This window comes from Comamonas humi (assembly GCF_054782535.1).
Window position 1 is genome coordinate 57,184 of record NZ_BAAGSH010000012.1, and the last position, 55,819, is coordinate 113,002.

General features: G+C 68.6%; 48 protein-coding genes, 1 other RNA gene and 1 pseudogene (2 of these 50 running past the window's edge). 22 read left to right on the forward strand and 28 right to left on the reverse strand.

Features of this window, described 5'->3' with window-relative positions:
* Together trhO and ACYVKR_RS13755 are read right to left on the reverse strand one after the other, a co-directional pair.
* Positions 1-371, reverse strand: a pseudogene (gene trhO / locus ACYVKR_RS13750) (oxygen-dependent tRNA uridine(34) hydroxylase TrhO) (its annotated part extends 337 nt beyond the left edge of the window); the annotation flags it as partial.
* Positions 372-428: 57 nt separating this feature from the next.
* Positions 429-1,310 carry a LysR family transcriptional regulator gene (locus ACYVKR_RS13755; RefSeq protein ID WP_460481482.1) on the reverse strand — a complete coding sequence of 294 codons (882 nt, stop codon included), beginning with the start codon at positions 1,308-1,310 and terminating at the stop codon, positions 429-431.
* A 101-nt stretch (positions 1,311-1,411) separates the two neighbouring features.
* Here ACYVKR_RS13755 and bla point away from each other — a divergent pair, with 101 nt between their 5' ends.
* On the forward strand, positions 1,412-2,305 hold the full coding sequence (gene bla / locus ACYVKR_RS13760) for a class A beta-lactamase (RefSeq protein WP_460481550.1): 894 nt from the start codon (positions 1,412-1,414) through the stop codon (positions 2,303-2,305).
* Here the strand turns inward: bla and argA are convergent.
* Positions 2,292-3,638, reverse strand: coding sequence for an N-acetylglutamate synthase (gene argA / locus ACYVKR_RS13765; RefSeq protein ID WP_460481483.1), 1,347 nt, complete (start codon positions 3,636-3,638; stop codon positions 2,292-2,294). The genes bla and argA overlap by 14 nt on opposite strands.
* A 214-nt stretch (positions 3,639-3,852) precedes the next feature.
* Between argA and ACYVKR_RS13770 the strand changes: the two genes are divergently transcribed.
* Positions 3,853-4,839: a Bug family tripartite tricarboxylate transporter substrate binding protein gene (locus tag ACYVKR_RS13770; protein ID WP_460481484.1), complete on the forward strand. Its 987-nt coding sequence runs from the start codon at positions 3,853-3,855 to the stop codon at positions 4,837-4,839.
* Positions 4,840-4,938: 99 nt separating this feature from the next.
* Here ACYVKR_RS13770 and ACYVKR_RS13775 read toward each other — a convergent pair whose 3' ends face one another.
* Positions 4,939-7,119 carry an AsmA family protein gene (locus ACYVKR_RS13775; RefSeq protein ID WP_460481485.1) on the reverse strand — a complete coding sequence of 727 codons (2,181 nt, stop codon included), beginning with the start codon at positions 7,117-7,119 and terminating at the stop codon, positions 4,939-4,941.
* Between the two features lie 136 nt (positions 7,120-7,255).
* On the opposite strand from ACYVKR_RS13775, the gene ACYVKR_RS13780 reads away from it, so the two are divergent.
* The gene (locus ACYVKR_RS13780; RefSeq protein WP_460481486.1) at positions 7,256-8,188 is read left to right on the forward strand and encodes a pseudouridine synthase; all 933 of its coding nucleotides are present in this window, start codon (positions 7,256-7,258) and stop codon (positions 8,186-8,188) included.
* 36 nt (positions 8,189-8,224) lie between these two features.
* Here ACYVKR_RS13780 and ACYVKR_RS13785 read toward each other — a convergent pair whose 3' ends face one another.
* Together ACYVKR_RS13785 and asd are read right to left on the reverse strand one after the other, a co-directional pair.
* The gene (locus ACYVKR_RS13785; RefSeq protein WP_460481487.1) at positions 8,225-8,608 is read right to left on the reverse strand and encodes a hypothetical protein; all 384 of its coding nucleotides are present in this window, start codon (positions 8,606-8,608) and stop codon (positions 8,225-8,227) included.
* A gap of 105 nt (positions 8,609-8,713) precedes the next feature.
* Positions 8,714-9,568, reverse strand: coding sequence for a phosphatidylserine decarboxylase (gene asd / locus ACYVKR_RS13790; protein ID WP_460481488.1), 855 nt, complete (start codon positions 9,566-9,568; stop codon positions 8,714-8,716).
* 222 nt (positions 9,569-9,790) lie between these two features.
* On the opposite strand from asd, the gene ACYVKR_RS13795 reads away from it, so the two are divergent.
* Together ACYVKR_RS13795 and alaS are read left to right on the forward strand one after the other, a co-directional pair.
* Entirely contained in the window at positions 9,791-10,963 is a 1,173-nt protein-coding gene (locus tag ACYVKR_RS13795; RefSeq protein WP_460481489.1) for an HPP family protein, read from the forward strand.
* A gap of 350 nt (positions 10,964-11,313) precedes the next feature.
* Complete coding sequence (gene alaS, locus ACYVKR_RS13800) at positions 11,314-13,947, forward strand: alanine--tRNA ligase (RefSeq protein ID WP_460481490.1); 2,634 nt, start codon at positions 11,314-11,316, stop codon at positions 13,945-13,947.
* A 68-nt stretch (positions 13,948-14,015) separates the two neighbouring features.
* Here alaS and ACYVKR_RS13805 read toward each other — a convergent pair whose 3' ends face one another.
* The 6 genes from ACYVKR_RS13805 to ACYVKR_RS13830 form a co-directional block, all read right to left on the reverse strand.
* Positions 14,016-14,684, reverse strand: a complete 669-nt coding sequence (locus tag ACYVKR_RS13805; RefSeq protein WP_460481491.1) for a GntR family transcriptional regulator — start codon at positions 14,682-14,684, stop codon at positions 14,016-14,018.
* Between the two features lie 70 nt (positions 14,685-14,754).
* Positions 14,755-15,741 carry a TRAP transporter substrate-binding protein gene (locus ACYVKR_RS13810; RefSeq protein WP_460481492.1) on the reverse strand — a complete coding sequence of 329 codons (987 nt, stop codon included), beginning with the start codon at positions 15,739-15,741 and terminating at the stop codon, positions 14,755-14,757.
* 15 nt (positions 15,742-15,756) lie between these two features.
* Positions 15,757-17,022 (reverse strand): TRAP transporter large permease, encoded by a 1,266-nt coding sequence (locus ACYVKR_RS13815; RefSeq protein WP_460481493.1) that lies wholly within the window; start codon positions 17,020-17,022, stop codon positions 15,757-15,759.
* An 8-nt stretch (positions 17,023-17,030) separates the two neighbouring features.
* Entirely contained in the window at positions 17,031-17,660 is a 630-nt protein-coding gene (locus tag ACYVKR_RS13820) for a TRAP transporter small permease (protein ID WP_460481494.1), read from the reverse strand.
* 23 nt (positions 17,661-17,683) lie between these two features.
* Positions 17,684-18,601, reverse strand: a complete 918-nt coding sequence (locus ACYVKR_RS13825; RefSeq protein ID WP_460481495.1) for a dihydrodipicolinate synthase family protein — start codon at positions 18,599-18,601, stop codon at positions 17,684-17,686.
* A 242-nt stretch (positions 18,602-18,843) separates the two neighbouring features.
* Entirely contained in the window at positions 18,844-20,841 is a 1,998-nt protein-coding gene (locus tag ACYVKR_RS13830) for an ABC-F family ATP-binding cassette domain-containing protein (RefSeq protein ID WP_460481496.1), read from the reverse strand.
* A 197-nt stretch (positions 20,842-21,038) separates the two neighbouring features.
* Between ACYVKR_RS13830 and ACYVKR_RS13835 the strand changes: the two genes are divergently transcribed.
* The 9 genes from ACYVKR_RS13835 to ACYVKR_RS13875 all read left to right on the forward strand — a co-directional run bounded on the left by ACYVKR_RS13835 (position 21,039) and on the right by ACYVKR_RS13875 (position 32,654).
* Entirely contained in the window at positions 21,039-21,890 is an 852-nt protein-coding gene (locus ACYVKR_RS13835) for a ferritin-like domain-containing protein (RefSeq protein WP_460481497.1), read from the forward strand.
* A 194-nt stretch (positions 21,891-22,084) separates the two neighbouring features.
* The gene (locus ACYVKR_RS13840) at positions 22,085-22,519 is read left to right on the forward strand and encodes a PaaI family thioesterase (RefSeq protein WP_460481498.1); all 435 of its coding nucleotides are present in this window, start codon (positions 22,085-22,087) and stop codon (positions 22,517-22,519) included.
* An 11-nt stretch (positions 22,520-22,530) separates the two neighbouring features.
* Positions 22,531-23,031: a GNAT family N-acetyltransferase gene (locus ACYVKR_RS13845; protein ID WP_460481499.1), complete on the forward strand. Its 501-nt coding sequence runs from the start codon at positions 22,531-22,533 to the stop codon at positions 23,029-23,031.
* Positions 23,028-24,464, forward strand: a complete 1,437-nt coding sequence (locus tag ACYVKR_RS13850) for an MFS transporter (protein ID WP_460481500.1) — start codon at positions 23,028-23,030, stop codon at positions 24,462-24,464. The genes ACYVKR_RS13845 and ACYVKR_RS13850 overlap by 4 nt, the downstream gene beginning before the upstream one ends.
* 130 nt (positions 24,465-24,594) lie before the next feature.
* A complete protein-coding gene (locus ACYVKR_RS13855; protein WP_460481501.1) occupies positions 24,595-25,875 on the forward strand; it encodes an efflux RND transporter periplasmic adaptor subunit in 1,281 nt (426 codons plus the stop codon).
* Between the two features lie 12 nt (positions 25,876-25,887).
* Entirely contained in the window at positions 25,888-29,067 is a 3,180-nt protein-coding gene (locus ACYVKR_RS13860) for an efflux RND transporter permease subunit (RefSeq protein WP_460481502.1), read from the forward strand.
* Entirely contained in the window at positions 29,067-30,575 is a 1,509-nt protein-coding gene (locus ACYVKR_RS13865) for an efflux transporter outer membrane subunit (RefSeq protein ID WP_460481551.1), read from the forward strand. Before ACYVKR_RS13860 ends, ACYVKR_RS13865 begins: the two co-directional genes overlap by 1 nt.
* A 201-nt stretch (positions 30,576-30,776) precedes the next feature.
* Positions 30,777-31,481, forward strand: a complete 705-nt coding sequence (locus ACYVKR_RS13870; protein ID WP_460481503.1) for a YebC/PmpR family DNA-binding transcriptional regulator — start codon at positions 30,777-30,779, stop codon at positions 31,479-31,481.
* 72 nt (positions 31,482-31,553) lie between these two features.
* Positions 31,554-32,654, forward strand: coding sequence for an NAD(P)/FAD-dependent oxidoreductase (locus ACYVKR_RS13875; RefSeq protein ID WP_460481504.1), 1,101 nt, complete (start codon positions 31,554-31,556; stop codon positions 32,652-32,654).
* Between the two features lie 21 nt (positions 32,655-32,675).
* On the opposite strand, the gene ACYVKR_RS13880 is transcribed toward ACYVKR_RS13875, so the two are convergent.
* Both ACYVKR_RS13880 and ACYVKR_RS13885 read right to left on the reverse strand, forming a co-directional pair.
* Positions 32,676-32,993, reverse strand: coding sequence for a hypothetical protein (locus ACYVKR_RS13880; RefSeq protein ID WP_460481505.1), 318 nt, complete (start codon positions 32,991-32,993; stop codon positions 32,676-32,678).
* A gap of 145 nt (positions 32,994-33,138) precedes the next feature.
* Positions 33,139-33,951 carry a nickel/cobalt efflux protein RcnA gene (locus ACYVKR_RS13885; RefSeq protein WP_460481506.1) on the reverse strand — a complete coding sequence of 271 codons (813 nt, stop codon included), beginning with the start codon at positions 33,949-33,951 and terminating at the stop codon, positions 33,139-33,141.
* Positions 33,952-34,046: 95 nt separating this feature from the next.
* Here ACYVKR_RS13885 and ACYVKR_RS13890 point away from each other — a divergent pair, with 95 nt between their 5' ends.
* From ACYVKR_RS13890 to ACYVKR_RS13905, 4 genes are all read left to right on the forward strand, one after another.
* Positions 34,047-34,316, forward strand: coding sequence for a metal/formaldehyde-sensitive transcriptional repressor (locus tag ACYVKR_RS13890; RefSeq protein ID WP_460481507.1), 270 nt, complete (start codon positions 34,047-34,049; stop codon positions 34,314-34,316).
* A 93-nt stretch (positions 34,317-34,409) separates the two neighbouring features.
* On the forward strand, positions 34,410-34,799 hold the full coding sequence (locus tag ACYVKR_RS13895; RefSeq protein WP_460481508.1) for a COG4315 family predicted lipoprotein: 390 nt from the start codon (positions 34,410-34,412) through the stop codon (positions 34,797-34,799).
* A 16-nt stretch (positions 34,800-34,815) separates the two neighbouring features.
* Complete coding sequence (locus ACYVKR_RS13900) at positions 34,816-35,343, forward strand: RNA polymerase sigma factor (RefSeq protein WP_460481509.1); 528 nt, start codon at positions 34,816-34,818, stop codon at positions 35,341-35,343.
* A 13-nt stretch (positions 35,344-35,356) separates the two neighbouring features.
* Positions 35,357-36,166: an anti-sigma factor family protein gene (locus tag ACYVKR_RS13905; protein WP_460481510.1), complete on the forward strand. Its 810-nt coding sequence runs from the start codon at positions 35,357-35,359 to the stop codon at positions 36,164-36,166.
* Positions 36,167-36,228: 62 nt separating this feature from the next.
* On the opposite strand, the gene fdxA is transcribed toward ACYVKR_RS13905, so the two are convergent.
* The 12 genes from fdxA to trxA all read right to left on the reverse strand — a co-directional run bounded on the left by fdxA (position 36,229) and on the right by trxA (position 49,374).
* Positions 36,229-36,558 (reverse strand): ferredoxin family protein, encoded by a 330-nt coding sequence (gene fdxA, locus ACYVKR_RS13910; protein WP_460481511.1) that lies wholly within the window; start codon positions 36,556-36,558, stop codon positions 36,229-36,231.
* Between the two features lie 76 nt (positions 36,559-36,634).
* Positions 36,635-37,996: a sulfate adenylyltransferase subunit 1 gene (locus ACYVKR_RS13915; protein WP_460481512.1), complete on the reverse strand. Its 1,362-nt coding sequence runs from the start codon at positions 37,994-37,996 to the stop codon at positions 36,635-36,637.
* Positions 37,996-38,928, reverse strand: coding sequence for a sulfate adenylyltransferase subunit CysD (cysD, locus tag ACYVKR_RS13920; protein ID WP_460481513.1), 933 nt, complete (start codon positions 38,926-38,928; stop codon positions 37,996-37,998). The genes ACYVKR_RS13915 and cysD overlap by 1 nt, the downstream gene beginning before the upstream one ends.
* Positions 38,929-39,002: 74 nt before the next feature.
* On the reverse strand, positions 39,003-39,626 hold the full coding sequence (locus ACYVKR_RS13925) for an adenine nucleotide alpha hydrolase family protein (protein ID WP_460481514.1): 624 nt from the start codon (positions 39,624-39,626) through the stop codon (positions 39,003-39,005).
* Positions 39,623-40,042, reverse strand: coding sequence for a DUF934 domain-containing protein (locus ACYVKR_RS13930; RefSeq protein WP_460481515.1), 420 nt, complete (start codon positions 40,040-40,042; stop codon positions 39,623-39,625). The genes ACYVKR_RS13925 and ACYVKR_RS13930 overlap by 4 nt, the downstream gene beginning before the upstream one ends.
* Before the next feature lie 27 nt (positions 40,043-40,069).
* Positions 40,070-41,860: a nitrite/sulfite reductase gene (locus tag ACYVKR_RS13935; RefSeq protein WP_460481516.1), complete on the reverse strand. Its 1,791-nt coding sequence runs from the start codon at positions 41,858-41,860 to the stop codon at positions 40,070-40,072.
* Between the two features lie 161 nt (positions 41,861-42,021).
* Positions 42,022-43,905, reverse strand: coding sequence for an MnmC family protein (mnmC, locus tag ACYVKR_RS13940; protein WP_460481517.1), 1,884 nt, complete (start codon positions 43,903-43,905; stop codon positions 42,022-42,024).
* A complete protein-coding gene (locus ACYVKR_RS13945) occupies positions 43,898-45,283 on the reverse strand; it encodes an MATE family efflux transporter (RefSeq protein ID WP_460481518.1) in 1,386 nt (461 codons plus the stop codon). The genes mnmC and ACYVKR_RS13945 overlap by 8 nt, the downstream gene beginning before the upstream one ends.
* Complete coding sequence (locus tag ACYVKR_RS13950; protein WP_460481519.1) at positions 45,284-46,990, reverse strand: hypothetical protein; 1,707 nt, start codon at positions 46,988-46,990, stop codon at positions 45,284-45,286.
* 138 nt (positions 46,991-47,128) lie between these two features.
* A complete protein-coding gene (locus ACYVKR_RS13955; RefSeq protein ID WP_460481520.1) occupies positions 47,129-47,374 on the reverse strand; it encodes a 50S ribosomal protein L31 in 246 nt (81 codons plus the stop codon).
* Between the two features lie 106 nt (positions 47,375-47,480).
* On the reverse strand, positions 47,481-48,746 hold the full coding sequence (gene rho, locus ACYVKR_RS13960; RefSeq protein ID WP_460481521.1) for a transcription termination factor Rho: 1,266 nt from the start codon (positions 48,744-48,746) through the stop codon (positions 47,481-47,483).
* Between the two features lie 295 nt (positions 48,747-49,041).
* A complete protein-coding gene (trxA, locus tag ACYVKR_RS13965) occupies positions 49,042-49,374 on the reverse strand; it encodes a thioredoxin family protein (protein WP_460481522.1) in 333 nt (110 codons plus the stop codon).
* Positions 49,375-49,529: 155 nt separating this feature from the next.
* On the opposite strand from trxA, the gene ACYVKR_RS13970 reads away from it, so the two are divergent.
* Positions 49,530-50,786, forward strand: a complete 1,257-nt coding sequence (locus ACYVKR_RS13970) for a Rossmann-fold NAD(P)-binding domain-containing protein (protein WP_460481523.1) — start codon at positions 49,530-49,532, stop codon at positions 50,784-50,786.
* A 28-nt stretch (positions 50,787-50,814) separates the two neighbouring features.
* Here the strand turns inward: ACYVKR_RS13970 and ffs are convergent.
* An RNA gene (gene ffs, locus ACYVKR_RS13975) (signal recognition particle sRNA small type) lies at positions 50,815-50,911 on the reverse strand.
* 88 nt (positions 50,912-50,999) lie between these two features.
* Between ffs and dnaX the strand changes: the two genes are divergently transcribed.
* From dnaX to recR, 3 genes are read left to right on the forward strand one after another with little or no spacing between them, the layout of a single operon-like run.
* Positions 51,000-53,078, forward strand: coding sequence for a DNA polymerase III subunit gamma/tau (dnaX, locus tag ACYVKR_RS13980; protein WP_460481524.1), 2,079 nt, complete (start codon positions 51,000-51,002; stop codon positions 53,076-53,078).
* A 42-nt stretch (positions 53,079-53,120) separates the two neighbouring features.
* Positions 53,121-53,453: a YbaB/EbfC family nucleoid-associated protein gene (locus ACYVKR_RS13985; RefSeq protein WP_460481525.1), complete on the forward strand. Its 333-nt coding sequence runs from the start codon at positions 53,121-53,123 to the stop codon at positions 53,451-53,453.
* A 21-nt stretch (positions 53,454-53,474) separates the two neighbouring features.
* Positions 53,475-54,065 carry a recombination mediator RecR gene (gene recR, locus ACYVKR_RS13990; protein ID WP_460481526.1) on the forward strand — a complete coding sequence of 197 codons (591 nt, stop codon included), beginning with the start codon at positions 53,475-53,477 and terminating at the stop codon, positions 54,063-54,065.
* A gap of 118 nt (positions 54,066-54,183) precedes the next feature.
* On the opposite strand, the gene ACYVKR_RS13995 is transcribed toward recR, so the two are convergent.
* Positions 54,184-55,819: the 3' portion of a lytic transglycosylase domain-containing protein gene (locus tag ACYVKR_RS13995; protein WP_460481527.1), read on the reverse strand. It continues 8 nt past the right edge of the window; the window shows 1,636 of its 1,644 coding nt (coding positions 9-1,644); the start codon falls outside the window, past its right edge; the stop codon is at positions 54,184-54,186.

Sequence of the window (55,819 nt, forward strand, 5' to 3'; positions counted from 1 at the left end):
ATGAGGGCGTTCCAGTCCTCGGGCTTGACGTATTCGCCGGCGTTGCGCGCCGGGTTCAGCGCGGGCACGCCCAGCGTGACGATCTCGCGCTTGAGGCGCACGCGCATGCGGTAGAAGGGGTTGCGCGCGGCGCGCGCTTCCTTGTGCTCCAGCGTGGCCAGCCGCGGGTCGCGTTTCAGCCAGTCCAGCACTGCCTGCACGTCCTCGGGCAGGCCGGCGATGGTGCCGTTCACGCCCTCGGGGGCCAGCAGCAGCAGGCCCTTGACGCTGCGCTCGTCGCACAGCGTTTGCAGCGGTTCGCGCCAGTCGGCGAATTCCGGCAGGTCGATGAACTGGTAGAGCGCGGCGGTGAGGTACGGTTGTTCAGGCATGGGGCGAGGATGATAGCGCCGCGGCGGTAGCTGTGTGGATTGGCTGGTTGATCCAGGTCAGATCGGCTGGTCGCGCTCGCAGGCCTCGCGTATCCAGCCGCCGAAGGCCTGCAGCGCCGGCGTGACTGGGCGCGAGCGCAGCCGCGTGAACCAGTAGGCGCCGCGCTGCAGCTCCTGCGCGAAGGGGCGCTGCAGCCGGCCGCTCAGGATCTCGCGGGCGAACAGCCGCGCCGGCAGCAGCGCCACGCCGGCGCCCTGGGCCGCCGCCTCGGCCATGGTGACGGACGAGTCGAACATGGCGCCGCGCTGCTGCGGGCCTGGCAGGCCGGCCAGCCCGGCGGCGGTGAACCAGTCGCTCCATTCGTCGGAGCGGTATGAGCGCAGCAGCACCTCGCGGGCCAGGTCGGCGCCCTGGTGCAGCCGCGCCGCGATGGCCGGCGCGCACATGGGCGTGAGCGGCGCCTGCAGCAACAGGTGTGCCTCGGTGCCGTGCCAGGCGCCGTCGCCGAAGCGGATCGCGCAGTCCAGCCCCTCGCCGGCCATGTCCACGCGGTTGTTGTTGGTGAACAGGCGCAGGTCGACGAAGGGATGCGCCTCCTGGAAGGCGCGCAGCCGCGGCAGCAGCCAGCCCACGGCGAAGGTGCCGACCACGCCCACGTTGAGCACCTCGCGCGGCCGCGCGTCGTGGAACTGCTCCAGCGCCCGGGCGATGCGCTCGAACGATTCGCTCAGCACCGGCAGCAGCGACTGGCCCTCGTCCGTCAGCGCCAGCCCGCGCGGCAGGCGGCGGAACAGCGGCTTGCCCAGCAGCGCCTCGAGGTTGCGGATGTGCTGGCTCACGGCGGTCTGCGTCACGTGCAGCTCCTGGGCGGCACGGGTCAGGTTCAGGTGGCGGGCGGCGGCGTCGAAGGCGCGCAAGGCGTTGAGCGGCAGATGCATGAAGTTTTTCTTATGGCTTTTCTGGATTATCTTCGATAGTCAAACCATGTGTGACGCTTTAAATTAGAGTGGTAGCAACTACTTTATTGATAGCAATCATGCTGAAAAGACGAGAGTTTTTCTTGACTGCCGCGGCCATGGGCGCTGCGCCGCTGTGGGCGCAGCCGGGCTCCGGTCAGGCCCAGGCGCAGGCCGCCTTTGCCCAGGCCATGCAGGCCATCGAGCGCCAGGCGGGCGGGCGGCTGGGCGTGGCGGTGCTGGACACGGCCAGCGGCGCGGCCTGGCAGTGGCGCGGCGACGAGCGCTTTCCCATGTGCAGCACCTTCAAGGCGCTGCTGGCGGCGCAGGCGCTGCACGCGGCGGAGCAGGGCCAGGGCAGCATGGACAAGCGGCTGCGCTACCCGCGCTCGGCGCTGGTGGCGCATTCACCGGCCACCGAGCCGCATGCGGGCAAGGACGGCATGACGGTGCGCGCGCTGTGCGAGGCCACGGTCACGCTCAGCGACAACACCGCCGCCAACCTGCTGCTGGCCGAATATGGCGGGCCCGCGGGCTTCACGCGCTTTCTGCGCGGCCTGGGCGACCGGCAGACGCGGCTGGACCGCATCGAGCCGGACATGAGCGAATCGAAACCCGGCGACGTGCGCGACACCACCACGCCCCAGGCCATGCTCGCCAGCCTGCGCGCGGTGACGCTGGGCGATGCGCTGTCGCCGGCCTCGCGCCGGCAGGTGGTGGACTGGCTGCTGGCCTGCAAGACCGGCGACAACACCCTGCGCGCCGGTGCGCCGGGCTGGACGGTGGGCGACAAGACCGGTTCCGGCCCGGGCACGCGCAACGACGTGGGCCTGCTGTGGCGGCCGGGCAGCGGCACGGCTTCCGCGCCGGTGCTGGTCACCAGCTACCTGACCGAAACCAAGGCGCAGCCCGAGGCGCGCGACGCGGCGCTGGCCAGCGTGGCGCGCGAGGTGGTGAAGCTCGTTACAGGTACTTGACCAGCACCTGGCTCTTGCGGTTCCAGTTGTACTTGGCCTTGCGCTGCTCGGGCAGCCACTCGGGGTCGACCGGCTGGAAGCCGCGCTTGAGGAACCAGTGCATGGTGCGGGTGGTGAGCACGAAGATGCTCTTGAGGCCGATGGCGCGGGCGCGCTGCTCGATGCGCTTGAGCAGCTTCTCGCCGTCGCCCGTGCCCTGGCTCTGCGGCGACACGGTGACAGCCGCCATCTCGCCGGTCGCGGCCTCGGGGTAGGGGTAGAGCGCGGCGCAGCCGAAGATCACGCCGTCGTGCTCGATGATGGTGTAGGCGGCGATGTCGCGCTCGATCTCGGTGCGGCTGCGCTTGACCAAGGTGCCGTCCTTCTCGAAGGGTTCGATCAGCTGCAGGATGCCGCCCACGTCGTCGGCGTTGGCTTCGCGCAGCTCTTCCAGGCGCTCGTCGATCACCATGGTGCCGATGCCATCGTGCACGTAGACCTCGAGCAGCAGCGCACCGTCGGTGGCGAACGGCAGGATGTGCGAGCGCTCCACGCCTTCCTTGCAGGCCTTGACACAGTGCTGCAGGTAGAAGCCCACGTCGGTGGGCAGGGTGGCGGGCTCCAGATTGGCCAGGAGCTTTTGCGCGGCGTCGAGCGGCAGCTCGGTGTCGATGGGGTTGTCCTCGCCCTCGGGGGCCAAGGGTTGCATGCGGATGCCGGGCACCTCGGTCAGGAACAGCAGCTTGTCGGCCTTGAGCTCGATGGCGATGCGCGTGGCGACTTCCTCCATCGACAGGTTGAAGGCCTCGCCAGTAGGCGAGAAGCCGAACGGCGACACCAGCACCATCGCGCCCATGTCCATCGTGCGCTGGATGCCGCCCACGTCCACCTTGCGCACCAGGCCCGAATGCATGAAGTCCACGCCATCGACGATGCCCACGGGCCGCGCGGTGACGAAATTGCCTGAAATCACCCGCACCGTGGCGCCGGCCATCGGCGTGTTGGGCAGGCCCTGGCTGAAGGCGGCCTCGATCTCGAAGCGCAGCTGGCCGGCGGCCTCCTGCGCGCAGTCAAGCGCCACCGAATCGGTGATGCGGATGCCGTGCGAATAGCGCGCCGCATGGCCCTTGGCCTGCAGCTGCTCGTTGACCTGCGGGCGAAAGCCGTGCACCAGCACGATCTTCACGCCCAGCGCCTGGATCAGCGCCAGATCCTGCGCGATGGAGTGCAGCTTGCCCGCGGCGATCGCCTCGCCCGTGAGCCCGACCACGAAGGTCTGGTTGCGGAATTTGTGGATGTACGGCGCAACCGACCGGAACCACGGCACGAAGGTGAAATTGAAGACAGCGGACATGGGCGGCAACAGGTGCAGGAAGTGGGGGGGAGATTCGCCTCGGGTAAACCCTGGAGCGCTATTGTCATACAAGCAGCGGCCTGGGCGGAAGAAATCAGCATTTGCGCAACAGTCGTGGATTCAGGGGTGGCAAATGGCGGGTTCGGCAATGGCGAACCCGCGGCCCGGCCAAATCGGCATGATGGCGGCTCTTTTCGAGACTCTGGAGACACCCATGCGCCACCCCGACCGCTGCCTGAACCGCCGACATCTGCTGGCCGCATCGCTGATCGCCAGCCTCGGCCTGCCGGCCCGGGCGGCCACCGACTATCCGAACAAGCAGGTCAAGTTCATCGTGCCGTTCCCGCCGGGCGGGCCGGTGGACACGACGGCGCGCGCCTTCACGCAGAAGCTGGCCCAGCTCTGGCCCAAGGGCACCTACATCGACAACCGCGCGGGTGGCGGCGGCATCGTCGGCGCCGAGAACGCAGCCAAGCAGGCGCCGGACGGCTACGGCCTGTTCGTCGGCGCGATCCACCATTCGGTCAATCCCTCGCTGCACCCCAAGCTGAACTACGACATCCAGAAGGACTTCGTGCCGATCAGCTTCGCGGCGCAGTTCCCGGTGTTCCTGGTCGTGCACCCCAGCGTGCCGGCCAAGAACGTGCAGGAGCTGGTGGCGCTGGCGAAGAAGCCCGACAGCCGGCTGAGCTTCGCCTCGTCGGGCAACGGCGGCGGCACCCACCTGGCGGGCGAGCTGTTCAACATGCATGCCGGCACGAAGCTGCTGCACATCCCCTACAAGGGCAGCGCGCCGGCGATGAACGACGTGCTGGGCGGCCAGGTGCCGATGATGTTTGCCGATGCGCCCTCGTGCCTGCAGCACATCAAGACCGGCCGCCTGCGCGTGCTGGGCGTGGCCAGCCCCAAGCGCTCGGGCCTGCTGCCCGAGGTGCCGACCATCGCCGAGCAAGGCCTGCCCGGCTACGCGGCCTATTCGTGGGCCGCGCTGTTCGCGCCCGCGGGCACGCCCAAGGAGGTGGTGCAGAAGATCAACGCCGACTTCAACACCGCCATGCGCGACCCCGAGGTCAAGCAGCGCCTGTACGTGGCCGGCGCCGAGGCGCAGCCGGGCACGCCCGAGCAGATGGCGGCCTTCCTGCAGGAGGAACTGACCAAGTGGGCCAAGGTGGTGAAGGAAGCCCACATCACGATCGACTGAGGCGGGCCGGGCAGCTGCGCCCGGTTTATAGCCAAATTGGCCTCCAGCGCTCATGCAGAAAGCGCTGGTAGCTATTATTTTTGATGAATCGCCCGGGCTTTACTGCTGCACGGCCGCCAGCAGTTGCGCGCAATGGGTGGGGTCGTCGGCCGGCGGTGCGGTCAGCGGCAGCACCGCCAGTGCCGCGGGCGCGGCCACCACGGCGGCCAGGGCCGCGCCGGCACGGGCCAGCACGCCGGCGGACTGCACCTGGACCTGCGGGTGGCCCAGCGGCCCGCTTACCTGCAGCGGCGAGCGCAGCGTGAAGAGCTTCCAGCTGGTGGACATGGGCTTGAGCTGCAGGTTCACCAGCTCACGGCGCAGGTCGATGTCGCCGCTGCCGTCGATGTAGGCGTCGGCGGCGCTCAGGCGCATCAGCGTGGAATGGGCCACGCCGCCCTTGACCTGGAAGTCGGCCGCCATGCAGCGGATGGGCACCTCCTTGTCGGCGCCGAAGAAGCGCGAGATCACCACGCTGCCCAGGTTCAGCGCCGCCATGTCGAGCAGCTGCTTGCTCACCGTGCCCGACGAGACGTAGAGCTTGACCGAGCCGTTGGCGCTGCCCAGCATGGCCGCCACCGAGTCGCCGCTGCCCGCGAGCTGGATGCTGCCGTCGAGCTCGCCCAGGCTCTTGCGGGTGCGCTCCACGGTCGGAAACAGCGCCGCCAGCTTCAGGCCCCGCACCTTGGCGTGCACCTCGGTGCGCACCGGCTTGCGCTGTCCGTCCACCACCACGGGCATGGCCAGCGTGCCCTCGGCCAGGCCAAAGTTCAGCGGGTCGATGCGCATCACGCCGTTGTCGAGCTTCACGGTCATGTCGAGCTTTTCCAGCGGCAGGGCCTCGGGCCGGATGATCTTGTCGGCGGCCAGGCTGACCTGCGCGTCCATGTGCTTCCAGCGCTCCACGGCCAGCTCCATGCGCGGCAGCACCGAATCGGGCTTGCCGCCCTTGCCGGCTGCCTTGCCGTCGTCCGCGCGCGGGCCGGCGCCGATCAGGGCGCCCAGGTCGGCCAGGTGCAATTGCTTGGAGCGCAGCTTGCTTTCGAGCAGCGGGCGCTCGGTGCCCGAGGTGTAGCGCAGGTCGCCCTGCAGGTCGCTGCTGCCCACCTGGCCGCTGAAGGACTGCAGCGCCCATTGCGCCTGGTGCGGCGTGAAGCGGCCCTGCAGCCGGCCCTTGACCTCGAAGGCCGGCGTGTTGGGCAGCACCAGCCCGGTCAGCGCGTACAGGTCCTGCATGTTGCCGCCGGAGAGCTGGAGCTGGAAATCCACGCCGTCGAGGTGCTGCGGATGGCGCAGCGTGCCCTCGAGCGACAGCTTGGTGCGGCCGGAGGTGGCGTGCAGTTGCAGGGGCAGCGACTGCCCGTTGCCCTGCAGGTGCAGCACGTCGCCCACCATGCCCTCGCCCTGCAGCTGCGCCTGGCCCTTGTGCCCGACCAGCGCGAAGGCCAGGCGGTACGGCGCCTGCTCGGCTGGGCTGAAGCGGGCGCGCAGGAATAGCTGGGTGGGCAGGTTCTCGTAGCTGATGGTGCTGTCGTCGAGCTGCAGCTCGCGCACCTGCATGCGCCAGGGGCGGTCGGCCGGGGCCGGCCCGCGGGTGCGCAGGTGCCAGTTGTCGGGGGGCAGCGGCTCGGTCACCGCGGCCATGCCGGAGTCTGCGACCTGGGCCCGGGCCGCGGCGACCAGGGCCGGGGCCTGGAGCGCTGCATCGGGATCGGAGCCCGGGGAAGCTGCCGGGGCAGGGAGGGGCTGCGCGCCATCCGCCGCATCACCCCACTGCTGGAGCCGCCCATAGGCGCCCGCGAGCTGTAGCAGGTCGACCTGCAACGTGCGCGACAGCAGCGGCAGCAACTGCACATGGGCCTGCACCCGTTGCGCCTCGAGGAAGTCGCCGGGGTCGCTGAAGGCATCCACCGGCCACTGGGCCGGGTTGCCGACCACCACGTCCAGCGCGGTGACGGTGACCGACGGCACCCACGAGCGCCAGCCCGCCACGCTGGTATTGGGCCAGTGCCAGTCCGCGGTCAGGTTGCCGGCAATGCGCAGGGGCCGGCCGGTCAGCTGCATCACCTGGTCGCTGATATCGGCCTTGTAGGCATTCCAGTCCATGTGCTTGATGTACCAGAGCGACCCGAGCAGCAGCACTGCCAGGGCCACGAGCAGTGCGGCCAGCGCCAGCAGCGCGGTGCGCAGCCGGCGGGCCAGGGTGCCCGGTCTGGCAGGGAGGGGAAGCGGATGGGACATACGGAAAAAACTATACAAACTTTGGAACCGATTTTCACGCAAAGACATATTTTGCAATGCCAAACGTGTCCTGGTGTGTCGGACAGCAGGGCAATCTCGGCTTTTTTGGTGCGCGGGGCTTTCTACAATCGCGCCCATGCCTTCCTATTTGCCAGTTGCGGCGCCGGCGCCGGCCAGTCCTTTGCCCATGCGTGACGGGGTCAGCCCCAGCTGCGTGGTGCTGCCCTCGCGCGGCGACGGCGGCCTGCTGGACTACCTCGCCGAGCGCCTGCCGCTGGTCAGCCACGACGATTGGCGCCTGCGCATGGCCCAGGGGCTGGTGGTGGATGGCCAGGGCCAGGCCCTGCCGCCGCACCAGCGCTTCGTGCCCGGCATGCGGGTGTACTACTGGCGCGCGGTCGACGACGAGGGCCATATCCCCTTCGACGCGCAGGTGCTGTGGGAGGACGAACACCTGCTGGTGGCCGACAAGCCCCACTTTCTGCCCGTGGTGCCCACCGGCCGCTACGTGCAGAGCAGCCTGCTGGTGCGGCTGAAAAAGCTCACCGGCAATGCGCAGCTGTCGCCGCTGCACCGCATCGACCGCGACACCGCCGGGCTGGTGCTGCTGTCCAAGCAGCCCGCGACGCGAGGGGCCTACCAGGCGCTGTTCCGCGACCGCGCCATGCACAAGGTCTACGAGGCGGTGGCGCCTTTCCGGGCCGATGTCGCCTTTCCGCGCGAGCACCGCAGCCGCATGGAGGAGAGCCAGCGCTTCTTCCTGATGCACGAGGTGGCGGGCGAGCCCAACAGCCATACGCACATGGCGCTGCTGGAGCACAACGCCCACTGGGCGCGCTATGCGCTGGAGCCCGTGAGCGGCAAGCGCCACCAGCTGCGGGTGCACATGGCGGCGCTGGGCCTGCCGCTGCGCAACGATGCTTTCTACCCCGAGGTCAACGATCCGCCCGAGGGCGATTTTTCGCGGCCGCTGCAGCTGCTGGCGCGGCAGCTGCGCTTCACCGACCCGCTGACGGGCGAGGCGCGCTGTTTCGACAGCGCCCGCATGCTGGAACCGCTGCCGGATTGATGGCCGGGATCGATGGCCTGTGCGGACGGCTGAATGTCAGGCCGCCGCCATGGGGGTGTGCCGCCAGACGATGACCACGAAGCACAGGATGCCCACGCCGACCAGCATCGAGGCCACGCCCAGCGCCGGCTCCAGCTCCGGGTGGTTCCTGAAGAGGGCGAACAGCAGCACCATCTGCACGAAATGCGCCGGCACGTAGATCCAGAAGTGCAGCCTGGCCAGCCGGGTGCCGGCGGCTGCCGGGATGGCGCGGTAGTACAGGCCAAAGAGGCTGAGCGTGACCCAGCCGAGCAGGTTGAGGTGGGCGTGGACCGGGAACATGCTGTGGTCGCCGCTCATTCCCATGAACAGGCCCAGCGTCACGCCGAGGACGAGGTACAGGACAGCCAGGCGAAAGAACCAGTTGCTCAGGTTGTTCATGGCAGTCTCCCGCAGTGTTGCATCGCAAGACGTAACATGCGCCTGCGCCGCACCACCGTCAATAGCACATTCGGCCCCCTGTGGCCGACGGTTGCCTGGGTCGGTTCAGGCGGCGGGGTGCAACTGCCCCATGGCCTCGCCCAGGCGCACCGGCCGGGCGGCAGACCAGTCGGGCTGGAAGGCCATGCGGTCCTGGGGGAACAGCAGCACCACGGTGGAGCCGAGCAGGAAGCGGCCCATCTCGTCGCCTTGCTCCAGCACGATGGGCTGGGTCTGGTAGTCCCAGCTGCGCACCTTGCGAGAGCGCGGCGGGTTGATCTGGCCGTGCCACACCGTGGCCATGCTGCCGACGATGGTGGCGCCCACCAGCACCATGGCGAACGGGCCCAGGCGCGTCTCGAACAGGCAGATCACCCGCTCGTTGCGCGCGAACAGGCCCGGCACGCCGCGGGCGGTGAGTGGGTTGACCGAGAACAGGTCGCCCGGCACGTAGACCATCTTCTGCAGCTTGCCGCGCAGCGGCATGTGGATGCGGTGGTAGTCGCGCGGACTGAGGTAGATGGTGGCGAACTGCCCGTTGGCGAACTGCGCCGCCATCGCGGCATCGCCGCCGAGCAGCGCCGTGGTGCTGTAGTGGTGGCCCTTGGCCTGGAAGATCTGGTCCTGCTCGATGGCTCCGAGCTGGCTGATGGCGCCGTCGACCGGGCAGACCAGCGGCGCATCGGCGCGAGGCCGCGCGCCGGCCTTCAGCTCGCGGGTGAAGAAGTCGTTGAAGCTGGCGTAGTGCGCGATGTCCGGGTAGCGGGCCTCGTCCATGTTCACCTGGTACCGCTGCACGAACCAGCGTATGAACGAGGTCGTGGCCGAGCCCAGCCGTGCCGATGCCAGGTGGCCCGCGCCAGCGGTCAGCCACTTCTTGGGCAGCAGGTATTGGGGGAGAACGGCGAGGCGGTCGGACATGGATTGCGGTGGGGTCAGGCCAAAGGGCGCATTCTATAGAGGCAGCCCCAAAAAAGCGTGGAAATCACGCGCCAACGGTGAAATCTTCTGGCGCGGCAGCTCCAAAAACAGTAGTAACCCTGAGCAGCATGCAATGCAGCGCGGCAGTAAACTGCAACGCTTTTTTCATTTTTCTGCTCTGTATGGGGCCGGGCCGGCCGGCGTGGCATGCAGCACACCTCCATGCGATTGACTCCTCCCTCCTTTCCCTCCGGCGCCGATGTCAGCGGGCACACCGAACGCATGCGCCTGTGGCTGCGCAACTTCCTGCCCACGCCCACGCGCGTGCATGGCCGCGAACTGCTGCGCATGGTGGTGGGGGTGGCGCTGGGGGTGGGTATCAGCGCCTTCCTGAGCCATTGGTGGAGTGGCGGCGTCGAGGCGCCGTGGATGTTCGCCGCGCTGGGCGCCAGTGCGCTGCTGCTGTTCTGCGTGCCGTCCAGCCCCATGGCCCAGCCTTGGCCGGTGGTGGCTGGCGGCACGGTGTCGGCCCTGGTGGGCTGGGCCTGCGTGCTGGTGTTCCGCGATCCTATCCTGTCGCCGGCCATGGCCGTGGCGCTGTCGGTGCTGGCCATGGTGCTGCTGCGCTGCCTGCACCCGCCGGGCGCGGCGCTGGCGATGTGGATGTCGCTGAACCACCTGCACGACCTGCACCTGCTGCTGTTCCCGGTGCTGTTCAACCTGGTGGTGCTGGTGCTGCTGGCGGTGGTCTACAACACGCTCACCGGCAAGCGCTACCCGGCGCCGCAGCACAGCCAGCCGGGCGCGGTGCACGAGCCGGGCAGCGCCGAGATCGTGGGCGCAGACCTGGACGAGGCACTGGCCCAGTTCGACGGCGTGCTTGACGTGAGCCGCGCCGATCTGGAGGCCCTGCTGCACGTTGCCAGCCATGCCGCCTTCAAGCGCACGCTGGGCGAACTGCGCGGCGCCGACATCATGAGCCAGCCCGTGCATGCCGTGGAGCCCGGCGTGCTGCCCAAGGATGCCTGGGCGCTGATGCAGAAGGCGCACGTGAAGGCGCTGCCGGTGGTGGACGCCGGCATGCGCGTGGTCGGCATCGTCACCGCCACCGATTTCCTGAACCACGAGCTGAACGAAGCCCCCGCGCCGGGCATTGCCCAGCGGCTCAAGTCGCTGGTGCGGCGTGAGGCGGTGGCGGCCAAGACGGTGGCCGACCTGATGTCGCACGAGGTGACCACCGCGCAGCAGGACACGCGGGCCGTGGAACTGATCGCCGTGTTCTCGACCGGCAGCCACCACCACCTGCCGGTGATCGACGCCGAGCACCGCCTGGTGGGCATGATCACGCAGAGCGACCTCGTCAAGGTGCTGGCCAAGGCGGTTTCTCCGGGTTAGGGCATGTCATTCCCTCCATTCCCCCACGCGCTGGCCCCGACATGCGGATGGATGCGCGAAGCGCGGCGCAGCCAATAGCCGGGCTATTGGCAAGCCGTGCGACAAAGCAGACGCCGCATGTCGGGGCCAGCCCGCAGGGAAAGCCATGCGGGCGGCCCATTGCGGCGTTGCCCCTCGCTGATGTAGCGGTGCTACACGACGCTCGGGGCGCCTTGCACTGCACCGCCCGCATGACTTTCGCGTGGGGGAATGGAGGGATGACATGCCCTTGGCCCGCCCGACACCTTCTTATAATTGCCGATTCCGCCCAGGACGGGTCCGTCCGGCCTGGGCCGCCATCCATCGATACTATGACCACACCCACTTTCTCCGTTGCCGACATCCGCAAGACGTTCCTGGAGTTCTATACCTCCAAGGGCCACACCGTGGTGCCTTCCAGCTCGCTGGTGCCGGGCAACGACCCGACGCTGATGTTCACCAACTCGGGCATGGTGCAGTTCAAGGACGTGTTCCTGGGCACGGACAAGCGCCCCTACGTGCGCGCGGCCTCGGTGCAGGCCTGCCTGCGCGCCGGCGGCAAGCACAACGATCTGGAAAACGTGGGCTACACCGCCCGCCACCACACTTTCTTCGAGATGCTGGGCAACTGGTCGTTCGGCGACTACTTCAAGAAGGAATCCATCGAGTGGGGCTGGGAGCTGCTCACGCAGGTCTTCAAGCTGCCGGCCGAAAAGCTGCTGGCCACGGTCTACCACGAGGATGATGAGGCCTATGCCATCTGGAAGGACGTGATCGGCCTGCCGCCCGAGCGCATCATCCGCATCGGCGACAACAAGGGCGGCAAGTACAAGAGCGACAACTTCTGGATGATGGCCGACACCGGCCCCTGCGGCCCGTGCTCCGAGATCTTCTACGACCACGGCGCGCACATCGCCGGCGGCCCCCCGGGCAGCCCGGACGAGGACGGCGACCGCTTCATCGAGATCTGGAACCACGTGTTCATGCAGTTCGACATGAAGGAAGACGGCTCCGTCGTCAAGCTGCCCGCACCCTGTGTGGACACCGGCATGGGCCTGGAGCGCCTGGCCGCCATCCTGCAGCACGTGCACAGCAACTACGAGATCGACGTGTTCCAGGCATTGATCAAGGCCGCCGCGCGCGAGACGCACATCGACGACCTGGCCAATCCCTCGCTGAAGGTGATCGCCGACCACATCCGCGCCACCTCGTTCCTGGTGGCCGACGGCGTGATCCCCAGCAACGAGGGCCGCGGCTACGTGCAGCGCCGCATCATCCGCCGCGCCATCCGCCACGGCTACAAGCTGGGCCAGAAGACCCCGTTCTTCCACAAGCTGGTGCACGAGCTGGTGGTGCAGATGGGCGACGCCTATCCCAAGCTCAAGGAGCAGGAAGCCCACATCACCAGCGTGCTCAAGGCCGAGGAAGAGCGCTTCTTCGAGACCCTGGCCAACGGCATGGAGATCCTGGACGCGGCCCTGGCCGGCGGCACCCAGGTGCTGCCCGGCGACGTGGCCTTCAAGCTGCACGACACCTACGGCTTCCCGCTGGACCTGTCCAACGACGTGGCGCGCGAGCGCGGCGTGACGGTGGACGAGGCCGGCTTCCAGACCGCGATGGAACACCAGAAGAACACCGCCCGCGCGGCCGGCAAGTTCAAGATGGACCGCGCGCTGGAGTACAGCGGCGCGGCCAACACCTTCACCGGCTACGAGCACCTGGCAGAGTCTGCAAAAATCGTAGCGCTCTACGCTGATGGCGAGAGCGTTTCCGAGCTCAATGGCGGCCAAAGTGGCGTGGTGGTTCTGGATACCACTCCTTTTTATGCAGAATCCGGCGGCCAGGTGGGCGACCAGGGCGCCATCACCGCGGGCGGTGCGCATTCCGCAAGGTTTGCGGTGCAGGATACGCTCAAGATCAAGGCTGATGTCTACGGCCACCACGGCGTGCTCGAATCCGGCAGCCTGAAGGTCGGCGACGCGGTGCAGGCCGAGGTGGACACGCAGCTGCGCGCCGCCACCATGCGCAACCACTCGGTCACGCACATCATGCACAAGGCGCTGCGCGAAGTGCTGGGCGGCCACGTGCAGCAGAAGGGTTCGCTGGTCAACGCCGAGCGCACGCGCTTCGACTTTGCCCACAACGCACCGGTAACCGACGCCGAGGTCCGCGAGATTGAGCGCCGCGTGAATGCCGAGATCCTGGCCAACACCGCGACCGATGCCCGCGTGATGGACATCGAGAGCGCCCAGAAGACCGGCGCGATGATGCTGTTTGGCGAGAAGTACGGCGAGAGCGTGCGCGTGCTCGACATCGGCAGCAGCCGCGAACTGTGCGGCGGCACCCACGTGCACCGCACCGGCGACATCGGCTTGTTCAAGGTGGTGGGCGAATCCGGCGTGGCCGCCGGCGTGCGCCGTATCGAGGCGGTGACCGGCGAGAACGCGCTGGCCTACCTGCAGTCGCTGGAATCCACCGTGCAGGACGCCGCCGGCGCCCTCAAGGCCCCGGCCGCCGAGCTGACGCAGCGCATCGGCGGTGCGCTGGAGCAGATCAAGGCGCTGGAGAAGGAAGTCGCCGCGCTCAAGGGCAAGCTGGCTTCGAGCCAGGGCGACGAACTGCTGGGCCAGGCCATCGATGTCAAGGGCATCAAGGTGCTGGCCGCGCAGCTTGAAGGCGCCGATGCCAAGACCCTGCGCGACACCATGGACAAGCTCAAGGACAAGCTGGGCGCGGCCGCCATCGTGTTGGCCGCCGTCGACGGCGACAAGGTGCAGCTGGCCGCGGGCGTGACCAAGGCCGAGACCGCGAAGATCAAGGCCGGCGAGCTGGTGAACTTCGTCGCCCAGCAGGTGGGCGGCAAGGGCGGCGGCAAGCCCGACATGGCCATGGCCGGCGGCACCAACCCGGCGGGCCTGGCGGCCGCGCTGGCTGGCGTGCAGGCCTGGGTGGCCGAGCGCGCCTGAGCCGCGCCGTAGCTGGCAAAAAGCCTCCAGGCATGCCTGGAGGCTTTTTTCATGGCGGCGCTTGTTTTTTACTGGTCGATGATCTTGCGCGCGAACTGCTCCAGGTAGTCCATGAGCTGGGCCGCGCCGCTGGCCGCGGCCTGCTCGTCGCCGGTCGCAATGGCCTGGGCCAGCGCCATGTGGGCGCGGGCCCCCTCGGCGATGTCGCCCTCGTGCTGGTAGGCGTACCAGAAGCGGCGGCACTTCACGATCAGCGGCGTGACGGCCGTCACGGCCGAGGCGTTCTGGCAGGCGGCGTGGTTGACGAGATCGAGCTCGTGGTCCGCCGCCATGTAGGCGTCGAGCTGGCCGCGCTCGGCGGCCACGATCATCTTCTCGGCGCGCAGCACAATGTCCCGGCGCTGCGCCGCCGTCGCCCGCCGTGCCGAGCACTGGGCGATCAGCTGCTCCAGCACGCGCCGCGTCTGGATCACGTCCAGGTGATCCGCCAGGTCGATGTTGGACACCAGCAGCCCGCGCCGGGGCTGCTGCTCGATCAGCCCGATGGAGACCATGCGCAGCAGCGCCTCCCGCACGGGGGTGCGTCCCAGTTCGATCTTCTCGGCCAGCTCGGCCTCGACCACCGGGCTGCCCGGTTCGAGCTGCAGGGTCGAGATCATGGATTCGATGGCGTTGTAGGCGAGATCGGCGGCGCGCATCTTGCCTGCGCGCTGGGGGAGGGTGTGGGGCTGGGTCATGGGTTAGTGCTCTGCTGCGGTGCGCCGGGCGCCTGCTGGCTCGATCATCCGTGCCGCGGGCGCACCGCAGTCACCATGATGCCCCAACCTTGCGCAACTCGGCTATCTGCGGTGCCTTGGACAGCCAGACCTTGTCGAATTCGCGCGCGAAGGCGGCCACGTCGAGCTGGGGCTCGGTGCGGATGGGGAAGGTCGATGCCTTGAACTTGTCGATCAGCCCGAGCTCGGTGGTGACGATGTCCTGGATCTGCGCGTCGAGCGACTGCCGCACCAGGCCGCGGACCAGGTCCTTGTCCTTGGCGTCGAGCTTCTGCCAGACCCGGCCCGACACCAGTGGCGCGAACGGCATGAAAAGCGCGTTCATCTGCAGCATGGCCTTGGCCACCTTGTCGTAGCGCTGGTTCCACGATAGCTCGATGTCGGCTTCCAGCCCGTCCACCTGGCCGTTGGCCATGGCGTCGAACACCTGGGGCGTGGGAATCGGCGTGGGCGCGGCGCCGAGCTGCTGGTAGAAGTCGCGGTAGGCCGGCGTGGGGTTGATGCGCAGCTTCATGCCCTTGATGTCCTTCACGCCGCCGATGTCCCGGGTCGAGAACACCACGCGCATGCCGGTGATGCCCCAGCCCAGGCCGATGGTGCCGGTCTCCTTGGGCAGCACCTCCAGCAGCTTCAGCGCCGCGTCGTGGCGCACCAGGCGGGCCACGTCGGTGGTCGAGCGCACCAGGTAGGGCGCGTTGATGGCGGCGATGCTGGAGACGCGCGAGCCCAGCTCGGCCGCCTGGATCCAGCCCATGTCCAGGGCACCGGTCTGCATCTGCTGCATCATCGCGGCCTCGTTGCCGAGCTGGCCCGAGTGGAACACCGTGGCCGACAGCCGGCCGCCGGTCTCCTTCTTGAGCGATTCGCCGAAGGCCAGCGCGGCGCGGTTCCACGAATGGCCGCCGGGGGTGATCAGCCCCAGGCGGAACTCCCGGACCTGGGCGCGGGCCTGGCCGATGAAGGCGGGAGCGGCGAGCGCGGCGCTGGCCTGGACGAAGTGGCGGCGGGTCAGGTTCATGGTGGTTGCCTTGGGTTAGTTGAGGAGGGCCAGGGAAAGGCTGGGGAACAGCGACAGCAGCACGAGCGCCACGCAGCAGATCAGGAAGAAGGGCAGGGTGACCATGAACATCTTTCCCGGCTTGGCGCCGGTGACGGCGGCGGCGACGAAGAAGGACAGGCCCACGGGCGGCGACATCAGCCCCAGCACCAGGTTCACCACCACCACCACGCCGAAGTGGCGCGGATCGATGTGGTAGACCTCGGTGGCGATGGGCAGCAGGATGGGCACCGTCATGATCAGGCCGGGAATGCCGTCGATCACGGTGCCGATCACCAGCAGGATCACGTTGGTGATGAGCAGGAAGCTCACCGGGTCCTTGGCCACGGTCTGTATCCAGTCAGCGGCGGCCTGCGGCACCTTGCCGTAGATCAGCAGCCACGAGAACACCGCGGCCGCCGCCACCAGGAACAGCACGATGGCCGAGTAGATGGCCGAGCGCAGCAGGATCGCCGGGACCATGCCGTAGCGGAATTCGCGCGTGATGTAGCGGCCCACCAGGGCCGCGGCCACGGCGCCCACGGCGGCGGCCTCGGTGGCATTGGCGAAGCCGCCGAGGATGGAGCCCACGATCACGATGGGAATGAGCAGCGTGGGCGACGCGCTGATGGCGGTGCGGGCCCGTTCGCGCAGGCTGCGCCTTTCGCTGCGCGGGTAGTTGTAGACCATGCCCATCGCGGCGATCACCGCGAAGAACAGCAGCGTGAGCACGATGCCGGGCAGGATGCCCGCGGTGAGCATGTCGCCCACGGCCACCTGGGCCAGCACGGCATAGACCACGAACATGACCGACGGCGGGATGATGGGCCCCAGCATGCCGCCATAGACGGTGACGCCGGCGGCGAAGGTCTTGTCGTAGCCCTGCTTCTCCATCTCGGGCACCATGATCTTGCTCATGATGGCGACCTGGGCCGTGGCCGAGCCGATGATGGACGACACCATCATATTGGCCAGGATGTTGACGTAGGCCAGGCCGCCGCGCACCGAGCCGACGAAGGCCATGGCCATCTCGACCAGGCGGCGGGTGATGCCGCCGCTGCCCATGATCTCGCCGATCAGGATGAACAGCGGGATGGCGATGAGGCCGTAGCTGTCCACGCCGCCGAACATCTGCGTGGCGAACGACTCGTACAGCACCGGGGCATTGGTGTCGAGGATGTAGACCATGCCGGCCAGGCACAGGCACACGCCGATGGGCACGCCGAGGAACATCACGGCGAGGAAGAACAGGCTGGTGATCATGGTGCGGCTCAGTTGACGGTTTCCTCGGCGTTGCCGAGGTCGAAGCCTGCGATGGCGGCGCGCGGGACCAGCCCCAGGTCCTCGACCAGGTTGGCCAGCGCGTGGACCGTGAAGCTCAGGCTGAACAGCGGGATGACGAGCTGCACCGCCCAGATCGGCCAGTTCAGCGTCTGCGTGCGCTCGGTGTAGAGGAAGTTGAAACTTTCCTCCGCATAGGCCTTGGCGTCGAAGCCGTGGCTGGCGATGCCCAGCGGGTCGAGCCAGATCCAGCACAGGACGATCATCGCCAGGCCGAAGAACAGCACGCCGGCCGTGGCCACGGCCTTCATGTGCTTCGCGGTGCGCGGGCCCAGCATGTCGGTGAGCAGCGTGACGGCGAAGTCCAGGCGCAGCCGCGTCATGGCGGAGGCGCCCACGAAGCTCAGCCATACCACCAGGTACACGGCCGCCTCGTCCACCCAGTAGATGGGCATGCCGGTGTAGCGTGTGACCACGTTCAGCAGGATCAGCAGGGTCACGCTCCCCATCAGCAGCATCAGCGCCCGGCGCTCCAGGCCCAGGATGGCGGATGAGGTGCGCTGCAGCCCGCGGGCCCAGCCATGGCGGCTTGTCTCTTGGTTATCGGTGGTAGTAGGCATGGCCGGATTCCGCGGTGAGGGGGTCAGGCGACCGAGCGGTACTGCGCGGGGCGGGTGGCGAGGGCCTGCTGGACCACGCCGGTGATGAACTCGCGCTCCGCGCCGATCACCGGCATGCGCGGCAGGCGCATGTGCTCGGTGCCCACGCCCACCAGCGCGTCGATCAGCTTGAGGTTCTGCACCAGCTTGTTCGACACATCGAGGTGCAGCATCGGCGTCATCCACTGGTAGAGCTTGAGCGCCTCGTCGAACTGCTTGGCCTTCATCAGCTCATACAGCGCCACGGTCTCGCGCGGGAAGGCGCAGCCCACGCCGGCCAGCAGGCCGTCGGCGCCCAGGGCCAGGGCCTCGTAGGCCAGGTCGTCCACGCCGCAGAAGAGCTGGTAGCGGTCGCCCACGGTGTTGCGCAGGTCGGTGATGCGGCGGATGTCGCCGCAGCTTTCCTTGATGGCGGTGATCCATTCGCAGTCGGCCAGCTCCTGCATGTGCTCGGGCTTGAGGTCCACGCGGTAGGCGACCGGGTTGTTGTAGACCATCACCGGCTTGCGCGCCGCGTTGGCCATGGCGCGCACATTGGCCATGGCCTCGCGCGCATCGGCCACGTAGATCACCGAGGGCATGACCATGAAGCCGGCCACGCCCAGCTTGTTGGCCCCGTCGATGTAGCGCAGCGCCTCGCGGGTGCTGGTTTCGGACACGTTGGCCAGCACCGGGATGCGGCCGCCGGCGGCGTCGAGCGCGATGCGGGCGACCTCCAGCTTCTCTTCCAGCGTCAGCGTGCTGGCCTCGCCCAGCGAACCGCAGGTGACCAGGCCGTGGATGCCGTTGCGGATCTGGAAGTCGATGTGGCGGGCCGTGCCTTCGGCGTCGATGCGCTCGTCGGGGTGGAACTTGGTGGTGACGGCCGGGAAGATGCCTTGCCAGCGGGGCAGTTGACTCATGGGGATGGTTCCTTGGGTGAGGTGGGTGACGGGCCGAGGGCAGGTACGTCCGTTCGCTCGGCTTGTTAAATATATTAAGAAAATATCTGTGGTGTATTTATAGTGTTTCCACGGGTTGGCGCCGGCCTGTTTTTCGTACTGGCCGGGTGGCGCCGCGAAGGTGCAGATACGCGAAGGGGGCGATGACGCCCCCTTCGTTGTTGGATGGTGCCGCGCGCCGGTGCGACGCGGGCCGGTCGGTGCTAGGCCGCCTGCTGCAGTGCCTCGATCTGCTCCGACAGCTCCAGCCAGCGCTCTTCCAGCTGGTCGATCTCGTCGTTCACCAGCTTGAGCTGCTTGCCGGCCTCGGCGATCTCGCTGCCGGCGAGGCCGGGGCTGGCGAGCTTGTCCTCGAGCGCGCTGCGCTCGCCATTGAGCTGCGGCAGGCGCTGGTCGATGCGGTCCAGCTCCTTCTTGAAGGGCTTGGTCTTCTCGGCCAGCTGCTGGCGCGCCAGGGCGGCGAGGCGGCGCTGTTCGCGTGGGTCGACGGTTGCTTCTGTTTTGATAGCTTCTGGCGCTTGTGCATCGGGCGCTGGAGCCAAATTCTTATCGGAATCGAGCTTGGCCTGCTCGCGCAGGCGCTTGGCTTCGTCGAGCAGGTAACGCTGGTAGTCGTCGAGGTCGCCGTCGAAGGGCTCGACCTTGCCGCGGCCCACCAGCCAGAAGTCGTCGCAGACCGAGCGCAGCAGCGCGCGGTCGTGGCTGACCAGCATGACCGTGCCTTCGAAGCTGTTCAGCGCCATGGCCAGCGCCTCGCGCGTGGCGAGGTCGAGGTGGTTGGTCGGCTCGTCGAGCAGCAGCAGGTTGGGGCGCTGCCAGACGATCATGGCCAGCACCAGGCGGGCCTTCTCGCCGCCGCTCATGGTGCCCACCGATTGGCCCACCATGTCGCCGCTGAAGTTGAAGCTGCCCAGGTAGTTGCGCAGGTCCTGCTCGCGGCTGGGCTCTTTGGACTCGGCGCCCAGCTCCTTGGCCAGGCGGATCATGTGGGCCAGCGGCGAATCATCGGGCCGCAGCACGTCCAGCTCCTGCTGGGCGAAGTAGCCGATGTTCAGGCCCTTGCCCTCGGTCACCTTGCCGGCGAGCTGCGACATCTGCCGCGCGATGGTCTTGACCAGCGTGGACTTGCCCTGGCCGTTGGCGCCCAGGATGCCGATGCGCTGGCCCGCCAGCACCGAGCGGTTGACGTGGCGCAGGATGGTGGTCTCGCCGCCGCCATCCTCGGGCGCGGCGCGGTAGCCGAAGCTGGCGTCGGTGATGGCCAGCATGGGGTTGGGCAGGTTGGCCGGCTCCTTGAACTCGAACGTGAAGTCGGCGCTGGCGAGCACCGGCGCGATCTTCTCCATGCGCTCCAGCGCCTTCACGCGGCTTTGCGCCTGCTTGGCCTTGGTGGCCTTGGCCTTGAAGCGGTCGATGAACTTCTGCAGGTGGGCGATCTTGTCCTGCTGGCGCTCGTAGGCCGATTGCTGCAGCACCAGCTGCTGGGCGCGCAGCTCCTCGAACTTGCTGTAGTTGCCGCCGTAGCGGGTGAGGCGCGCATGCTCGATGTGCAGCGTGACGCTGGTCACCGCGTCGAGGAATTCGCGGTCGTGGCTGATGACCAGCAGCGTGCCGGCATAGCGCTTGAGCCAGGATTCCAGCCAGACCAGGGCGTCCAGGTCCAGGTGGTTGGTGGGTTCGTCGAGCAGCAGCAGGTCGCTGGGGCACATCAGCGCGCGCGCCAGCTGCAGGCGCATGCGCCAGCCGCCCGAGAAGCTGTTGACCGGCTGCTCCAATTGGTGCACCTGGAAGCCCAGGCCCAGGATCAGCGCCTGCGCGCGGGCCGTGGCGTCGTGCGCGCCGGCATCGGCCAGGTCGGCATGCAGGTGGGCGATGGCCATGCCGTCGCCAGCGTGCTCGGCGGCCGCCAGCTGCGCCTGCAGCTCGGCCAGGCGCGTGTCGCCCTCCAGCACGAAGCGGGTGGCGGACTCGTCGGTCTCCGGCATGTTCTGGGCCACCTGGGCCAGGCGCCACTGCGCGGGCATGAAGAAGTCGCCGCTGTCCTCGTGCAGCGTGCCGTTCAGCAGCGCGAACAGCGTGGACTTGCCCGCGCCGTTGCGACCGACCAGGGCTGCCTTTTCTCCGGGGTTGATGGTGATGCTGGTCTGCTCCAGCAGGACTTTGCTGCTGCGGCGCAGCGTGATGTTCTTGAGCGTAATCATGACTGGGGTGGATTATCGCCGCTGGCCCATGCCCGCACGGGCTGGGCAGGCGCTTGCAAATCGATACCGGCCGCGCGGCGACTATCGGAATAGGCTTACAAGGCACTTTTGCTGCAGCGCGCAATATCGGCACGGTGTTCATGACAGTTGGGTGACGGCGCTGCCGAACCCGCCCCCTTGGAAAGATGCCCAGCCAGATGTCCAGCCACTTGCACGTACCGACCGGCGACGGGCGGCCGCCGCACGCGCACTGGCGCGTGGCCGACCTGGACTGGGACGGCATCGACCGCGCGGCCATCGAGCACGACGAGGATCTGTTCTACCTGCTGATGAGTGCCTCGTTCGTCGAGACCGGCTCGGATACCTATGCCGCCAACCTGGCCGAGCACTATGCCGGCCACCCTGAGATCCGCGCCTGGCTGCAGGAGCGCTGGGAGGCCGAGGAGCTGCAGCACGGCACAGCGCTGCGCCGCTATGTCGAGACCGTGTGGCCCGCCTTTCCGTGGCAGGCGGCCTACGACAGCTTCTTCGCCGAGTACGCCAGGCTGTGCACCGTGGAGGAGCTGTACGCCGACTGCCGCCTCGAGATGGTGGCCCGCTGCGTGGTCGAGACCGGCACCACGGCCTACTACCAGACCCTGCTCGGGCTGAGCCGCGAGCCGGTGCTGAGCGAGCTGCTGGGCCATATCCGCAACGACGAGGTGGGGCACTACAAGCACTTCCTCGGCTACTTCCGGCAGCTGCAGGCGCAGGCGCCCGTGGGCCGCGTGCAGGTGGCGGGCGCGCTGTACAGCCGGCTCAAGGAGCTGCGCGAGAGCGATTCCGACGTGGCGCTGCGCCATGTCTGGGCGCACCGGGGCGGCCTGTTCGCCGAGGGCGCGGCCAGCTTCGCCGAGGTGGCGCAGCGCGCCTACCAGCTCGTCAGCACCCGGCTGCCGGCGGACCAGTCGATCCGCATGCTGCTCAAGCCGCTGCAGTTGCCGCCGCGCATGGAGCGCCTGGTGCAGGCGCCGCTGGCGCGCCTGGCCTGCCGCGTGCTGGCGCCCTGAGTGAGGTAAAAAATAATAGCTGCTGGCGCTTGTCATTCCTTGGATTCAAGGATTTTTATATTCAAAATCAAGCAGTAGCAAGCGCAAGCAGCTATTGTTTTTGACATCCGCCGCGCAGGGCGGGCAACCATCGAGACAGCAGGCGGGATGCATTCGCCTTATGCTCCGGGCTTTGGTCCGTTCCCGCTGGAGAGATGTCCGTGCTGCCCCTCGAAGTAGAAATCCCCTTTGTCTCGCACCTGGGCTTCACCCTGCACCGCTGGGAAAACGGCGAGGCCGAAATGCGCTTCACGGCCCGGCCCGAGCACCTGAACTCCTTCGACGTGACGCACGGCGGCGCCTCGATGACGCTGCTGGACGTGACCATGGCGCATGCCGCGCGCAGCGCCATCGCCGGCAGCGGCGCGGTCACCATCGAGATGAAGACCAGCTTCATGGCCGCCGCCAAGGGGCCGCTGGTGGCCAAGGGCCGGCTGCTGCACCGCACCAAGAGCATGGCCTTCACCGAAGGCCATCTCTACGACGGCGACGGCAAGCTGTGCTGCCACGCCACCGGCACCTTCAAGTACGTGCTGCCCGAGGCCGTGCAGGCGCTGCAGGCCGCCAAGCGCACGATCAAGACCGACTGACGAAATTCCCCATGCGCCCCATGCCCGATGCTCCCGACCGGCTGGACTGGTCCTTCCGGTATTTCGACGAACTGTCGCTGCGCGACCTGTACGACGCGCTGGCCCTGCGCTGCGAGGTTTTCATCGTCGAGCAGGTCGCCTTCCAGGACCCCGACGGCGAAGACCAGACCGCCTGGCACCTGCTGGGCCGCGACGCCGCCGGCAAGCTGCAGGCCTACTGCCGCGTGCTGCCGCCGGGCCAGCACTACGACGAGCCCTCGATAGGCCGCGTGGTGGTCGCGCCCACGGCGCGCGGCACCGGCGCCGGCTGGGAGCTGATGCGCCACGGCATTGATGAGCTGCAGCGCCTGTGGCCCGGCGCGGCGATCCGCATAGGCGCGCAGGCCCACCTGCAGCGCTTCTACGAAGGCTGCGGCTTTGCCGTGGCGTCCGAACCCTACCTCGAAGACGGCATCCCGCACCTGAAGATGCTGCGCCCCGAGCCGGTGGCCGCGGCGGAAGGCCGCGCATGAGCGCGCAGGCCGCGGCAGCCCTGCCAGGCGCGGCCACGGCTGCGCCGGCCCACGACGGCCTGCCGCAGCCGGCGCGCACCTACGCGATGCTGGTCATTCTGCTCGGGCTGGCGGTGGCCGTGCTCGACGGCAGCATCGTCAACCTGGCGCTGCCCAGCATCGCCAAGGAGCTGCAGGTGCAGCCGTCCGAATCGATCTGGGTGGTCAACGCCTACCAGCTCGGCACGCTGGGGCTGCTGCTGCCGCTGGCGGCGCTGGGCGAGCGCATCGGCTACCGGCGCGTCTACCTGCTCGGGCTGGTGTGCTTCACGCTGGCGTCGGCGCTCGCCATGGTCGCGCAGTCGCTGTGGCTGCTGGTGGCGGCGCGCGGCCTGCAGGGCATGGGCTCGGCCGGCGTGATGGCGGTGAACGCGGCCCTGGTGCGCCTGATCTACCCGCGCGCCCACCTGGGCAAGGGCATGGCGCTCAACTCGATGACCGTGGCCGTCTCGTCGGTGGCCGGGCCGGGCGTGGCGGCGGCGATCCTGTCGGTGGCCAGCTGGCCGTGGCTGTTCGTCATCAACCTGCCGCTGGGCGCGCTCACCATCTGGCTGGGGCGCAAGGCCCTGCCTTTCAACCCGGCGCCCGCGCCGGGCGCCGGGCAGGGCGGCATCAACCCCATCGACCTGTGCCTGAACTTCGCCATGTTCGCGCTGGTGCTGCTGGGCACCGAGCGCCTGGGCGTGCAGGGCGGCGCGGGCAGGGCCGACGGCTGGATCATGCTGGCGGCCGGCCTGGCCGTGGGCGCCTGGTATGTGCTGCGCCAGCGCCGGCTGGCCGTGCCGCTGCTGCCGCTGGACCTGCTGCGCATTCCGATCTTCGCGCTGTCGATGGGCGCATCCGTCTGCGCCTTCACGGCGCAGATGCTGTCCTTCGTCGCGCTGCCCTTCATCCTGCTCGACGTGCTGGGGCGCAGCCATTTCGAGGCGGGCCTGCTGCTGACGCTATGGTCGGTGGCCATCGTGCTCATCGCGCCGGTGGCGGGCCGGCTGGTGGGGCGCTTCGAGGGCGGGCTGCTGGGCGGCATCGGCATGGCCATGCTGGCCGCCGGGCTGGCGGCGCTGGCGCTGTTGCCGGCACAGCCCAGCGATGCCGACATCGGCTGGCGCATGCTGCTGGCGGGGCTGGGCTTCGGTCTGTTCCAGACGCCGAACAACCACACCATCATCACCTCGGCGCCGATGGCGCGCACGGGCGCGGCTGGCGGCATGCTGAGCACGGCCCGCCTGACCGGGCAGTCGCTGGGCGCGGTGCTGGTGGCGGTGATCTTCTCGATCTGGCCGCTGCAGGAAGGGCGCGGCGTGCACATCGCCATGTCGGTGGCCGCGGCGTTCGCGCTGGGCTCCGCCATGTTCAGCGTGTTGCGTGTGCGACACCCCGTGCGCCACGCCTGAGGCGGGTCATATAGGGGCAGACGAACGGGGCCGCAAGGGAACTTTTACGGAAAGTTGTGTCTGAGCTTTACAGTTTCCCGTCAAAATGGCCTATTCGCCTGCCTGCAACACCCCCCGGATTCTTTTCACGATGGATGCTTTTGCCACAACCCGTGCCACCTTGTCTTCGGCCGTGCGCCCCGTGCTGGGGGGCTTGTCGGCAAGCCCCACAAGACGCCGGGCCTGGCAGATCGCGGTGGCTGCCAGCGTGGCGGCGGCCCTGCTGGGCTGCGGCGACAAGAAGGACGCCAAGCCCCAGGCGGCGGCCAAGGCCACCGAAGTGGGCGTGATGACGCTGCAGCCCACGCGCCAGAGCCTGAGCGCCGAGCTGCCGGGCCGCACCGCGGCCTTCCTGAGCGCCGAGATCCGGCCCCAGGCCAACGGCATCGTGCAAAAGCGCTTGTTCGGCGAGGGCTCGCTGGTGAAGGCCGGCCAGCCGCTGTACCAGCTCGACCCCCGGCCCGCGCAGGCGGCGCTGCAGAGCGCGCAGGCGGCGCTGAACCGGGCCAAGACCGTGGCGCAGGCCCAGCGCAGCACGGCGGCGCGCAATGCCGAGCTGGTGAAGATCGATGCGGTCAGCCGCCAGGTCTATGACGACAGCCAGGCCGCCGCCGCCCAATCCGCCGCTGACGTGCAGGTGGCCGAGGCCGCGGTGCAGAACGCCCGCATCAACCTCGACTACACGCGCATCGACTCGCCCATCGCCGGGCGGGTGAGCCTGTCCGCGGTGACGCCGGGCGCGCTGGTGACGGCCAACCAGGCCACGGCGCTGACCACGGTGGTGCAGCTCGACCCGATGTACGTGGACTTCACCCAGTCGAGCACCGAGGTGCTGCAGCTGCAGCGCGACCTGCAGGCCGGGCGCTTCCAGAAGGTGGACGGCGACCAGATCCCGGTGCGCATCCGGCTGGACGACGGCACCGAGTACCCGCACGCCGGCAAGCTGCAGTTCTCGGGTGTGATCGTCAACGCCACCACCGGCACCGTCACGCTGCGTGCCCGTGTGCCCAACCCGGATGGCGTGCTGATGCCCAATATGTATGTGCAGGCACTGCTGCCCACGGCCGTGGCGCCCGATGCGCTGCTGGTGCCGCAGCAGTCGGTGACGCGCGACCTCACCGGGCGCCCCAGCGTGCTCGTGGTGACGGCCGACGACGTGATCGACAAGCGCACCGTGGTCCTGGACCGCGCACTGGGCAGCCAGTGGCTGGTCGACAGCGGGCTGAAGGCCGGCGAGCGCGTGGTCGTGGAGGGCTTCCAGCGCGTCAAGGACGGCGACAAGGTGAGCCCCAAGCCGGTAGACCTGAAGGCCAAGGCCGACAAGCCCCGCACGCCGGGCAAGCCGCCCGTGGCCGCCGGCGCCGCCGAGTAACGGGGGCGATCCATGGCACAGTTTTTCATTCAGCGCCCGATCTTCGCGTGGGTGCTCGCCATCGTCATCATGCTCGGCGGGGCGCTGTCGATCTTCAAGCTGCCGCTGGAGCAGTACCCCGACATCGCGCCGCCGCGCGTGACCATCGGCGCCCAGTACACCGGCGCCTCGGCCGAGACGGTGGAGAACTCCGTCACGCAGATCATCGAGCAGCAGATCAAGGGCATCGACAACATGCTCTACATGAGCTCGACCAGCAATGCCTCGGGCCAGTCGCGCATCACGCTGACCTTCGCGCCGGGCACCAACGTCGACGTGGCCCAGGTGCAGGTGCAGAACAAGATCCAGGGCGCGCTCAACCGCCTGCCCGACACGGTCAAGAGCCGCGGCGTGTTCATCAACAAGGGCGGGCAGGACTTCCTGGTCACCTACAGCTTCTATTCCAAGGACCCGTCCATCTCCGAGGTGGACATCGGCGACTACATCAACAGCAACCTGGTGGACGTGATCGGCCGCATCGAGGGCGTGGGCGACATCAACGTGTTCGGCACCTTCTATGCCATGCGCATCTGGATGGACCCGGCCAAGATGGAGAAATACGGCCTGATGCCGTCCGACATCGCCAATGCGCTCAACGCGCAGAACGCCCAGGTTTCGGCCGGGCAGCTCGGCGCGCTGCCGGCGACCAAGAACCAGCAGCTCAACGCCACCATCACGGCGCGCACCAAGCTCAAGACCGTCGAGGAGTTCGAGGACATCGTGCTCAAGTCGGCGCAGGACGGCTCGGTGGTCACCGTCAAGGACGTGGCGCGGGTCGAGCTGGGCGCTGAGAACCAGACCATCCAGTCCAAGCTCAACGGCATGCGCGGCGCAGGCATGGGCATCATCCTGGCCGACGGTGCGAACGCGATGGCGGTGTCCGACGCGGTCGCGGCCAAGCTGGCCGAGATGAAGCCGTACTTCCCCAACGACATCGAGTACTTCGTCAGCTCCGACTCCACGCCCTTCGTGCGCGCCTCGATCCACGAGGTGGTCTCGGCGCTGGGCGAGGCCATGCTGCTGGTGGTGATCGTGATGTTCGTCTTCCTGCAGAACCTGCGCGCCACGCTGATCCCGGCCATCGCCGTGCCGGTGGTGCTGCTGGGCACCTTCGGCGTGCTGTCGATCGCGGGCTACTCGATCAACACACTGACCATGTTCGCCATGGTGCTGGCGATCGGCCTGCTGGTGGACGACGCCATCGTGGTGGTCGAGAACGTCGAGCGGGTGATGCACGAGACCGGCAAGTCGGCCAAGGAGGCCACCAAGGAATCGATGCGCGAGATCACGCCGGCGCTGGTCGGCATCGGCGTGACGCTGTCCGCCGTGTTCGTGCCCATGGCCTTCTTCGGCGGCTCCACCGGCGTGATCTACCGCCAGTTTTCCATCACCATCGTGGCGGCGATGGCACTGTCGGTGTTCGTGGCGCTCACGCTCACGCCGGCGCTGTGCGCCACCATCCTCAAGGCGCCGAAGGAAGACGCTCACCACGAGCGCGCCATCCGGCCCGGGCTGCCGGGGCTGGTCGACCGGTTCTTCCGCTGGTTCAACCGCAGCTTCGACGCCACTGCCGCGCGCTACCAGGGCACGGTGGCCTACAGCCTGCGCCGCACCAAGCGCATGATGCTGATCTTCCTGGCCGTGCTGGCGGCCGTCTGGCTGGTGATGCACCGCCTGCCGACCTCGTTCCTGCCGGACGAGGACCAGGGCTTCCTCTACGTGAACGTGAACCTGCCCGCCGGCGCCGCCGACACGCGCCTGCAGGACGTGCTCGACGAGACGCGCGAATACCTGCTGGCCCAGCCCGACGTGGTCAGCTTCAACCAGGTGTCCGGCCTCAACGGCGACCAGAGCTCGGCGCGCGGCTTCATCCGCCTCAAGCCCTGGAGCGAGCGGCGCCAGTCGTCGCAGTCGGCCGCGTCCATCGCGTTCAAGGCCAACAAGGACCTGGCCCGCATCCGCGATGCGCGCGTCTTCGTCATCATGCCGCCCGCGGTGCGCGGGCTGGGCTCGAGCTCGGGCTTCAACTTCATGATCAAGGACATGAACGGCATGGGGCACGATGCCCTGCTGGCCGCGACCAACCGCGTGCTCGACGCCGCGCGCAAGAACGGCCAGCTCACCGCCGTGCGCACCACCAACCTGGACGATGCCTCCGAGCTGCGCCTGGACGTGGACGACCGCAAGGCGGCGGCGCTGGGCCTGTCGTACGCCGACATCAACGGCGTGCTCTCCAGCGCCATGGGTGGCACCTACGTGAACGACTTCCTGAACAACGGCCGCGTCAAGCGCGTCTACATCCAGGGCGACGCACCGCACCGCATGCTGCCGCAGGACATCGGCAAGTGGACGGTGCGCAACGGCAAGGGCGAGATGGTGCCGTTCCGCGCCTTCTCGACCAGCCACTGGGCCTATGGCTCGCCGCAGCTGCTGCGCTACAACGGCAGTCCCGCCTACGAGATCGAGGGCCGCGCGGCGCCCGGCATCAGCTCGGGCGCGGCCATGCAGATCATCGAGGAGATCCTGGGCCAGCTGCCGCCCGGCATCGGCTACGAGTGGACCGGCGCCTCGCTGCAGGAGCGCCAGTCCGGCGCCCAGGCGCCGATGCTCTACGCCATCTCCATCCTCTTCGTGTTCCTGTGCCTGGCCGCGCTGTACGAGAGCTGGACCGTGCCGCTGTCGGTGATGCTGGCCGTGCCGCTGGGCGTGATCGGCGCGCTGCTGGCCACCTACACGCGGGGCCTGACCAACGACGTGTACTTCCAGGTCGGCCTGCTCACCACCGTCGGCCTGGCGGCGAAGAACGCGATCCTGATCGTGGAATTCGCCGTGCAGCTGCAGGAGCAGGGCAAGAGCCTGTTCGACGCCACGGTGCAGGCCGTGCGCCTGCGGCTGCGCCCCATCCTGATGACCTCGCTGGCCTTCGGCTTCGGCGTGATCCCGCTGGCCATCGGCACCGGCGCCGGCGCCGCGGGCCGCAACGCCATCGGCACCGCGGTGCTGGGCGGCATGGTGGCCTCCACCGTGCTGGGTATCTTCCTGGTGCCGGTGTTCTTCCTGCTGGTGCGCAGCTGGTTCAAGTCGCACAGCCGCCACGAGGACGATGTGCCGGCCCTGCCGGGCGTGGCCCGCGCCGCCGAGGAGGGCGCATGATGAAGCTGAAAACCACCGCTGCCGCGCTGCTGGCCGCCGGCCTGCTGGCGGGCTGCAACTTCGCGCCCACCTACCAGCGCCCCGATGCGCCCGTGCCCGGCACGCTCAACCAGCAGGCCGGCGCCGATGCGGCAACGGCTGCCGCCGACTGGCAACCGCTGGCCTGGCAGCAATGGGTGCAGGACGAGTCGCTGCGCCAGCTCATCGCGCTGGCGCTGGAGGGCAACCGCGACCTGCGCGTGGCCGTGGCCAACATGGAGCGGGCGCGTGCGCAATACGGCGTGCAGCGCGCCGACCTGCTGCCCACGGTGGCCGCCAGCGCGCAGGGCAACCGCAGCCGCACGGCTGACGACCTGACCACCGCCGGCCGCGCCAACACCACCGGCCAGTACAGCGTGCAGCTGGGCCTGGCCAGCTACGAGCTGGACCTGTGGGGCCGCGTGCGCAACCTGAGCGAAGCCGCGCTGCAGCAGTACCTGCAGACCGAGGAAAGCCGCCGCGTGGTGCAGCTCGGCCTCGTCACCGACGTGGCCAACGCCTGGCTGGCGCTGGCCGCCGACCAGCAGCGCCTGCAGCTCGCGCGCGACACGCTGGCCGCGCGCGAGCACAGCTACCAGCTGGCCCAGCGCATGCAGGCGCTGGGCGCCACCAATGGCCTGGTGCTGGCGCAGAACCAGACCACGCTCGAAGCCGCGCGCGGCGACGTGGCCAACTACGAGACCCAGGTGGCGCGCGACCGCAATGCGCTGCAGCTGCTGCTGGGCGCGCCGGTGCCGGCGCAGTACCTGCCGGCGTCGCCGCAGCCCTCGTTCTCGGTGCAGGCGCTGCAGTCCGGCGGGCTGAAGGGCGATGCGCTGCCCGGCCTGCAGCCCGTGGCCGCGCTCACCGGCAGCACGGCGCTGACGCCCGTGCCCGGCGACCTGCCGTCCAGCGTGCTGCTGGCGCGGCCCGACGTGGCCGCCGCCGAGCGCAGCCTGCAGGCCAGCTATGCCAGCATAGGCGCGGCGCGGGCGGCGTTCTTCCCGACCATCAGCCTGACGGCCAACGTGGGCACGGCCAGCAGCCAGCTCGACGGCCTGTTCGGCAGCGGCAACGGCACCTGGAGCTTCATCCCGCAGCTGCGCCTGCCGATCTTCGACGCCGGCCGCAACCAGGCCAACCTGGGCGTGGCCAATGCCAACCGCGACGCCACGCTGGCCCAGTACGAGAAATCCATCCAGACGGCCTTCCGCGAGGTGAACGACGCGCTGGCCGACCGCGCCACGCTGCAGCGCCGCCTGCAGGCCCAGGCCGGCCAGGTCGATGCGGCGGGCAAGGTGCTGTCGCTGTCGCAGGCGCGCTTCCGCGCCGGGGCCGACGACTTCCTGACCGTGCTCGACGCGCAGCGCAGCCTCTACACCGCGCAGCAGACGCAGATCACGCTGCTGCAGTCCGAGCAGGTCAACCGCATCGCGCTGTACAAGGCGCTGGGCGGCGGCTGGGGGCAGGAAGGGACTCAAAAAGAATAGCTGCTGGCGCTTATTACTGGCTGAGTTGTGCTTCATTTATATTTGAAACCTAGATATAACAAGCGCAAGCAGCTATCAATGCAATAGTGGCTGCGGCAGCCATGTGGCGCAACGCATGGGCCTGCCGCGCGATAATGCATGCCTGCGGCGGGTCGGTGTGGCCCGGCCGCGCCAACTGATCTCAGAAAGCGGAAATCCACCATGGGTGCGCAATGGAAAGCAAAGGGCAAGGCGCAGGTTGCCGATGCCAAGGGCAAGCTGTTCGGCAAGCTGGTCAAGGAAATCATCGTGGCGGCGCGCGCCGGCGCCGACCCGGCCGGCAACTCGCGCCTGCGCATGGCCGTCGAGCAGGCCCGCAAGGCCTCGATGCCCAAGGACACGCTGGAGCGCGCCATCAAGAAGGGCGCGGGCCTGACGGGTGAGTCCATCAACTACGACGTGGCCATCTACGAAGGCTACACGCCGCACCGCGTGCCGGTGATGGTGGAATGCCTGACCGACAACCTGAACCGCACCGCGCCCGAGATGCGCGTGCTGTTCCGCAAGGGCCAGATGAGCGCCGTGGCCTGGGACTTCGACCACGTGGGCATGATCGAGGGCGAGCCCGCCAGCGCCGATGCCGACATGGAACTGGCCGCCATCGAGGCCGGCGCGCAGGACTTCGAGCCCGGCGACGAAGAGGGTGTGACGCTGTTCATCACCGACCCGGCCGACCTCGACGTGGTCAGCAAGGCGCTGCCGGCGCAGGGCGTCACCGTGCTGTCGGCCAAGCTGGGCTACAAGGCCAAGAACCCGGTCAGCGCCGCGAGCCTGAGCGCCGAGGCGCTCGAGGAAGTGCAGAACTTCCTGGCCGCAATCGACGCGAACGACGACGTGCAGCACGTGTACGCCGGCCTGGTGGACTGATAGGCGCATTCCCGCGATCACGCATCGGCTTTGGGGCGATGGCGGCTGCACTACCATCAGGCCATGAATTCCATGACCGATTCCGCCGCCTCCATCGACGCCCTGGTCATAGGCGCCGGGCCGGTGGGGCTGTTCCAGGTCTTCCAGCTCGGCCTGCAGGGCGTGCGGGCGCACCTGGTCGATACCCTGCCCATGGTCGGCGGCCAGTGCGCCGAGCTGTACCCGCACAAGCCCATCTACGACATTCCCGGTATCCCGGTCTGCACCGGGCAGGAGCTGGTGCAGCGCCTGCAGGCGCAGATCGCGCCGTTCCCGCCGGTGTTCCATGGCGGCATGCAGGTGGCGCAGCTCGCGGCCGAGCCCGATGGGCGCTGGCGCGTGCAACTGCAGCCGGTGCAGGGTGATGGCGCCGGCCCCGCGCTGGTGGCGCGCACCGTGTTCATCACTGCGGGCGTAGGCGCCTTCGTGCCCAAGCTGCTGCGGGCCGAGGGGCTGGAGAACCATGGCAGCCAGGTGCATTACCACCCGGCGCTGGACGATGCCTGGTTGCAGGCGCAGCGGGACCAAGGCCTGCGGCATATCGCCATCCATGGCGGCGACGAGCCCGCCGTGCAGGCCGCCGTCAGCGCGGCCCGTCATCCGCTGCTGGCCGATTGCAGCGTTGCGCTGCTGTACCGGCGCGACCAGTTCAGTGCGCCCGAGCCACTGCTGGCCGAACTGGCGGCGCTGCGCGAGCAGGGCCGCGTGCAGGTGCTCATCGGTATGCCGCAGCGCGCCGGCAGCGATGGCAGCGGTCGCATGCAGGCCATCGATTACATGGACGCCGAGGGCGAGATCCGCAGCCTGCCGGTGGACCAGCTCTGGATCTACCTGGGCCTGTCGCCCAAGCTCGGGCCGCTGGCCGACTGGGGGCTGCAACTGGCGAAGAAGCAGCTGGTGGTGGCCACCGACACCTTCCAGACCAGTGCCACGGCCATCTATGCGGCTGGCGACATCAGCAGCTACCCGGGCAAGCGCAAGCTCATCCTCACCGGCTTCTACGAGGCCACGATGGCGGCGCTGGCGGCGGTGGAGTACCTGAACGGCGCACCGCTGCTGCTGGAATACACCACCACCAGCAAGCGGCTGCAGCAGCGGCTCGGGGTGCTGGCGGCGGAAGCTCCGGCGCCGTAGCGGCATGGCGCCGCCGGCGTATCAATCGTCATCATCGTCGCGGTCGCGGTGCCAATGCCGGTGCGGATGGCGCCGCCACTGGCGCCAGCGCCGGTCATCGTCCTCCCAGCGCCACGACGGCTCGGCCTCGACCGGCGGCGCCACGACCACCGGGCGCGGCGCATAGTAGGCAGGGGGCGGCGGGGCCGAGTACACGGGCGGCGGCGCATAGTAGGCCGGGGCAGACGGCACCACGGTGGCCGGTGCGCCTATGCCGATATCGACGTAGACCTCGCCCGCCGATCCGGCGGTGGAGGCCATGGCAAGGGCTGCGGCCAGGGCCAGCGATGCATAGTTCATGGTGATCTTTCTGGAGACTTTCGGTGGTGTGGCAAGGGCCACTCCCTGGGTAACGGCGGCCCGTGCGCCCAGTTGACCGCGGGCGGTGTAACCGAAAGGCGCAATTGCAAGCAGTTTGCAACCCGTTGCCGGGCCGCGGCCCCCGCTAGGCCGGCAGGGCGCGCCAGCCGTGGTAGCCGATGTACAGCCCCACCAGCAGGATCAGCACGCCGGAAACATAGGGCGCCTTGCGCGCGAACTCGCCAAACCCGCTCCAGCGCTGGGAAACGTGCCTGACGCTGAGCGCGGCCAGCGCGCCCGAGGCCACCAGGGTCAGGGCCAGGCCGACGCTGAAACCCAGCACCAGCGTCGCACCTAGCGCGACCTGCTTGAGCTGCAGGCACAGCAGCAGCACGGTGATCGAGGCCGGGCAGGGGATCAGGCCGCCGGTCAGCCCGAAGACCACGATCTGCCCGGTGGTGACGGGCCGGTCGGTGAAGCGGCGGCGGATGTCTTCGGCATGGGCGCGTTCGTGCGCGTCCTGGTGGCTATCGTCACCATGGTCGGGGTGCTCGTGGCCGTGGTGGTGGTCGTGCGCGTGGCCATGGTGGTGATGGTCATGATCGTGGTGCGCCGGGTGCCGGTCGCTCCAGGTGCGCCACAGCATCCAGGTTGCCACGCCCACGATGAGCACCCCCGACGCCAGTTGCAGGTAGGGCTCGCTGGCCTCGGCGCTCCAGCGGCTGCCGAAATACAGCCCCGCCATGGCCACGGCCCAGACCACCAGGGTGTGCGAGATGGTGGCCGACAGCCCCAGCAGCACGGCTTGCGACAGCGTGCCGCGGATGGCCACGATGAAGGCCGCCATCATGGTCTTGGAGTGGCCCGGCTCCAGGCCGTGCAGGGCGCCCAGCGCGATCGCGCTGGGAATGAAAAACCAGGCATTGCCCTGTTGCAAGAGGGTTGAGAAATCAGTCATGGAGTCGTAGTTTTTGAGGTGCTGATTGCTGGCAATGATACTGTACCCCAGTATGGTAATGGTAGCCTTATGGCTTATTGACACGGAGAGGCCATATGCACACCATTCGAGACAAGGCCAGGCTGCTGGCACGCGTCAGGCGCATCCAGGGCCAGGCGGCTGCACTGGAGCGCCAGCTGGACCAGGAGGGCGACTGCGTGGCGGTACTGCAGCAGATCGCCGCGATCCGGGGCGCTGTCAACGGGTTAATGGCGGCCGTGATCGAGGGCCACCTCACAGACCACCTGGTGCAGGAGCCGGCGCTGGAGCGGCGGCAGCAGGAATTCGACGTGGTGGCCCAGGTGCTCAAGTCCTACCTGAAGTAAGCGGCGACCGCCGGATGCAATAAATCCGGCCTTCGATGGAATAAACCGCCACGCCGGGCTGTTAACCGCAGGTCAACCCCAAGGAGAACTTCCATGACCCGCTTCGCATCCTTTTCCATCCTCGGCTCCGTGCTGCTGGCCGCCTGCACCATGGCGCCCAAGACCCAGGCGCAAGCCCCTGCCAGCGCCATGAACGGCGTGCTCGTCGGCCCCAACCAGATGACGCTGTACGTCTTCGACAAGGACGCCGCCGGCTCGGGCAAGAGCGTGTGCAACGGCGGCTGCGCCACCAACTGGCCGCCGCTGATGGTGGCCGCGGGCGCCGCCGCCAGCGGCGACTGGAGCGTGGTGACGCGCGACGACGGCGGCAAGCAGTGGGCCTACAAGGGCCGTCCGCTCTACTTCTGGGTGAAGGACGCCAAGCCCGGCGACAAGACGGGCGACGGTTTCCTCAACAACGCCTGGCACGCTGCCAAGCCCTGATCGGGAGCGGCCTCGCGTGGATATCGACGCCGCCATCGCCCACATCCCGCGCCTGCGCCGCTACGCGCGGGCGCTGGTGGGCGATGCCGCGCGCGCGGATGATCTGGTGCAGGACACGCTGGAGCGCGCCTGCCAGAAATGGGCGCTGTGGCGGCCGCCTGCCGCCGCGCCCGCAGACCAGGTGCAGGCGGCGCTGCGCGGCTGGCTGCTCACGCTGATGCACAACCTGTTCGCCAACCAGTGGCAGCAGGCAGCGCGGCAGCGCACGGTGGACTGGGACGATGCCCCCGAGCCCGGGCACGACCCCACCTCGAACCTGGGGCTGCGGCTCGACCTGGAGCGCGCGCTGGCGCTGCTGCCGCCGCAGGCGCGCGAGGTGCTGCTGCTGGTGGCCATGGAGCAATGCAGCTATGCCGAGACGGCGCAGATGCTCGGCATTCCCATAGGCACGGTGATGTCCCGCCTGGCCCGGGCGCGCGAACAGCTGCGGCGCCTGATGGAGGGCGAAGCGCCCTCGCGGGTGGTATTGAAGGCTGTCAAATGAAGGGATGCGATCGATGTCCATGAGCCGTCCCGACGAAACCACGCTCCATGCCTGGGTGGACGGGGAGCTTGCGCCCGAAAGCGCCGCGCAGGTGGCGCAATGGCTGGCGGAGCACCCCGGCGAGGCGGCCCGCATGGCCGCCTTCCAGGCGCAGCGCGCCAGCCTGCAGGCCCTGCATAGCCCGATGCTGGACGAACCGGTGCCACTGCAGCTGCGCCGCGCACTGCGCCGCCCGCCCTTGCAGTGGCGCTGGCCGCATGCGCTGGCGGCCGGGGTGATGCTCAGCCTGGGGCTGGGCCTGGGTTATGGCGCGGGCTACGGCTTGGGCGGCGGGGGCCGCGGCCCGCTGTCGCCGCAGGCGGGCGCCATCGCGCAGCTGCCGGCCTTCGTGCGCGAGGCGGCGGCTGCCCATGTGGTCTACGTGCCCGAGCAGCGCCACCCCGTCGAGGTGGCGGCGCAGCAGCAGGTGCACCTGGTGCAGTGGCTGTCCAAGCGGCTCGGGGTGCAGCTCAAGGTGCCGGTGCTCGATGCCCAGGGCTTCCAGCTGGTCGGTGGCCGCCTGCTGCCGGGCGAGGCCGGGCAGTCGCGCGCGCAGTTCATGTACGAGGATGGGGCCGGTGAGCGCGTGACGCTCTATGTCTCGGAGCTGCCGCAGGACAAGGCGGCTGCGGCGGCCGCTCCGGTGGCCTTCCAGTGGGCCCGCGAGGGATCGACCCAGGGCTTCTACTGGATCGACGGGCACCAGGGCTACGCGCTCAGCGCCGCGCTGCCGCGCGAGCGGCTGCAGGTGCTGGCCGATGCCGTCTACCGGCAGCTGGACTGAGGCGCAGCTCCCAACAAAAAGGCCAGTGCATGCACTGGCCTTTTCTGCTGCGGGGAGCGGTATCAGCGCACCAGCTCGTCGATCTTGCCGGGCACGCCGTTGAAGTCGTCGGCGCCTTCCAGGGCCGCCTTGCGCTTGGTGATGCTCTTCCAGCCGTCGGCAAAGGCCAGCTCGGCGTTGATCTTGATGAAGGCGATCTGGTCGGCCGGCGTGTCTTCCTCGGCGAAGATGGCGTTGGCCGGGCACTCGGGAATGCAGACCGCGCAGTCGATGCACTCGTCGGGGTCGATGACCAGCATGTTCGGGCCTTCGCGGAAGCAGTCCACGGGGCAAACGTCCACGCAATCGGTGTATTTGCACTTGATGCAGTTTTCGGTGACGACGTGAGTCATGAAATTCTTCTTTGCGGATTCAGATGAGCAGCCTGCGATTTTAGCGGTTTGCAAATAGCACAGTGAAGCACGGCGGTCACTCGACCAGCACGGCGCCCGAAGTCTTGTGGCTGGCGGTGTCCACCAGGATCATCGCGCCCAGCTGGCGCGCCTGCAGGAAGGGCGCGGCGGGAATGGCTTCCTGCAGCACCAGCTCCACGCGGCCGATGGCGTTGGGCTCCAACTGCTCGGCGGCTTCGCGCTCCAGCGTCTGGATGGCGAGGCGGTGCAGCACGCGGCGCACCTTGGCCTTGACCCAGCGGTGGCCGTGCAGCGCCCAGTACACGCGGCCGGGCACCAGGGCCTCGTCGTCCATCCAGGCGACGGTGGCGGTGATCTCGCGGCTGGCGTTCCAGGCGGGCTGGACGGCCGGGGTGTCGAAATCATCGTCACTGGCGGCGGCGGCCGCTTTAGGGGCGGCAATGATCCAGTCGCCGCGCGAGACATCGACCTCGCGGTCCAGCGTGATGCCGGCCGACAGGTTGGCGTCCACGTTGCCGGGCACGCGCGCATGGTTCACGACCTGGGCGATCACCGCTTGCTGGCCGCTGGGCAGGATCTGCACCGCGTCGCCCATGCGGGCGCCGCCCGCGGCCACGCGGCCCCAGAATACGCGGCGGCCCTGGCTGGTGTCGGCCGACGACGAGAACTTCTCGACCCACTGCACCGGAAAGGCCAGCGGCAGGCCGGTGTCGGCCGGGGTGTTGGGCAGTTTTTCGAGGACTTCGAGCAGGCTGGGGCCCTGGTAGCCGGCCCAGCCGCTCTCGCGGCCCACCACGTTCCAGCCCTTGAGCGCGGAGACGGGGATGGTGGCCTCGACGGTGATGCCCGCGGCCTGTGCGAAGGCGGCCAGCGCATTGCGGATGTGGGCGAAGGCCAGGGCCGGGTCCTCGATCGCGTCGAGCTTGTTCACCGCGAACACCAGCGCGTTGACGCGCAGCAGGTGCACCAGCAGGCTGTGGCGGCGGGTCTGGGCCAGCAGTTCGAGCTGCGGGTTCTTCCAGTCGAGCTTGGTGGCGTCGACCAGCACCACGGCGGCGTCGGCCTGCGACGCGGCGGTGACCATGTTGCGCGTGTACTGCTCGTGGCCGGGCGCGTCGCCGATGATGAACTTGCGCTGCTCGGTGGCGAAGTAGCGGTAGGCCACGTCGATGGTGATGCCTTGCTCGCGCTCGGCGCTGAGGCCGTCGGTCAGCAGGGCGAGATCGGTCTCGCCGCTCTTGGTGACGCCGGCCAGGTGGTCCTGCAGCACGGCCTTGCTGTCCACCAGCAGGCGGCCGATCAGCGTGCTCTTGCCGTCGTCCACGCTGCCGCAGGTGATGAAGCGCAGCGCGGCGTCATGGTCGGTGTGGGTGGCGGGCTGCTGTGCGCCAGCAGTGGCGGAATGGGTGGTGGTCATCAGAAATATCCGTCTTTCTTGCGCTTTTCCATCGAGGCGTCGCTGGTCTTGTCGTCCATGCGGGTCGCGCCGCGCTCGCTCACTTCGGCAGCCAGGGTTTCGAGCACGATGTCGGCGGCCGTGGCGGCATCGCTTTCCACCGGGCAGGTGCAGGTGATGTCGCCCACGGTGCGAAAGCGCACGTCGCGGACTTCGATCTGCTCGCCGTCCCTGGGCGGCGTGAGTTCGGTCACCGGCACCAGCAGGCCCTTGCGCTCGACCACCTTGCGCTGGTGCGTGTAGTAGAGCGAGGGCAGCTCGATCTGCTCGCGGTCGATGTACTGCCACACGTCCAGCTCGGTCCAGTTGCTGATCGGGAACACGCGGAAATGCTCGCCCGGGGCGATGCGGGTGTTGAACAGCGTCCACAGCTCGGGGCGCTGGGCCTTGGGCTGCCACTGGCCGAAGCTGTCGCGGTGCGAGAAGATGCGCTCCTTGGCGCGGGCCTTTTCCTCGTCGCGGCGCGCGCCGCCGATCAGCGCGTCGAAGCGGAACTCCTCGATGGCCTCGAGCAGCGTCACCGACTGGTGCACGTTGCGCGACTCGCCGGGGTGCGCCAGGCGCACCGTGCCGCGGGCCATGCTGTCTTCCACGTTGCGCACGATGAGGTCGGCGCCGAGCTGCTTGGCGCGGAAGTCGCGGAAGTCGGTCACCTCGGGGAAGTTGTGGCCGGTGTCGATCATCAAGAGCGGGTAGGGCAGGCGGCCGGCGCCGAAGGCCTTTTCGGCGCACTTGAGCATGACCAGCGAATCCTTGCCGCCGGAGAACAGCAGCGCCGGGCGCTCGAAGGCTGCGGCCACTTCGCGCAGGATGAAGATGGTTTCTTCTTCCAGCGCGTCCAGGTGCTGGTTGCTGAGCTGGTTCAGCACGGAAGTGTCAACACGGGCGTTCATTTGGTTTTCCAATCAAATCAGGTCAAATTGGGCTTTGACCCTTATGTAGCAAGCGCTAGTAGCTATCGTTTTTATCAGTGGGCCAGGTGCAGGCCGCATTCGCGCTGTTCTTCGCCCTTGGTCGGGTCCACGTAGTCGAAGTTGTTGGGCAGGCCGTGGACCTCGCAGTACTGGTACAGGTCGCGGGACGACCAGTGCAGCAGCGGTGCCACCTTGATGAGGCCGTCGGGGTTGATGCTGACCGGCTCCATCTGGGCGCGCATGGCGCTGTCGGTGGCGCGCAGCGCGGTGAACCAGACCTGCGGCGCGGTCTCGCGCAGGGCGCGGGCAAAGGGCTCGAGCTTGACCTCTTCGGTGAAGGCGGCGTGGCGCGGATCATCCAGCGCGGGCGTGGGGCCTTCCACGGCCTCGCGGTGGGCGCGCGAGCGCAGCGGCAGGTAGATGCGCAGGTTGAGCTTGAGCTGCTTGGTCACCTCGTCGGCGAACTGGTAGGTGGCCTCGGTGTTGTAGCCGTTGTCCATCCAGATGACGGGCACATCGGGCTGCACCTGCGTGACCATGTGCAGGATCACTGCCTCGAACGGGCGGAAGTTGGTGGTGACGATGGCGTTCTTGCCCAGGCCCAGGGCCCATTTCACAAGGCCCGGGGCGTCGCGGCCCAGTTCGGCGTTGATGCGGGTGAGGTCGAGGGTGCTCATGCGGCCTCCTTGGCCGTATCGCTCGCGGTATCGCGGGCGAACAGCGGGCGGGGCTGCAGCGCATCGCCCTGGTAGAAGCCATGGTAACGGGCGAACTGGCGCTCGGCGGCGTCGGCGCTGAGGCCTTCGGCCAGCACGGCGCTGGTGAAGCCGCTGCGGGCCATCTGCACGAGCTGGTCAATCAGCACGTCGCCGGTGGCGCGGATGTCGCCGGTGAAGCCGTAGCGGCGGCGCAGCAGCACGGCCTGGCTGAAGGCGCGGCCATCGGTGAACTTGGGGAAGGAGAGCTCAATGCGCTCCACCCCTTGCAGCGCGCCGCTGGCGGCGATCTCGGGGAGCTCGGCGTCGTTGGCGATCTGCAGCGTCTTCAATTCGGCGTCGCTGGCGGGTACGGCGTTGGCAGCAATGATTTTCATGGCGTTCTTTTCGGAGGTCGGCTGCGGTTACTCGGCCAGGGCTTCTTCGGCCTGCTTGGGGTGGCGGGCGGCGTTGGCGGCGGCCTTGAACGGGTCGTGGCCGATGCGGCGCAGCGCGTCGATGAAGAACTCGCCGGGCTTGCGCAGCTCGCGGAAGGTGGTCAGCACGGCCTCGATCACGTCGGGCACTTCGGCCGCCGAGAACGAGGGGCCCACGGCCTTGCCGGCGATCGCCGGGCCCGAGAGGTTGGAGCCGTCGGCGCCGCCCAGCGTGATCTGGTACCACTCCTTGCCGTCCTTGTCGACGCCCAGGATGCCGATGTTGCCGCTGTGGTGGTGGCCGCAGCTGTTGATGCAGCCGCTCATGTGCAGGTCGATGGGGCCGAGGTCGAACACCTCGTCCAGGTCCTGGTAGCGCTCGGTCAGCGCCGCGGCGATGGGCAGCGAGCGGGCGTTGGCCAGCGCGCAGTAGTCGCCGCCGGGGCAGGCGATCATGTCGGTCAGCAGGCCGATGTTGGGCTGGGCCAGGCCCAGGGCGCGGGCGGCTTCGTACAGCGCCGGCAGGTCGGATGCGAACACCCAGGGCAGCATCAGGTTCTGGTCGTGCGTCAGGCGCGCCTCGCCGGCCGAGAACTGGTCGGCGAGCTGAGCCAGCGCGTCGATGGTGTCGGCCTCGGCATCGCCGGGCGCAAAGCCCACGCGCTTGAACGACAGCGTGACGGCGCGCATGCCCGAAAGGCGGTGGCCGCGCACGTTCTGCTGGACCCAGCGCTGGTAGAGCTGGCCGTCGGTATTGACGCTCGAAGGCAGGTTGGCGGGCTTGAGCTCGGGCACCACGAAGTTGGCGGTCACGCGGTCCAGTTCGGCCTGGGTGATGGTGTGCGGGGCGCCGTCCTGCTCCAGGATGGCTTGGTACTCGGCTTCCACCGCGTCGATGAACTTCTGGCCTTCGCTCTTGACGAGGATCTTGATGCGGGCCTTCCACTTGTTGTCGCGGCGGCCGTAGCCGTTGTAGACGCGCACCACGGCCTCGATGTAGTTGAGCAACTGGTCCCAGGGCAGGAACTCGCGCACCACCGAGCCGATGATGGGCGTGCGGCCCATGCCGCCGCCGACCTTGACGGTGAAGCCGACTTCGCCTGCGGCGTTCTTCTGGGCCTGCACGCCGATGTCGTACCAGCCGGTGGCGGCGCGGTCTTCGACGGAGCCGTTGAAGGCGATCTTGAACTTGCGCGGCAGGAAGGCGAACTCGGGGTGCAGCGTGCTCCACTGGCGCAGGATCTCGGCGAAGGGGCGCGTGTCGACGATGCCGTCCTCGGCGATGCCCTCGTAGGCCTCGCTGGTGATGTTGCGGATGGTGTTGCCGCTGGTCTGGATGCCGTGCATGTGCACGCTGGCCAGCAGGTCCATCACGTCGGCGGCCTTGGTGATCGGAATCCAGTTGAACTGCACGTTGGTGCGCGTGGTGAAGTGGCCGTAGCCGTACTTCAGCGGCGCGGCGGCCAGCGTCAGGCCGGGCTGGGCGGCCTGCAGCTGGTCCTGCGTGGACTGGGCGTGGGCCAGCAGCTCGGGGCTGGGCTTGTCGTAGTCGCGGGCGATGCGGGCCAGCATGCGCAGCTGGGTGCTGCTGATCTCGCCGTAGGGCACGGCGATGCGGGCCATGGGCGCGTAGCGCTGGATGTACCAGCCGTTCTGCAGGCGCAGCGGCAGCAGTTGCTCGTCGGTCAGCTCGCCGCGCTGCCAGCGTTCGAGCTGGTCGCGGAACTGCTGGGCGCGGAGTTGGACGAATTCACGGTCGAAGTCGGTGTATTGGTACATCGCAGGTGGGCTGTTCTCGGGGGATGCGATGTACTGTAGAGAATCTTTATATAAACTCAAACGAATTTTTTGGCTTGCATATATGTGTTTGAGTTATTTGAAAACCGCATATGCATGGACGCAATCCGCATGAGGCGCGGCTGCCGGCGTGCAGCGCGGTGTCAGGCGCAGCGGTCGCTGGCCAGGGCCTGTGCCAGTTCGTTCGGCAGCGGCAGCGGCTCGCCATGCAGGCGCGCGGCCAGCAGCTCGGCGCAGAGCAGGGCCCAGGTGAGGCCGCGCGAGCCCAGCGCGGTGTTGACCCACAGTTGCGGCCCGGCGGCCGGCACCGGGCCGACGACCGGCAGCCGGTCGGCCGAGGTGCAGCGCACCTGGGCCCAGACGGAGGCCTCCGCCATGCCCGGTGCGTAGCGCTGCGAGGCCGTGGGCAGCAGGGTCTGCAGCTTGGCCTGGTTCTCGGCGCGGGCGGCCTGCTGGTCGGCGGCCGTGGGCGGCAGCACGTCGCAGCCGCGCTCGAAGGTGGAGCCCATGATCCAGCCGGGCTCGCCGCCGTCGCGGGCAAAGCGCGGTATCCAACTGCCATGGCCATTGATGGGAAAGCTGGCGTCATCATTTTTGATAGCTGCTAGCGCTTGTCCCATAAGGACTTGACCCCGAATGGACCGTAAATCCATGCCGGCGGGCAGCCAGCGGCGCGAATGCGGGCCGGCGCAGACCACGACCAGGTCGGCCGAGGCCAGCAGCCGGCCGTCGGCGGCGCCGAGCTGCCATTCCTCATCTTCGGCCTGCCAGGCGATGCTGGCGACCGGGCTGTCGCCCTGGAAGCGGATGCCTTCGTGCGCCAGCAGCGCCCGCACCAGCCGGGCCGGGCGCAGCCAGCCGCCCTGGGGGTGCCAGAGGGCGTCATCGCCGGCGGGCAGCTCTGCCTGAGCCAGCACGGCTGCATCGGCCGGGCGGCTCCAGTCCAGCAGGGCGGCATCGTCCTGCCAGGCCTGCGGCAGCGCATGCGCGCCCTTGCCCAGGCGCCGCTCCAGCACGCCGGTGGGCTGCCAGTCGGTGCCGGGCTGCAGCAGCTGCTCGGCCCAGAAACGGGTGCAGCGCAGGCCGCTGCGGGTCAGGCGCGAGAGCACCGCGTCGTCGCGGCTGGTGTGCGGCGCGAAGATGCCGGCCGGCAGGCCGGACGCGCCCTGGGCGGGTTCGGCGGCGGCGTCCAGCACCGCGACCTGCCAGCCGCGCAGCGCCAGCTGCTGCGCCGTGGCAGCGCCCGCGATGCCGGCGCCGATGACGGCGCAGCGCCGCGTGGCGGGCAGGGGCGGGGCAGGCTGCGTCCACAGCGGTTTTCTGCGCGGCTGCCAGGCAGGGCTGAACACCGCCTGCAGGTTGTGGCGCTTGGGCGGAACGCCCTGGGCCTTGTGCACGGCAAAGCCGCACTGCTCCAGGTCGCGGCGGATCTCGCCGGCGGCGCACCAGGTCGAGAGCCGGGTGCCGGGGCGGCAGCAGCGCGCCACGGCCTTCAGGGTGTGCAGGCTCCAGATGTCGGGGTTCTTGGCGGGGCTGAAGCCGTCGAGGTAGACCGAGTCGGCCATCAGCTCGTGGTGGCGCAGGCTGCGCTGCGCATCGCCCACCAGCAGCGTCAGCTGTACGCGCCCACCGTCGAAGCGCAGCCGGTGCGTGCCGGGCAGCAGGCCCCAGCACTGGGCGGCCAGCAGTTCGCCCAGCGGCTGCAGTTGCGGATGCTGCGCGCAGTGGCGCAGCAGATCGGCAGGAGCCACGGGCCAGGCCTCGGTCGAGACGAAGTGCAGCAGCGCCGGCCGGGCGGGGTCTTGCCGCCAGGCATGCCAGGTGACGAGAAAGTTCAGCCCGAAGCCGAAGCCGGTTTCCAGCACCGTCCACTGCGGCTGGTTGGCCCAGGCCGCCGGCAGGCCGCAGCCCTGCAGGAAGACCTGCTCGGGTTGCGCCAGCCCCTGCGCGGCTTCGGTGTGGTAGCGGTCGCCAAAGCGCGGGCTGTAGGGCGTGCCGTCGGGCAGCCACTCGATGGGTTCAGCCATGGGCGGGCTCCAGGGCCGGCAGCGGCCGGGCGCGGGCCGTGACGTAGCGCAGCATGCCCACGAAGGCGATGGCGGCGCAGGCCAGCGCCACGGCGGCTCCGGCCCAGAAGGCGGCGGGCGAGCCGTGCAGCGCATTCGGGTGCGGGCCATAGGCGGCGACAAAGCCGCCGAACAGGCCCAGGCCCCACAGCAGCACGCAGTACACCGCCAGCGGCGCCAGCGTGATGCGGTAGCAGCGCAGCACGAAGATGCACACGGTCTGCACGCCGTCCGCCAGGTGGTACAGCGCGACCCAGGCCAGCAGCCCCGTGGCCAGCGCGACCACGGCCGGCGTCTCGGAATAGATGTCGGCCACCCACGGCCGTGCAAAAAAAAGAAGAGCGGCCAGCGCAAGCACCATGAGCGCTGCAGCCCGAATTCCTGTCCATGCCGTGGCGCGGGCCCGGGCCTCGTCGCCGGCGCCGCGCCACCAGCTCACGCGCGCGCTGACGGCAATGCCCACCGACAGCGGCACCATATAGAGCAGGGCCGCCACGTTGGCCGCGATCTGGTGCGCGCCCGAGGCGGCCGTGCCGATGCGGGCGATGAACAGCGCCATCAGCGTGAACGAGGTCACCTCCACCAGCACCGACAGCGCCGTGGGCACGCCCAGGCGCAGGAACTCGCGCAGCGTGGGACCGTGGGGCGCCTCCAGCCGGCGCCAGAGATGGAGCGGCGCGTACAGCGGCTGCGTGCGCAGCAGCCAGGCGCCCACCACGAACAGGAAGGCGGTGACCGCGAGCGTCGCCCAGGCGCAGCCGACCACGCCCATGGCCGGAAGGCCGAAGCCGCCGAAGGTGAACCAGACCGACAGCGGCAGCTTGACCAGCAGCGAGCACAGCTGCAGCCAGGTGACGAGCTGGGGCCGGCCCAGCGCCTGGTTGAGCGTGCTGAACACGCGGAACAGCAGCGCGCCCGGCAGGCTGAAGCCGACGATGGCCAGGTACTCGGCCACCAGCGGGCGCAGCTCCTGCGGGATCTCGGTGCGCCGCAGGATGGGATCGGGCCAGAACAGCACGGCCAGGCCCAGCACCGTCGCCGCGAAGCAGACATAGAGCGACTGGCGCAGCGACGGGCCCAGCTCGGCCAGCCGGCGGGCGCCATGCATCTCGGACCAGACCGGCAGCAGGGCCTGCAGCAGGCCCATCAGCGAGACATAGACGCTCACATAGATGGCCGAGCCCACCGACAGCGCGGCCAGCGCCAGCTCGGAATGGCGGCCGGCGACGATGGTGTCCACCACGCCAAAGCCCATCACCGCGATCTGCCCGGCGAACACCGTGCCCGCGTGCCGGGCCATGACGGAGAGGTCGCTGTCCTGCCGGGTGTCTGGGCTCATTTACGGCTGGCGCCGGTACAGCACGATGGCTGCATCGCGGTCGGTCGGGCGGCGCACGGCGGTGACTTCGCGCCAGCGTGCGTCGTCGGGGCGCAGGAAGGCATGGCCGTCCACCGAGATGGCCAGCCAGCGGCACTGCGCGGCGGCGGGGTCTTCGGCGCGCTCCAGCCGCCAGGGCTGCTCAGGGCGGTGCGTTTGCATCGCGACGATCTGGGCGCGGCTCAGGTCCTGGAAGGCGATGCAGGGGCTGCCGGCGCCCACGACCTGCTCCATCGCGGTCATCTGCGCGGTGTAGCTGCGGGCGAAGTCCAGCATGGGCAGCCACAGCGTCATCATCAAGATCCAGCTCAGCACCGTGCCGCCAGCGGGCAGCACCAGGCTGCGCCAGATCTCGGGCCGGTTGCGCTTGGCGCGCCAGTACACCAGCAGGCACCATGCGGCCGTGGCGGCCAGCGCGAAGAGCAGCGGCAGCAGCGAGAATTCGGCGACGAAGCCCGGCGCCAGCCGCTCCACGTTAGCGGCGGGCTTGGGCGGCACGCCGGTCTGCACCGAGATCCAGATCACCCAGATGGTGAGCGCCGCCACGCTGAAGAACAGCAGCGTGAACCAGTCGATCAGCGCGGCCATCGCGCGGCGGAAGGTCGGCAGCGCGAAGGCCGCCAGCGCCGCGAAGGCCGGCAGGCCGAGCAGCAGGGCACGGTCTGCCGGCACGGTGACCACGGTGTCGATCAGGGCCAGCAGGCCCAGCCAGATCGGCAGCCACAGGTGGCGGTGCAGGAAGTGGCGGTTGGCGATCTGGCGGCGCCAGATCCACAGCGACCACAGCGCCAGCGGCCAGGCCGGCCAGGCGAACCAGAGCACCAGCTCGAGGAAGTCGTGCGGCTTGCGGAATTCGGCAAAGGGCAGCAGCCGCCACTGCCATTGGTCGAAATAGGCTGCCAGCCCGCATGCAGCAAGCGCAAGGCATGCAAAAACAATAGCGGCAGTGCGCGTGGAGCGGCGCTGAGGCTCATCCACCGGCGCCAGTGCCAGCAGCAGCGCGGCGCCCAGTCCATACAGCAGCGCGAAGGTGGGCGCGCCGCTCAGGGCCAGCATGAACAGGCCCAGGGCCGCCGCGGCCAGGGCGCCGGCCAGGCGGCGCGGGATCGATGCCGCCGCGAAGAAGACGAAGGCCACCGCGGCGAGCTGCACCACATAGCTGCTGCTCTCGTGCGAGGGCTGGGCCAGGCCCAGGCAGGCGATCAGCGCCAGCAGGCCGCCGTCGGCCATGGCGCGGGCATAGTCCACCGCCCGGGCTTCGCCGCCGAAGGCGAACGCGACCGGGCCGGCGCCTGGGCTGCGGGCCAGGTAGTACACCGCGTACCAGGTCGCCATCAGCGCCAGCCACAGCAGCACGGCAAAGGGCAGGCGGCTGGCCAGCTCGGGGCCCATCAGCCCGCCCAGGGCCTGCATGGCCCAGGCGCTGAGCCAGTAGGGCAGCAGGCCCTCGGTGTCGGGCGACATGCCGAACAGCGTGGGCGCGAGCCACGAGGTCTCGCCGCGGCTGAGCGCCAGCCCGTAGCCGTAGGTGGTGATGTCGAGGCTCTTCCACGGCGCGCGCCCCAGGAAGCCCGGCAGCACGTAGGCGAAGCACAGCAGCAGCAATAGCAGCCGGGGCAGCGGACGCACGGCGCTTTGCGGGACGATGGCGGGGGTCGGGTAGTTCACGCGGTGAAGGCGCTCAGGAAAAGGGGACCGGGACGGCCCAACAAAAAAAGGCAGAACGCTATGAACGAACTGCCTTTTTGAAGCTTTTGCAGCCTGCGGCACACCTGCTGGCAGGCATGCCACACGACTATCACCTCATTACTTCTTGCCGAAGCGATTGCGGAAGCGCTCGACGCGGCCGCCCATGTTGTCCACGGACTTCTGCGTGCCGGTGTAGAAGGGGTGCGACTCGGACGAGGTGTCCAGCTTGAACAGCGGGTATTCCTTGCCTTCGAAGGTCTCATTTTCCTTCGTGTTCACGCACGAGCGGGTCACGAACTTGAAACCGTTGGACAGGTCCACGAACAGGACTTCGCGGTAGTTGGGGTGAATGCCTTCTCTCATGATCTTCCTTGCCAAGTGCGGGAGCCGTGCAGAACCCGGCGCAACCTTTGCGCCGCATGAAAATTCCACATACTTTCCGCAGAAAAAAGCTCTCTATTATTGCATATCAGCCGCCGCGGCGCATCATGTCGAAGAATTCGCTGTTGTTCTTCGTCGCCTTCATGCTCTTGATGACCATTTCCATGGCCTCGATCTCGTCCATGTTGTACATGAACTGGCGCAGGATGCGGGTCTTCTGCAGGATCTCGGGCGACAGCAGCAGTTCCTCGCGGCGCGTGCCGCTTTTGTTCAGCTCGATGGCCGGGAACACGCGCTTTTCATACAGGCGGCGGTTCAAGTGCAGTTCGCTGTTGCCGGTGCCCTTGAATTCCTCGAAGATCACCTCGTCCATGCGGCTGCCGGTATCGACCAGCGCGGTGGCGATGATCGTGAGCGAGCCGCCTTCTTCCACCTTGCGCGCCGCGCCGAAGAAGCGCTTGGGACGCTGCAGCGCGTTGGAGTCGACACCGCCCGACAGCACCTTGCCCGATGAGGGCACGACGTTGTTGTAGGCGCGGGCCAAGCGGGTGATGGAGTCCAGCAGGATGACCACGTCCTTGCCCAGCTCCACCAGGCGCTTGGCGCGCTCGATCACCATTTCGGCCACGTGCACGTGGCGCGCGGCGGGTTCGTCGAAGGTGGAGGCGATGATCTCGCCCTTGACCGAGCGCTGCATCTCGGTCACTTCCTCGGGGCGCTCGTCCACCAGCAGCACCATCATGTGCACGTCGGGGTGGTTGGCGGTGATGGCATGGGCGATGCTCTGCATCATCATGGTCTTGCCGCTCTTGGGCGGCGCGACGATCAGCGCGCGCTGGCCGCGGCCGATGGGAGCGACGATGTCGATGATGCGGCTGGTGATGTTCTCTTCGCCCTTGAAGTTGTCGCGTTCCAGGCGCATCTGCTCCTTGGGGAACAGCGGCGTCAGGTTCTCGAACATCACCTTGTGCTTGTTCTGCTCGGGCGGGCCGCCGTTGACCTTGTCGAGCTTGGTGAGGGCAAAGTAGCGCTCGCCGTCCTTGGGCGTGCGCACCTCGCCTTCGATCATGTCGCCGGTGTGCAGGTTGAAGCGGCGCACCTGGCTGGGCGAAATGTAGATGTCGTCGGTGCTGGCGGTGAAACTCGTGTCGAGGCTGCGCAGGAAACCGAAGCCGTCGGGCAGGATTTCCAGCACGCCGTCGGCAAACACCTGTTCCCCGGCCTTGGCGCGCTTCTTGATGATGGCAAACATCAGTTCCTGTTTGCGCATGCGGCCGACGTTGTCGATCTCAAGCTCTTCGGCTTGCTTGAGGACTTCAGACACGTGCAGTGCCTTGAGTTCGTTTAAGTGCATCAATAGACTCCTGCCAGGAGTGACGACAGAAATGGGAAGGAATGGAGAAGGGCGGGCAGCCTGGGGCTGCATTTGATTGCGAGAATCGCAAAGCCCGGATGATCAGTGGTGATCTTGGGAAGGCAGATCGATGATCTAGCCAAATATTATAGACACTAAATCGCCAATGGCCCGCCTGTGCAGTGGCGGCGGTTCGAAAAAATGTCGTTATCGTGAATATCGCCCACGCGGCGGGGGAGGAGTAAGGGCGGAGCCGCCTGCCAGGCAGGGCCTGCGGGGCGGCTCCGGGAGGGCGTCAGGCGAGCTGCTCGTCCAGGAAGGCGACCAGTTGCGACTTGTTCAGTGCACCCACCTTGGTGGCGGCCAACTGGCCGTTCTTGAACAGCATCAGCGTGGGAATGCCGCGGATGCCGAACTTGGCCGAGATGGCGCGGTTCTCGTCGACGTTCACCTTGGCGATCTGCAGGCGGCCCTGGTAGGTGGTGGCCGCTTCTTCCAGCACGGGGGCGATCATCTTGCAGGGGCCGCACCACTCAGCCCAGAAATCCACGAGCACATTGGTGTTGGGTTGCAGCACATCGGCTTCAAAAGTCGTTTCGCTGGTGTGCTTGATCAGAGAGTCCGTCATGAAAGAGTCCTTTTCTCGATGAGAGATAGCCTGCAATTGCGGCCATTGTGACAGAAACCAAGGGTCTGCTCTTCGAACATTGCTATGGTGGCGATAGCTTTGCGCGGCCTGAATCAGCGCACAATATCGCCCCCGTGACACCTATTGGATTGAGCATGCACACAGCCCCCGTTTCCTTGCAGCACTGCCGCGTCGCCATCGTCGGCGCGGGCCCGGCGGGCCTGATGGCGGCCGACGAGCTGGCGCGGCACGGCGTGGCCTGCGACGTCTTCGACGCCATGCCGTCGGCGGGCCGCAAGTTCCTGCTGGCGGGCATAGGCGGGCTGAACCTGACGCATTCGGAGGACCTGGCGGCGTTCGTGCAGCGCTTTGGCGCGCGCGAGCCGCAGGTGGCTGGCTGGCTGGCCGATTTCGGCCCGGCGCAGCTGCGCGAATGGAGCGCTGCGTTGGGCATCGAGACCTTCGTCGGCACCTCGGGCCGGGTCTTCCCCAAGGAAATGAAGGCGGCGCCCCTGCTGCGAGCCTGGCTCTCGCGGCTGCGCGGCGCGGGCGTGCGGATGCACATGCGCCACCGCTGGACGGGCTGGGACGAGGCCGGCGCGTTGCAGTTCGACACGCCGCAGGGCCCGGTGCAGGTGCAGCCGCAGGCCACCCTGCTGGCGCTGGGTGGCGCGAGCTGGCCCAAGCTGGGCTCGGATGGCAGCTGGGTGCCAGCGCTGGAGCAGCGGGGCGTGCGGGTGGCGGCGCTGCAGCCGGCCAACTGCGGCTTCGACGTGGGTTGGTCGCCGTACTTTGCCGACAAGTTTGCCGGCCAGCCGCTCAAGTCGGTGGCGATGTCCTTCGTCGACGCGCAGGGCCGGGCCTGGCAGCGCAAGGGCGAATTCGTGGCCACGCGCACCGGCGTGGAAGGCAGCCTGGTCTATGCGTTGTCGGCTGCGCTGCGCGACACGATCGCAACGCAGGGACGGGCACTGTTCTTCCTGGACCTGCTGCCGGACTGGACGGCTGAACGCGTGGCTGCCGAGGTGGCGCACCCGCGCGGCTCGCGCAGCCTCAGCAGCCACCTCAAGAGCCGGCTCAAGCTCGATGGCGTCAAGGCTGCGCTGCTGTTCGAGGTATTGGGCAAGGGCGGCATGCAGGATGCGGCGCTGCTGGCCCGCGCGATCAAGGCCCTGCCGCTGACGGTGGTGGCGCCGCGCCCGGTGGACGAGGCCATCAGCACTGCGGGCGGCGTGGCCTTCGATGCACTGGACGGCAAGCTCATGAGCGCAGCGGTGCCGGGCCTGTTCTGCGCGGGCGAGATGCTGGACTGGGAGGCCCCCACCGGCGGCTACCTGCTGACAGCCTGCATGGCCAGCGGCGTGCGCGCGGCGCGCGGGATGGTGGAATACCTGGGGAAGTCGGCCGCCTGAAGAAGCTCAGGGGCGCTGGAGAATGACGGGTGACGAGCCTTACCCTCGGCACTGGATTCACAGTTAGGGCTGCTTGGTTCCCCACCTGACCCGGTTGGCCGCTTCACCATGCGAGGAGGCCCGTCGGGTTCGGATTCTACCCAAAGAAACATGACCGCCCGGCCATCATCACCTTAATTTCTGTGTGGCGGCGAGGCCGTAGAATGCCCGGCTATGTCTTATCTCGTACTCGCCCGCAAGTACCGGCCCCGCAATTTTTCGGAAATGGTGGGGCAGGAGCATGTCGTGCAGGCGCTTACCAATGCGCTCACCCAGCAGCGCCTGCACCATGCCTACCTGTTCACCGGCACGCGCGGCGTGGGCAAGACCACGGTCTCGCGCATCCTGGCCAAGTCGCTGAACTGCACCGGGCCGGACGGGCAGGGCTCCATCACCGCCAGCCCCTGCGGCGTGTGCGCGGCCTGCACCGACATCGACAGCGGCCGCTTTCCCGACTACACCGAGCTGGATGCGGCCTCGAACCGCGGCGTCGACGAGGTGCAGGGCCTGCTGGAGCAGGCGGTCTACAAGCCGGTGCAGGGGCGCTTCAAGGTCTTCATGATCGACGAAGTGCACATGCTGACGAACACGGCCTTCAACGCCATGCTCAAGACGCTGGAGGAGCCGCCCGAATACCTCAAGTTCGTGCTCGCCACGACCGATCCGCAGAAGGTGCCGGTCACCGTGCTGTCGCGCTGCCTGCAGTTCAACCTGCGGCCGATGGCGCCCGAGACGGTGCTGCAGCACCTGACGGCGGTGCTGGATAAGGAAGCCATCCCCGCCGAGCCGCAGGCGCTGCGCCTGCTGGCCCGCGCCGCGCGCGGCTCGATGCGCGATGCGCTGTCGCTCACCGACCAGGCCATCGCCTTCGGCGCCGGTCAGTTGCAGGAAGCCGGCGTGCGCCAGATGCTGGGCAGCGTGGACAGCAGCTATGTCTACCGCTGCATCGACGCCCTGGCGCAGGGCGATGGCGCCGCGCTGGTGGACATCGTCGACACGCTGCGCCTGCAGGGGCTGTCGGCCGCCGCCACGCTCGAGGACATGGCCACCAGCCTGCAGCGCATGGCGGTGTTCCAGGCCGTGCCCGACAAGGCGCGTGCCGCGATGGATTCCACCGACCCCGACGAGGCCGAGCTGCTGCGGCTGTCGCAGGCGATGGCGTCGGACGAGACGCAGCTGCTCTACAGCATCTGCCTGCACGGGCGCGGCGAACTGGGGCTGGCCCCCGACGAATACGCCGCGCTGACCATGACGCTGCTGCGCCTGCTGGCCTTCAAGCCCGCGGACGCACTGGCTGAAAAAAAAACACCATCTGACGGCGTAGCCGCGCTTGCAGATTCCAGGAAAAAACCGGCTCCAGCGCAGATTCCACCTGCGCCAGCAGCTCCGGTAGTTGTAGCAAAAAGCCCGCCGCCCGCCGCTCCGCTGGTGGTGCAGCCGGCGCCTGCGCCCGCCGTGCAAGCGGCGCCTGCGCCCGAGGCCGCGAGCGTCCCGCCGGCGCTGAAGCTGCCGGTGCGCACGCCCGAAGACCTGATCCCTTCGCGCCCTGTGGCGCCTGCCGCTGCGGTGCCTGCCGTGGCCGAAGCGCAGCCGCCTGCGCCCGAAGAGCCAGACGAGGAAGCGACCTACGAGGCTGAAGGCGACGACGAGGCCCAGGACAGCCCGCCGCCCTACGATGGCCCGCCCGACGAGGCCTACTGGGACGGCGCCTATGGCGACGATGCACCGCCGCAGAAAGCTCCGGCGCAGCACGCGGCCGACGCCGCCCTGGTGGAGCTGCCCGTGCAGGAGCCGGAGCTCTCGCCGTACGACCGGCCCACGCCGGGCGCGGGCGACTCCATGGTGCGCGTGCCGGCCGAATTCACGCCGTCGCCGGAAGGCGACTTCTGGCATGCCACGGTGCAGAAGCTGGTGGCGGAGGAGGCGATCACCGCCGTCACCCGCCAGCTTGCGCTGCGCTCGCAGCTCATGGCGCGCGAGGGCGACTGCTGGCGCCTGCAGGTCGATCTGGAGTCGCTGGCGCAGCCGGCCACGGTGGAGCGCCTGCGCACCGCGCTGGTGGCGGCCGGCCTGGCCGGGCGCATCGAAGTCGCGCGCGGGCCGGTCAGCGACTGCCCGGCGCGGCGCAATGCCCATGCGGCCCAGCTGCGCCAGCGCGCCGCCGAGGCGCTGGTGCAGGGCGACCCGTACGTGCGCTCGCTGGTGGAGCAATTTGGCGCGAAAATAGTGCCCGGTAGCATCCAGCCCGTGTGATGCAGCTATAGATTTTTTTTCCCCAATCTCAAGGATCTTTCCATGTTCAACAAAGGACAACTCGCCGGTTTGATGAAGCAGGCCCAGGCCATGCAGGACAACCTGAAGAAGGCGCAGGACGAGCTGGGCAACATCGAGGTCGAAGGCGAATCCGGCGCGGGCCTGGTCAAGGTGGTCATGACCTGCAAGCACGACGTCAAGCGCGTGACCATCGACCCCAGCCTGCTGGCCGAGGACAAGGACATGCTCGAGGACCTGGTGGCCGCCGCCTTTAACGCCGCGGTGCGCAAGGCCGAGGAAACCTCGCAGGAAAAGATGGGCAAGATCACGGCCGGCATGCCTGGCCTGCCCGGCGGCATGAAGTTCCCCTTCTAAACGCAGGGCCTGCCTGCAGCCATGTCTGACAGCAATGCCATGGAGGCCCTGGTGCAGGCGCTGCGGCGCCTGCCGGGCGTGGGCGTCAAGTCGGCGTCGCGCATGGCCTTCCACCTGCTGCAGAGCGACCGCGAGGGCGCCGAGCTGCTCTCGCGCGCGCTGCACGAGGCGGTTGCGCGCGTGCGTCACTGCGAGCGCTGCCACACCTTCACCGAGCACCCGGTCTGCGACACCTGCCTGGACGCCGGCCGCGACGCCGCGCGCCTGTGCGTGGTGGAAACGCCCGCCGACCAGGCCGCGCTGGAGCGCACCGGCGCCTACAAGGGCCTGTACTACGTGCTGATGGGGCGGCTGTCGCCGCTCGACGGCGTGGGGCCGCGCGACATCGGCGTCGAGCAGCTGCTGGCGCGGGCCAGCGATGGCGTGGTGCAGGAGGTGATCCTGGCCACCAATTTCACCGCCGAGGGCGAGGCCACGGCCCACGTCATCGGCGAGGCGCTCACGCGCCGCGGGCTGCAGGTCACGCGGCTGGCGCGCGGCGTGCCCATCGGCAGCGAACTCGAATACGTGGACCTGGGCACCATCGCCCACGCGCTGGCCGACCGGCGCTGAAGCTTTAAAAAATATAGCGGCTGGCGCTTGCCATTCCTTGGTTTCAGATGGTTTCTGTCTGAAATGCCAGGATTGGCAAGCGCCAGCCGCTATTGTTTTTCAATAGCGCTGCGCGGAATCAGCGCTTGGCGGTCTTCTGGCCGGCGCCGGACTTGGCCGCGGCCGTCTTGCTGGCGGCCGCCTTGCCTGCCGTTTTCGTTGCGGGCTTGGCGGCGGCCTGCTTGGTGGCCTTGGCGTTGCCGCGGGGCTGGGCCTTGGCCGTGACGCGCGGCGCGGCGTGCTTGCCCTTGGCGCCGCGGCGCGGCTGGGCGCGTTCTTCCGGCTCTTCCTGGGCGACCAGCCGGGGCGCGGGCGCGCCGAGCTTCACCGGCAGGTACAGCACCACCTGGTGGCCGGCCTTGAAGCCGGACTTGACGCCGACATCGTTCCAGTCGGCGACCTGGGCTGCGGTCATGCGGTAGCGGTGGGCCACCTTGGCCACCGTGTCGCCCTTGCGGGCGCGCACCGTGGTGCGGCGGTTGACGATCTCGGGCGTGAGCGCGATGCGGGCGTTGTCGGCCACCTGGCTGGACACGTCCTGCTGGGCGGTGGAGCGCGGCACCATCAGCGCCGAGCCGGCCTTGATGGCCATGCGCGGCGGGATGTTGTTGACGCTGCGCAGGTCGCCCTCGGACATGCCGATCATGCCGGCCGCGGCGGCCACCGTCATGGTGGTGGGCGCGGTCCAGACCGTCCAGCTCGCGTACTGGCCCTTCTCGTGTGCCTGCAGGTTGCGCTTGAAGACGTTGGCGTTGTCCCAGGGCAGCAGCACCTGCGGCGTGCCCGAGGCCAGGATCACCGGCTTGTTGAACGAGGGGTTGAGCGACTTCAGCTCGTCGAGGCTGATGCCGGCCAGTTGCGCGACCAGCGCCACGTCGATGTCGCGGTCGATGGGCACGGCCTGGAAGTAGGGGTGGTTCTCGATCGTCGGCAGCTCGGCCTGGAAGCGCTCGGGGTGGGCGATCAGGTTCTTGACAGCCTGCAGCTTGGGCACATAGTTGCGCGTCTCCTCGGGCATCTGCAGCTCGGGGTAGGTCAGGCCCAGGCCGGCGCGGCGGTTCTTCTCCAGCGCGCGGCCGACGCTGCCTTCGCCCCAGTTGTAGGCGGCCAGCGCGAGCTGCCAGTCGCCGAACATGCCATAGAGCTTCTGCAGGTAGTCCAGCGCCGCGCGGGTCGATGCCAGCACGTCGCGCCGGTCGTCGCGGAACATGTTCTGCTTGAGGTCGAAATAGGTGCCGGTGGCCGGCATGAACTGCCACATGCCCGCGGCCTTGGCGCTGGAGACGGCCTGCGGGTTGTAGGCGCTCTCGATGAAGGGCAGCAGCGCCAGCTCGGTCGGCATGTTGCGGCGCTCCAGCTCCTCGACGATATGGAACATGTACTTGCGCGAGCGCTCGGTCATGCGCAGGATGTAGTCGGGGCGGTTGGCATACCACTGCTCCTGGTTGGAGACCAGGCCCGAGTCCAGGTCGGGCATGGCGAAGCCGCGGCGGATGCGGTCCCAGATGTCCTCGGGCACGGCCAGGTTGGCCACGCCGGGCTGCTGGATGCGGGCCGGGTCGATCGGGCGCAGCGGGCCCACGGGGTAGTTGGGCGTGGTGCCGGCGGCGCTGGCGGTCTTCGCTTTGGCGGCATCGCCCGCGTTGTTGCCGGTGGTGGCGCAGCCGGTCAGCAGCAAAAGGGCGGAGAGGGCCGACAGGCCCCAGTGGTGCATC

Coding starts and splice junctions, on each gene's coding strand:
- ACYVKR_RS13755 (WP_460481482.1), bottom strand. CDS start 1,310: ATGCATCTGCCGCTCAACGCCTTGCGCGCCTTCGACGCCGCCGCCCGC.
- argA (WP_460481483.1), bottom strand. CDS start 3,638: ATGTCCGCTGTCTTCAATTTCACCTTCGTGCCGTGGTTCCGGTCGGTT.
- ACYVKR_RS13770 (WP_460481484.1), top strand. CDS start 3,853: ATGCGCCACCCCGACCGCTGCCTGAACCGCCGACATCTGCTGGCCGCA.
- ACYVKR_RS13775 (WP_460481485.1), bottom strand. CDS start 7,119: ATGTCCCATCCGCTTCCCCTCCCTGCCAGACCGGGCACCCTGGCCCGC.
- ACYVKR_RS13780 (WP_460481486.1), top strand. CDS start 7,256: ATGCCTTCCTATTTGCCAGTTGCGGCGCCGGCGCCGGCCAGTCCTTTG.
- ACYVKR_RS13785 (WP_460481487.1), bottom strand. CDS start 8,608: ATGAACAACCTGAGCAACTGGTTCTTTCGCCTGGCTGTCCTGTACCTC.
- asd (WP_460481488.1), bottom strand. CDS start 9,568: ATGTCCGACCGCCTCGCCGTTCTCCCCCAATACCTGCTGCCCAAGAAG.
- ACYVKR_RS13795 (WP_460481489.1), top strand. CDS start 9,791: ATGCGATTGACTCCTCCCTCCTTTCCCTCCGGCGCCGATGTCAGCGGG.
- alaS (WP_460481490.1), top strand. CDS start 11,314: ATGACCACACCCACTTTCTCCGTTGCCGACATCCGCAAGACGTTCCTG.
- ACYVKR_RS13805 (WP_460481491.1), bottom strand. CDS start 14,684: ATGACCCAGCCCCACACCCTCCCCCAGCGCGCAGGCAAGATGCGCGCC.
- ACYVKR_RS13810 (WP_460481492.1), bottom strand. CDS start 15,741: ATGAACCTGACCCGCCGCCACTTCGTCCAGGCCAGCGCCGCGCTCGCC.
- ACYVKR_RS13815 (WP_460481493.1), bottom strand. CDS start 17,022: ATGATCACCAGCCTGTTCTTCCTCGCCGTGATGTTCCTCGGCGTGCCC.
- ACYVKR_RS13820 (WP_460481494.1), bottom strand. CDS start 17,660: ATGCCTACTACCACCGATAACCAAGAGACAAGCCGCCATGGCTGGGCC.
- ACYVKR_RS13825 (WP_460481495.1), bottom strand. CDS start 18,601: ATGAGTCAACTGCCCCGCTGGCAAGGCATCTTCCCGGCCGTCACCACC.
- ACYVKR_RS13830 (WP_460481496.1), bottom strand. CDS start 20,841: ATGATTACGCTCAAGAACATCACGCTGCGCCGCAGCAGCAAAGTCCTG.
- ACYVKR_RS13835 (WP_460481497.1), top strand. CDS start 21,039: ATGTCCAGCCACTTGCACGTACCGACCGGCGACGGGCGGCCGCCGCAC.
- ACYVKR_RS13840 (WP_460481498.1), top strand. CDS start 22,085: ATGTCCGTGCTGCCCCTCGAAGTAGAAATCCCCTTTGTCTCGCACCTG.
- ACYVKR_RS13845 (WP_460481499.1), top strand. CDS start 22,531: ATGCGCCCCATGCCCGATGCTCCCGACCGGCTGGACTGGTCCTTCCGG.
- ACYVKR_RS13850 (WP_460481500.1), top strand. CDS start 23,028: ATGAGCGCGCAGGCCGCGGCAGCCCTGCCAGGCGCGGCCACGGCTGCG.
- ACYVKR_RS13855 (WP_460481501.1), top strand. CDS start 24,595: ATGGATGCTTTTGCCACAACCCGTGCCACCTTGTCTTCGGCCGTGCGC.
- ACYVKR_RS13860 (WP_460481502.1), top strand. CDS start 25,888: ATGGCACAGTTTTTCATTCAGCGCCCGATCTTCGCGTGGGTGCTCGCC.
- ACYVKR_RS13865 (WP_460481551.1), top strand. CDS start 29,067: ATGAAGCTGAAAACCACCGCTGCCGCGCTGCTGGCCGCCGGCCTGCTG.
- ACYVKR_RS13870 (WP_460481503.1), top strand. CDS start 30,777: ATGGGTGCGCAATGGAAAGCAAAGGGCAAGGCGCAGGTTGCCGATGCC.
- ACYVKR_RS13875 (WP_460481504.1), top strand. CDS start 31,554: ATGACCGATTCCGCCGCCTCCATCGACGCCCTGGTCATAGGCGCCGGG.
- ACYVKR_RS13880 (WP_460481505.1), bottom strand. CDS start 32,993: ATGAACTATGCATCGCTGGCCCTGGCCGCAGCCCTTGCCATGGCCTCC.
- ACYVKR_RS13885 (WP_460481506.1), bottom strand. CDS start 33,951: ATGACTGATTTCTCAACCCTCTTGCAACAGGGCAATGCCTGGTTTTTC.
- ACYVKR_RS13890 (WP_460481507.1), top strand. CDS start 34,047: ATGCACACCATTCGAGACAAGGCCAGGCTGCTGGCACGCGTCAGGCGC.
- ACYVKR_RS13895 (WP_460481508.1), top strand. CDS start 34,410: ATGACCCGCTTCGCATCCTTTTCCATCCTCGGCTCCGTGCTGCTGGCC.
- ACYVKR_RS13905 (WP_460481510.1), top strand. CDS start 35,357: ATGTCCATGAGCCGTCCCGACGAAACCACGCTCCATGCCTGGGTGGAC.
- fdxA (WP_460481511.1), bottom strand. CDS start 36,558: ATGACTCACGTCGTCACCGAAAACTGCATCAAGTGCAAATACACCGAT.
- ACYVKR_RS13915 (WP_460481512.1), bottom strand. CDS start 37,996: ATGACCACCACCCATTCCGCCACTGCTGGCGCACAGCAGCCCGCCACC.
- cysD (WP_460481513.1), bottom strand. CDS start 38,928: ATGAACGCCCGTGTTGACACTTCCGTGCTGAACCAGCTCAGCAACCAG.
- ACYVKR_RS13925 (WP_460481514.1), bottom strand. CDS start 39,626: ATGAGCACCCTCGACCTCACCCGCATCAACGCCGAACTGGGCCGCGAC.
- ACYVKR_RS13930 (WP_460481515.1), bottom strand. CDS start 40,042: ATGAAAATCATTGCTGCCAACGCCGTACCCGCCAGCGACGCCGAATTG.
- ACYVKR_RS13935 (WP_460481516.1), bottom strand. CDS start 41,860: ATGTACCAATACACCGACTTCGACCGTGAATTCGTCCAACTCCGCGCC.
- mnmC (WP_460481517.1), bottom strand. CDS start 43,905: ATGGCTGAACCCATCGAGTGGCTGCCCGACGGCACGCCCTACAGCCCG.
- ACYVKR_RS13945 (WP_460481518.1), bottom strand. CDS start 45,283: ATGAGCCCAGACACCCGGCAGGACAGCGACCTCTCCGTCATGGCCCGG.
- ACYVKR_RS13955 (WP_460481520.1), bottom strand. CDS start 47,374: ATGAGAGAAGGCATTCACCCCAACTACCGCGAAGTCCTGTTCGTGGAC.
- rho (WP_460481521.1), bottom strand. CDS start 48,746: ATGCACTTAAACGAACTCAAGGCACTGCACGTGTCTGAAGTCCTCAAG.
- trxA (WP_460481522.1), bottom strand. CDS start 49,374: ATGACGGACTCTCTGATCAAGCACACCAGCGAAACGACTTTTGAAGCC.
- ACYVKR_RS13970 (WP_460481523.1), top strand. CDS start 49,530: ATGCACACAGCCCCCGTTTCCTTGCAGCACTGCCGCGTCGCCATCGTC.
- dnaX (WP_460481524.1), top strand. CDS start 51,000: ATGTCTTATCTCGTACTCGCCCGCAAGTACCGGCCCCGCAATTTTTCG.
- ACYVKR_RS13985 (WP_460481525.1), top strand. CDS start 53,121: ATGTTCAACAAAGGACAACTCGCCGGTTTGATGAAGCAGGCCCAGGCC.
- recR (WP_460481526.1), top strand. CDS start 53,475: ATGTCTGACAGCAATGCCATGGAGGCCCTGGTGCAGGCGCTGCGGCGC.